At 46.8% G+C, this 57,671-nt stretch carries 53 protein-coding genes (2 of these 53 cut by a window edge); 41 read left to right on the top strand and 12 right to left on the bottom strand.

The genetic code is table 11. The features are described from left to right. The 9 genes from MHB84_RS00500 to MHB84_RS00460 form a co-directional block, all read left to right on the top strand. Positions 1-139, top strand: partial view of a DUF6886 family protein gene (locus MHB84_RS00500; RefSeq protein WP_076289647.1) — the end only. The gene continues 374 nt to the left of window position 1, outside the view; the window shows 139 of its 513 coding nt (coding positions 375-513); its start codon lies beyond the left edge, outside the window; the stop codon is at positions 137-139. A 62-nt stretch (positions 140-201) separates the two neighbouring features. Then, positions 202-678 carry a GyrI-like domain-containing protein gene (locus MHB84_RS00495; RefSeq protein ID WP_076289648.1) on the top strand — a complete coding sequence of 159 codons (477 nt, stop codon included), beginning with the start codon at positions 202-204 and terminating at the stop codon, positions 676-678. Positions 679-777: 99 nt separating this feature from the next. Beyond that, positions 778-1,326: a glutathione peroxidase gene (locus MHB84_RS00490; protein WP_076289649.1), complete on the top strand. Its 549-nt coding sequence runs from the start codon at positions 778-780 to the stop codon at positions 1,324-1,326. A gap of 158 nt (positions 1,327-1,484) precedes the next feature. Next, complete coding sequence (locus MHB84_RS00485) at positions 1,485-2,345, top strand: helix-turn-helix domain-containing protein (RefSeq protein WP_083678924.1); 861 nt, start codon at positions 1,485-1,487, stop codon at positions 2,343-2,345. A gap of 52 nt (positions 2,346-2,397) precedes the next feature. Next, positions 2,398-3,168, top strand: coding sequence for an acyl-[acyl-carrier-protein] thioesterase (locus MHB84_RS00480; RefSeq protein WP_076289650.1), 771 nt, complete (start codon positions 2,398-2,400; stop codon positions 3,166-3,168). A gap of 182 nt (positions 3,169-3,350) precedes the next feature. Then, entirely contained in the window at positions 3,351-3,596 is a 246-nt protein-coding gene (locus MHB84_RS00475; RefSeq protein ID WP_076289651.1) for a hypothetical protein, read from the top strand. 143 nt (positions 3,597-3,739) lie between these two features. Further along, a complete protein-coding gene (locus tag MHB84_RS00470; RefSeq protein WP_076289652.1) occupies positions 3,740-4,342 on the top strand; it encodes a nitroreductase family protein in 603 nt (200 codons plus the stop codon). Positions 4,343-4,493: 151 nt separating this feature from the next. Continuing rightward, positions 4,494-6,125: an S-layer homology domain-containing protein gene (locus MHB84_RS00465; protein WP_256716833.1), complete on the top strand. Its 1,632-nt coding sequence runs from the start codon at positions 4,494-4,496 to the stop codon at positions 6,123-6,125. Between the two features lie 198 nt (positions 6,126-6,323). After that, a complete protein-coding gene (locus tag MHB84_RS00460) occupies positions 6,324-7,253 on the top strand; it encodes an NAD(P)/FAD-dependent oxidoreductase (protein WP_076289653.1) in 930 nt (309 codons plus the stop codon). A 130-nt stretch (positions 7,254-7,383) separates the two neighbouring features. Here MHB84_RS00460 and MHB84_RS00455 read toward each other — a convergent pair whose 3' ends face one another. Then, positions 7,384-7,572 (bottom strand): hypothetical protein, encoded by a 189-nt coding sequence (locus MHB84_RS00455; RefSeq protein WP_076289654.1) that lies wholly within the window; start codon positions 7,570-7,572, stop codon positions 7,384-7,386. Positions 7,573-7,710: 138 nt separating this feature from the next. On the opposite strand from MHB84_RS00455, the gene MHB84_RS00450 reads away from it, so the two are divergent. The 7 genes from MHB84_RS00450 (at position 7,711) to MHB84_RS00420 (ending at position 12,909) form a co-directional block, all read left to right on the top strand. Further along, a complete protein-coding gene (locus MHB84_RS00450; protein ID WP_076289655.1) occupies positions 7,711-9,144 on the top strand; it encodes an FAD-binding oxidoreductase in 1,434 nt (477 codons plus the stop codon). Then, positions 9,141-9,695: an MFS transporter gene (locus tag MHB84_RS00445; RefSeq protein WP_076289656.1), complete on the top strand. Its 555-nt coding sequence runs from the start codon at positions 9,141-9,143 to the stop codon at positions 9,693-9,695. Before MHB84_RS00450 ends, MHB84_RS00445 begins: the two co-directional genes overlap by 4 nt. Before the next feature lie 116 nt (positions 9,696-9,811). Next, the gene (locus MHB84_RS00440; protein WP_072732493.1) at positions 9,812-10,165 is read left to right on the top strand and encodes a DUF3243 domain-containing protein; all 354 of its coding nucleotides are present in this window, start codon (positions 9,812-9,814) and stop codon (positions 10,163-10,165) included. A 236-nt stretch (positions 10,166-10,401) separates the two neighbouring features. Then, positions 10,402-10,965, top strand: coding sequence for a hypothetical protein (locus MHB84_RS00435; RefSeq protein WP_083678925.1), 564 nt, complete (start codon positions 10,402-10,404; stop codon positions 10,963-10,965). Positions 10,966-11,123: 158 nt separating this feature from the next. Further along, a complete protein-coding gene (cyoE, locus tag MHB84_RS00430; protein WP_076289657.1) occupies positions 11,124-11,981 on the top strand; it encodes a heme o synthase in 858 nt (285 codons plus the stop codon). A 194-nt stretch (positions 11,982-12,175) separates the two neighbouring features. Beyond that, positions 12,176-12,658, top strand: a complete 483-nt coding sequence (locus MHB84_RS00425; RefSeq protein ID WP_076289658.1) for a tetratricopeptide repeat protein — start codon at positions 12,176-12,178, stop codon at positions 12,656-12,658. Positions 12,659-12,705: 47 nt separating this feature from the next. Then, positions 12,706-12,909: a hypothetical protein gene (locus MHB84_RS00420; protein ID WP_076289659.1), complete on the top strand. Its 204-nt coding sequence runs from the start codon at positions 12,706-12,708 to the stop codon at positions 12,907-12,909. A 16-nt stretch (positions 12,910-12,925) separates the two neighbouring features. On the opposite strand, the gene MHB84_RS00415 is transcribed toward MHB84_RS00420, so the two are convergent. Further along, positions 12,926-13,801, bottom strand: a complete 876-nt coding sequence (locus MHB84_RS00415; protein WP_076289660.1) for a LysR family transcriptional regulator — start codon at positions 13,799-13,801, stop codon at positions 12,926-12,928. A 165-nt stretch (positions 13,802-13,966) separates the two neighbouring features. Between MHB84_RS00415 and MHB84_RS00410 the strand changes: the two genes are divergently transcribed. The 4 genes from MHB84_RS00410 to MHB84_RS00395 all read left to right on the top strand — a co-directional run bounded on the left by MHB84_RS00410 (position 13,967) and on the right by MHB84_RS00395 (position 21,062). Next, entirely contained in the window at positions 13,967-14,914 is a 948-nt protein-coding gene (locus MHB84_RS00410; protein ID WP_076289661.1) for a DMT family transporter, read from the top strand. Between the two features lie 202 nt (positions 14,915-15,116). Beyond that, positions 15,117-16,142 (top strand): LacI family DNA-binding transcriptional regulator, encoded by a 1,026-nt coding sequence (locus MHB84_RS00405; RefSeq protein WP_076289662.1) that lies wholly within the window; start codon positions 15,117-15,119, stop codon positions 16,140-16,142. A gap of 256 nt (positions 16,143-16,398) precedes the next feature. Beyond that, positions 16,399-18,948 (top strand): beta-mannosidase, encoded by a 2,550-nt coding sequence (locus MHB84_RS00400; RefSeq protein ID WP_076289663.1) that lies wholly within the window; start codon positions 16,399-16,401, stop codon positions 18,946-18,948. A 203-nt stretch (positions 18,949-19,151) separates the two neighbouring features. Then, positions 19,152-21,062, top strand: a complete 1,911-nt coding sequence (locus MHB84_RS00395; RefSeq protein WP_076289664.1) for an AraC family transcriptional regulator — start codon at positions 19,152-19,154, stop codon at positions 21,060-21,062. Positions 21,063-21,166: 104 nt separating this feature from the next. On the opposite strand, the gene MHB84_RS00390 is transcribed toward MHB84_RS00395, so the two are convergent. Next, complete coding sequence (locus MHB84_RS00390; RefSeq protein ID WP_076289665.1) at positions 21,167-23,161, bottom strand: beta-galactosidase; 1,995 nt, start codon at positions 23,159-23,161, stop codon at positions 21,167-21,169. Between the two features lie 192 nt (positions 23,162-23,353). Between MHB84_RS00390 and MHB84_RS00385 the strand changes: the two genes are divergently transcribed. The 6 genes from MHB84_RS00385 to MHB84_RS00360 all read left to right on the top strand — a co-directional run bounded on the left by MHB84_RS00385 (position 23,354) and on the right by MHB84_RS00360 (position 28,406). Beyond that, entirely contained in the window at positions 23,354-24,193 is an 840-nt protein-coding gene (locus MHB84_RS00385) for a helix-turn-helix transcriptional regulator (RefSeq protein ID WP_076289666.1), read from the top strand. Between the two features lie 110 nt (positions 24,194-24,303). After that, entirely contained in the window at positions 24,304-24,981 is a 678-nt protein-coding gene (locus tag MHB84_RS00380) for an SOS response-associated peptidase (protein WP_076289667.1), read from the top strand. A gap of 249 nt (positions 24,982-25,230) precedes the next feature. After that, positions 25,231-26,361, top strand: a complete 1,131-nt coding sequence (locus MHB84_RS00375; RefSeq protein ID WP_076289668.1) for an NADH-dependent flavin oxidoreductase — start codon at positions 25,231-25,233, stop codon at positions 26,359-26,361. 150 nt (positions 26,362-26,511) lie between these two features. Continuing rightward, complete coding sequence (locus MHB84_RS00370) at positions 26,512-27,279, top strand: DeoR/GlpR family DNA-binding transcription regulator (RefSeq protein ID WP_076289669.1); 768 nt, start codon at positions 26,512-26,514, stop codon at positions 27,277-27,279. A 19-nt stretch (positions 27,280-27,298) separates the two neighbouring features. Further along, on the top strand, positions 27,299-27,757 hold the full coding sequence (locus MHB84_RS00365; RefSeq protein WP_076289670.1) for an OsmC family protein: 459 nt from the start codon (positions 27,299-27,301) through the stop codon (positions 27,755-27,757). A gap of 58 nt (positions 27,758-27,815) precedes the next feature. Continuing rightward, positions 27,816-28,406 (top strand): DUF2062 domain-containing protein, encoded by a 591-nt coding sequence (locus MHB84_RS00360; RefSeq protein WP_076289671.1) that lies wholly within the window; start codon positions 27,816-27,818, stop codon positions 28,404-28,406. Here the strand turns inward: MHB84_RS00360 and MHB84_RS00355 are convergent. Continuing rightward, complete coding sequence (locus MHB84_RS00355) at positions 28,384-29,313, bottom strand: AEC family transporter (RefSeq protein ID WP_076289672.1); 930 nt, start codon at positions 29,311-29,313, stop codon at positions 28,384-28,386. The genes MHB84_RS00360 and MHB84_RS00355 overlap by 23 nt on opposite strands. 215 nt (positions 29,314-29,528) lie before the next feature. Between MHB84_RS00355 and MHB84_RS00350 the strand changes: the two genes are divergently transcribed. The 13 genes from MHB84_RS00350 to MHB84_RS00290 all read left to right on the top strand — a co-directional run bounded on the left by MHB84_RS00350 (position 29,529) and on the right by MHB84_RS00290 (position 45,806). After that, positions 29,529-30,611 carry a lactonase family protein gene (locus tag MHB84_RS00350; protein ID WP_076289673.1) on the top strand — a complete coding sequence of 361 codons (1,083 nt, stop codon included), beginning with the start codon at positions 29,529-29,531 and terminating at the stop codon, positions 30,609-30,611. A gap of 400 nt (positions 30,612-31,011) precedes the next feature. Then, positions 31,012-31,644: a 3-hexulose-6-phosphate synthase gene (gene hxlA / locus MHB84_RS00345; protein WP_076289674.1), complete on the top strand. Its 633-nt coding sequence runs from the start codon at positions 31,012-31,014 to the stop codon at positions 31,642-31,644. A 5-nt stretch (positions 31,645-31,649) separates the two neighbouring features. Continuing rightward, positions 31,650-32,213, top strand: a complete 564-nt coding sequence (gene hxlB, locus MHB84_RS00340; RefSeq protein ID WP_076289675.1) for a 6-phospho-3-hexuloisomerase — start codon at positions 31,650-31,652, stop codon at positions 32,211-32,213. A gap of 511 nt (positions 32,214-32,724) precedes the next feature. After that, positions 32,725-33,084, top strand: a complete 360-nt coding sequence (locus MHB84_RS00335; RefSeq protein WP_076289676.1) for a winged helix-turn-helix transcriptional regulator — start codon at positions 32,725-32,727, stop codon at positions 33,082-33,084. 404 nt (positions 33,085-33,488) lie between these two features. Further along, the gene (gene pepF, locus MHB84_RS00330; protein WP_076289677.1) at positions 33,489-35,291 is read left to right on the top strand and encodes an oligoendopeptidase F; all 1,803 of its coding nucleotides are present in this window, start codon (positions 33,489-33,491) and stop codon (positions 35,289-35,291) included. 109 nt (positions 35,292-35,400) lie between these two features. Beyond that, entirely contained in the window at positions 35,401-35,916 is a 516-nt protein-coding gene (locus MHB84_RS00325; RefSeq protein ID WP_246317977.1) for a DUF2500 domain-containing protein, read from the top strand. Between the two features lie 240 nt (positions 35,917-36,156). Continuing rightward, positions 36,157-37,650: a rhamnulokinase gene (locus tag MHB84_RS00320; protein ID WP_076289678.1), complete on the top strand. Its 1,494-nt coding sequence runs from the start codon at positions 36,157-36,159 to the stop codon at positions 37,648-37,650. A gap of 1 nt (position 37,651) precedes the next feature. Beyond that, positions 37,652-38,413: a DeoR/GlpR family DNA-binding transcription regulator gene (locus tag MHB84_RS00315; protein ID WP_076289679.1), complete on the top strand. Its 762-nt coding sequence runs from the start codon at positions 37,652-37,654 to the stop codon at positions 38,411-38,413. Positions 38,414-38,480: 67 nt separating this feature from the next. Next, positions 38,481-39,209 carry a (Fe-S)-binding protein gene (locus MHB84_RS00310; protein ID WP_063563333.1) on the top strand — a complete coding sequence of 243 codons (729 nt, stop codon included), beginning with the start codon at positions 38,481-38,483 and terminating at the stop codon, positions 39,207-39,209. Continuing rightward, positions 39,206-40,723 carry a LutB/LldF family L-lactate oxidation iron-sulfur protein gene (locus MHB84_RS00305; protein ID WP_076289680.1) on the top strand — a complete coding sequence of 506 codons (1,518 nt, stop codon included), beginning with the start codon at positions 39,206-39,208 and terminating at the stop codon, positions 40,721-40,723. Before MHB84_RS00310 ends, MHB84_RS00305 begins: the two co-directional genes overlap by 4 nt. Then, entirely contained in the window at positions 40,713-41,438 is a 726-nt protein-coding gene (locus MHB84_RS00300; RefSeq protein ID WP_076289681.1) for a LutC/YkgG family protein, read from the top strand. Before MHB84_RS00305 ends, MHB84_RS00300 begins: the two co-directional genes overlap by 11 nt. 260 nt (positions 41,439-41,698) lie before the next feature. Then, positions 41,699-42,253 carry a glutathione peroxidase gene (locus MHB84_RS00295; protein ID WP_076289682.1) on the top strand — a complete coding sequence of 185 codons (555 nt, stop codon included), beginning with the start codon at positions 41,699-41,701 and terminating at the stop codon, positions 42,251-42,253. 379 nt (positions 42,254-42,632) lie between these two features. Continuing rightward, complete coding sequence (locus MHB84_RS00290; RefSeq protein WP_076289683.1) at positions 42,633-45,806, top strand: bifunctional cytochrome P450/NADPH--P450 reductase; 3,174 nt, start codon at positions 42,633-42,635, stop codon at positions 45,804-45,806. A 235-nt stretch (positions 45,807-46,041) separates the two neighbouring features. On the opposite strand, the gene MHB84_RS00285 is transcribed toward MHB84_RS00290, so the two are convergent. After that, positions 46,042-46,440, bottom strand: a complete 399-nt coding sequence (locus tag MHB84_RS00285) for a hypothetical protein (RefSeq protein ID WP_076289684.1) — start codon at positions 46,438-46,440, stop codon at positions 46,042-46,044. Between the two features lie 120 nt (positions 46,441-46,560). Between MHB84_RS00285 and MHB84_RS00280 the strand changes: the two genes are divergently transcribed. Next, positions 46,561-46,905: a hypothetical protein gene (locus MHB84_RS00280; RefSeq protein ID WP_076289685.1), complete on the top strand. Its 345-nt coding sequence runs from the start codon at positions 46,561-46,563 to the stop codon at positions 46,903-46,905. A gap of 204 nt (positions 46,906-47,109) precedes the next feature. Here MHB84_RS00280 and MHB84_RS00275 read toward each other — a convergent pair whose 3' ends face one another. From MHB84_RS00275 to MHB84_RS00245, 7 genes are all read right to left on the bottom strand, one after another. Then, on the bottom strand, positions 47,110-48,756 hold the full coding sequence (locus tag MHB84_RS00275) for an MGH1-like glycoside hydrolase domain-containing protein (RefSeq protein ID WP_076289686.1): 1,647 nt from the start codon (positions 48,754-48,756) through the stop codon (positions 47,110-47,112). Between the two features lie 23 nt (positions 48,757-48,779). Beyond that, positions 48,780-50,096 (bottom strand): ABC transporter substrate-binding protein, encoded by a 1,317-nt coding sequence (locus tag MHB84_RS00270; RefSeq protein WP_076289687.1) that lies wholly within the window; start codon positions 50,094-50,096, stop codon positions 48,780-48,782. A gap of 75 nt (positions 50,097-50,171) precedes the next feature. Further along, positions 50,172-51,011, bottom strand: coding sequence for a carbohydrate ABC transporter permease (locus MHB84_RS00265; RefSeq protein ID WP_063563342.1), 840 nt, complete (start codon positions 51,009-51,011; stop codon positions 50,172-50,174). 5 nt (positions 51,012-51,016) lie between these two features. Next, on the bottom strand, positions 51,017-51,931 hold the full coding sequence (locus MHB84_RS00260; RefSeq protein WP_076289688.1) for a carbohydrate ABC transporter permease: 915 nt from the start codon (positions 51,929-51,931) through the stop codon (positions 51,017-51,019). Between the two features lie 123 nt (positions 51,932-52,054). Continuing rightward, positions 52,055-53,617 carry a response regulator gene (locus tag MHB84_RS00255; protein ID WP_083678927.1) on the bottom strand — a complete coding sequence of 521 codons (1,563 nt, stop codon included), beginning with the start codon at positions 53,615-53,617 and terminating at the stop codon, positions 52,055-52,057. Continuing rightward, on the bottom strand, positions 53,592-55,409 hold the full coding sequence (locus MHB84_RS00250; protein WP_076289690.1) for a sensor histidine kinase: 1,818 nt from the start codon (positions 55,407-55,409) through the stop codon (positions 53,592-53,594). The genes MHB84_RS00255 and MHB84_RS00250 overlap by 26 nt, the downstream gene beginning before the upstream one ends. A 108-nt stretch (positions 55,410-55,517) precedes the next feature. Continuing rightward, a complete protein-coding gene (locus MHB84_RS00245; protein WP_076289691.1) occupies positions 55,518-56,807 on the bottom strand; it encodes a Gfo/Idh/MocA family oxidoreductase in 1,290 nt (429 codons plus the stop codon). 125 nt (positions 56,808-56,932) lie between these two features. Here MHB84_RS00245 and MHB84_RS00240 point away from each other — a divergent pair, with 125 nt between their 5' ends. Beyond that, on the top strand, positions 56,933-57,671 hold the 5' portion of the coding sequence (locus MHB84_RS00240) for an AraC family transcriptional regulator (RefSeq protein WP_076289692.1). The gene runs 146 nt beyond the window's last position; 739 of the gene's 885 nt are visible here — the first part of the coding sequence; its start codon is at positions 56,933-56,935; the stop codon falls past the right edge of the window.

Genomic DNA, 57,671 nt, shown 5'->3' with positions numbered 1-57,671 from the left:
GGGTTTAATAGAGAGATTATTTAAGAAAGGAATCGAACTCAGATTTACTCCAAATCTGTACCCACTGAGAGAGGCGATACTTACATCGGATTTCAAAGAATTTGGAATACATAGATTCGATAACGCTACGAAAGTTTAGAGTGATTACATTTCGCTTTGATTCATTGAGTTATGACATGTTCTAAAAGGAGGGGATCATATATGGAAGCTAAAGTTGTGACTTTGCCCGCTTTTCAGGTGGTAGGGTATAAAATTGAAGCCACGGTTGAAGCATTTGAAGCGGGTCTTGGCAAGATACATCATGAACAACTGCACAAAAGAAAAGAGGAGATTCAGCTTCGGAAAAATGATAATGTCATATTGATGCAGATTTATCCTATGGACGCAGATTTCAATCCCAAGGAGGATGTATTTACACATCTGATTGGTTATGAGGTACTCGCAGACAGCACTGCCCCACCTGATATGATTCTTCATGCAGTCAAAGAAAGCCAATATGTGACTTGTACGCACAAAGGGTTTGAATCGGAGCTTGATGCTACATATGATTATTTATATGGCCAATGGATAAGTGAAACGGGATATGAACTGAAGGACTATGATTTTGAAATTTGGGATGAACGATATCAACCTGATCATCCCAATAATGAGATTGATTTGTTCGTAGCGTTGCAGTAGTTATAGGCTTTTTTACGATACAGAATCTTCTATTTCGTATATAATAGAAATTCATATGAGTCTATATAACTACATAACATCGCGAGGTGCACCAATTTTATGCCAACCATCTATGACTTTAGCGTAACCAAAACGAGTGGAGAACGTTTCCCACTCTATCAATACGAAGGAAAACCTGTACTGATCGTGAATACAGCGAGCAAGTGTAAGTACACACATCAGTTCGACGATATGCAGAAGCTTTATGATCGGTATAAAGAGCAAGGGCTTCAGATCATTGGTTTCCCGTGTAATCAGTTTGCGGAACAAGAGCCGGGAAGCAGCGAAGAGGCGGAGTCCTTTTGTCAGATCAACTATGGCGTGAAATTCCCCATGTTCTCCAAGATGGATGTCAATGGAGAAGCGGCGCATCCGTTGTATGACTTTTTGAAAAAGTCGGGACCTTTTGCAGGTTTTGATGAGTCAGATGTGCAAGCGAAACTGCTAAAGCTGATGGTGGCGGACAAAGCGCCGGAATGGTTGCATGGTGATGCGATCAAGTGGAACTTCACGAAGTTTCTGATTGATGGCGAAGGGCATGTGGTTAAACGTTTTGAACCTGTTGATTCGATTGACGAGATCCAGACGAGTATTGAACAACTACTGTAAGTTATCTTTCACAATCCTAAAGGGCCATGACACGTACCGTACAAACAAACGGATATGTGCATGGCCTTCTATATTTCAAAGTCTGTCCAGTACTATCCGACATGATGTGAAACGGGTAAAATGGTAAGAAACCTCTCCAGAACAGGAGGTACTTGAACGTGCCAAGTGTAATGCAATTTAGTGGTCCATTGGAATATAGCTATCGCTCCACCAGCACGTACGACCCAGGAGCATCGGATGGATTTCATTCGCATCCGCAATATGAGGTGTACTATTTTCATGATGGCGAATGCACCTATCTGATTGGAGATCGAGTCTACAACCTTGAACCGGGTGACCTGGTCCTGATGCACGGCATGACCCTTCATCGGCCACATCCAATGCCAGGCAGACCTTATGTGCGAACGACGCTGCACTTTGATCCCTCGGCCATCCGCAGCAGTCTGCACCCGGACCGGGTGAGCGAAGTGTTAAAGCCGTTCGAAGAACTGAGAAACTGCCGGATCAATCTCACAGGCAATATTCGCTCCGAATTCGAAGCCTTGCTGCTGAGTTTGCATCAGCTTATGGTGAATCCGGGTGATTTCAAAGAGGAACGCATGCACGTTCGCTTATGTGACCTGCTGTATGTTATAGCTGGAATCTGCCGAGGCAGGGTCGAGGACCACCTTCCCTCTTCCGATAAGGAGCGGCATGTACAACATATCATTGGTTATGTCGAAACTCATTATATGGAGGACATTGGGCTGGATGATCTGGCAAGTGAGCTTCATCTGTCCAAGCCTTATCTGGCCGGATTGTTTAAAGAAATGACAGGCAGTACCATATTTAAATATGTGTATGACCGCCGCATTAATCAGGCCAAGCTGTTATTCCAATACCAGCCGGATATCAGTGTGACAGAGGCTAGCCGGTTGGCCGGGTTCAAACGTTTATCCCATTTCAGTCGCATGTTCAAACAAAGCGTAGGGTGTGCACCTGATCTGTACCGCAGTCAATTACATCGATCGTTTGATTAATGTAGTGTTACCGATCAGAAATTATTTCTGCACAGCCTGAGGAGGTTACTAAGTGCAATCAGAAAAACCATTCAAGCTTGATTACCGAATTGGATCAGCCGATGCCGATTACAGATCACAATGTCGTGTATCTGCTTTACTGGAACATATGCAGTTGGCAGCAGACCGCGATTTAGCAGGCATGGGAGTTACCGTATCGGAGATGCTCGATCAGGGATTGGGCTGGATGCTATTAACGACAGATGTCACGATCATACGCCCAGCCCGCTTGGAAGAAGAAGTATCCTTGCAGACGTGGCATAAAGAAAATAAAGGTGTGACATGGTTAAGGGATTATATCCTCACAGATCGAGAGGGCACACATCTGGCTGAAGCTCGTACGGCTTGGGCATTGGTCGATCTAAAGAGACGCAGAGTCGTCAGAACTTCAGCTTTACCTTTTGAAGTGAAATCGCATCCTGATTTATCTTTAGGTGAAGCCCCTGCTAAAGTGACAGTTCCCTCTGAACTCAGCTTGCAGGAACAATATCGTTTAACTGTACAATACAGCAGCACAGACAGTAATGGTCATATGAACAACGCCCGATATGCAGACGTATGTTGTGATGCATTAACACTGGATGAACTGGCTTCAGGTATGAGCCGCCTGCAAATTTCATATCATCGTGAGATTCGTATGCAGGAGCAAATGATTGTTGAGCGTTCAGAGGTTACAGAGGGAACTGTGTGGGTCCGAGGAAGATTGGCTGAAGAGAATGAGAGCATTATTTTTGAAGCCAAATTAAGTCTCGCAGACTCAACCGCTTCGCCCAGTAATCAATAAAATGGAACTGAATACAAGTAGATGAAGTCAACCAGTCCGTTCTGGTTGGCTTTTTTTCTATTTTTACCTCCTGATGCAGATATAGATGCACCTGTTACGTTCATCGCATAGTTCGCGCCGTGTTTAGAAGGCAGACAGAAAAGGTAAAAGAAGGGTAAATGAAAACTGAGGAGGAATCACGAATGAAAGAGCGCACACCAGATCAAAATAACAAGGATGCACATAAGGATCGTTCCCATGATAATCCGGAGCAGTATCCAACAGAGAAGGAAAGTTTGCTTGATCGGCATGAAGAAGAGCAGACGGTGGACCCCATTCCGATGGAAGATCTGAACATGGAGAAGCAGGAAGAGAAGAATAAAGATCAGACCAAGAGCAATTCGTCAACGGAAGAGAAATATCGCGCAGATTACCGCGAAACCAAGTGATCAGATTTATGCAATAGCTGTTTGAAAAAAAATAAAATGTACATTTAGTGAAAATAAAATAGTTTGTTGACTAATGTATGTTACTATATTATAGTTACTGTGTTGGCAAATTAGGAAATACCATTTTGGGAGGCGAATGTTTAATGTCTACATCTTTCTTTGAAGCGTTGAAAAACAGAAGATCTTATTATGGAATCAGCAAGGAATCCACAATCTCGGATGCTAAAATCCAGGAAATCGTGGAAGAAGCGGTAAAATACACTCCGACTTCATTCAACTCACAAACATCTCGTGCCGTAGTATTGCTCGGTGAACAACACGACAAATTGTGGAATCACACCGAAGAAATTTTGCGTGAAGTGGTTGGCAATGAAGAAGCCTTCAAATCTACAGCTGAAAAAATGGCTGGATTCCGCAGCGGATACGGTACAGTACTCTTCTTCGAAGACAACAATGTGATTGCGCAGCTTCAACAAAATTTTGCGGCTTATGCGGATAACTTCCCGATCTGGGCGAACCAATCCAACGGTATGTTGCAACTGGTGATCTGGACTGCTTTGGAACAAGAAGGTCTGGGCGCTTCCCTGCAGCACTATAACCCGTTAATTGACGAGAAGGTCAAACAAGAGTGGAACATTCCGGAGAACTGGAGACTGATCGCTCAAATGCCATTCGGCAAACCAACAGCAACACCAGGCGAGAAAGAATTCCAACCGATTGAACAACGTGTAAAAGTACACAAGTAAGACTTTCGCCAGAAGCCGAATGTGACCTCGATTCACAAAAAAATGGAGGAGCACTCGCTCAGCGAATTTCCCAATATTTAACCACATACGGCCTCGCTTCAATTTGATACGATGATGTAGATCGTACTCCAATGAAGCGAGGCTTTTTGATGTGAATAATAGAATATTTAAACGTACCCGGCGAAAGCTATGGAATGCTATTTTGTGCGGTGTACTGGTGATAGGATCAATCTCCATCGGTGAATCCACAGCTCAGGCAGCAGCAACACAACAGGTTTTCAAGGATACAAGCTCCAGTTATGCCAAGGATGCCATTGCACATCTGGTTAAGGCGGGAATTGCTGCCGGCACCTCCGAGAATACGTTTGAACCCAAAAAGGCAGTCACTCGTGCTGAATTTTCAACATTTGCTGTGAGACTACTGGGTTTGAAACCTGTTAAAAACAATATTAATCCTTATAACGATGTTAGCATGAGCGCTTGGTACTACGGAAACGTTGCAGCCATGACCAATCTTTTCATACTTGAAGGCAAAAGTCAGGGCGTGTTCCAGCCCAACGCCTCCATTACTCGGGAAGAGGCGGCTGCATTGCTGGTGAGGATGCTGAAACAATCCTCCAAATCAACGAATCTTCTGTCATCCACGTATGTCGATGCAGCTGAGATATCCGACTGGGCGCGTCCTTATGTGCAGACCGTATATCAACTTGGCTTGATGCGCGGCAGTGATGGCAAGTTTCGACCTCATGACCAAGTGACCAGAGAAGAGGCAGCAGTGATGCTGGATGCCATTTTGCAAAAGAAAACCTGGTCAGATCAGCTGAAAAGCGAGGATCAGCTCGGTATTCAGCTAGGATGGCAATATAACGCCTCTACTGCTGAGTTCAAGAAACAGATCGAACAGTCTGAAGCAAACACACTGGTTCCCCGTTGGTTTTTCCTGAATAGCAGCATGAAAGTCACAGATCTCACGGACACGTCGTTAGTATCATGGGCATCTGCTACAGACCGACAGGTATGGCCGTTGCTTGGCAATCGTTCGAACCCCGACCTTACCCACCAGATGTTATCGAGCTCATCCAACCGGGCGTCGGTGATCTCACAGGTCACATCTTATGTGAAAACATATAAACTGGATGGCATTAACGTGGATTTCGAGAACGTACTGCCAGCTGATCGTGAAGGAATGACTGCATTTATTACTTCCCTGACAACGGCTCTGCATGCGCTGGGTGCTGTTGTGTCTGTAGATGTATCACCCGATCTGGGGACAGACTGGACCGATGCATTTGATTATGCGAAATTGGGCGCCGTATCGGATTATATGGTACTGATGGGATATGAGGAGCACTGGAACGGCGATCCACAAGCAGGGTCTGTGGCATCTCTTCCTTGGGTTGAAAGGGCTCTGGATACGATGCTCGCTGAGGTCGTTCGCGCCAAAACAATCCTGGCTTTACCTTTGTATACACGGGATTGGTCTTCCGTTAATGCGTCTGCCAGTTCATGGGACATCACCTTGTCAGAACAGGGCACTCGTGCACGAGCTTCAGGTTCCGTGAGACGATGGGATGCAGAGCTGGTTCAATATGTCATCGGCTACAACAGTAATGGGACACCGAGATATATATGGGCAGAGGATAGTCGTTCATTATCCGCGAAAGTAATGATGAGCGGAGAACGTAACATTGCCGGATTGGCCTACTGGTATATGGGCGGAGAGACGGCAGATGTATGGAATGCCATTTCGAATGCTTCACGATTTGAATCATACATTTTCTGAATTCCGGTATTATAATCCTTCCTAAATTTCGACCCAAACGCACCGTTATTTAGACGGATGGTTTGGGTTGTTTTATTTTGGTAAAAGCTAAGTTGTAATGGATCACGTTTGATTTTGGTTGAACGGTGTAAATGGATAGAAGGATAGTGAACTGTCAAATAACATATAAGAGATAGAAGCATAGGAGGGAGATGGAGCATGCGAGAGTATGATTGCATCATAGTAGGTGGAGGACTCGCAGGACTTCAGGCAGCCATTCAGATGGGACGTTACTCTTGCCATCGGGTGTTGGTAGTGGACGCAGGAGAAGGCAGATCAACGTTATGCCGAACCTATCATAATATTCTTGGTTTTCCTGATGGAGTATCCGGTGAAGAGCTGCGCTCCAAAGGAAGAATGCAGGCAGAGCGGACAGGAGTGTTTTTTGAGAAAGACCGTATCATAAAGGCAGGACGCCGGGGAGAACAAATTCAATTGTTCGGCTCTTCCGGCTCTGAATATATGGCAAAAACAGTCCTACTAGCAACTGGACTAACGGACAGGATACCGGCCATTCCGGGATTAAGGCCTACGTTGGGACGAACAGTATATGTGTGCCCGGATTGCGATGGATATGAGATTCAGGATCAGCGCACGATATTGCTGGGTGCAGGCGAAGCCGGTGCAAATATGGCTATGGTTTTGATTCAACGTACGACTGAATTGTTGTACATTAACCATGAGCAGTCGCCAATCTCTGCTGAGCTTCATCGAAGCATGAAAGAGGCAGGAGTTCGTTACCTTGAGGCCGCCGTCCAAGAAGTGCAACAGATGGAAGATGGTCATATTACGGGTGTGCTGACGGAAGATGGACAGATTTATGAGTCAGAGCGTGGATTCATCGCGTTTGGAGGCAATCGTGTAAATTATGAACTGGCAGAGCAGCTTGGAGCCGTCATCGCGGATAATAAACACGTGGAAACCAACCCACGCAGTATGCAGGCCGCGCCTAATGTATGGATTGCCGGGGATCTGGGCCTTCACGCGGAACAAGCTACGGTTGCCATGGGTGAAGGTTCGATTGCTGCGATCTGGATTCACAAGGCATTGCAACAGATGAAAAAGGAAAACAAGGTGAATCAGATTTAAAAGCAAATTAAAATGCAGATGGTGAACATCCATATTCATAGAAAAAACAAAAAAGTCCCCGACCGTTGTGACTAAGGTTGGAGGACTTTTTGCGTTGTACGCAAGCTGTTTGCAAAAGGAGGGTCTGAATTTATTTGCTGTTTGTATCGCGGGTCCCGGCCGTTTTGCCTTTGTGAGGATGGGTGATATTGTCTACGATTTCTCCTACGGCCTCTTCAATCATGTCGGTTGGGCCAGGATTGTCCGGATCTGGGTGCAGAATTGTATTAACACCAGGCTCAAGATCTTTGTTTTTTCGCTCTTTTTTATATTCATTCATGGAAAATCCCTCCTTATTCAGGTATGTTTAAGGTGTTCCTTAACATATCCAATCCTTGTAATCTATATGTAAACGATTAACCAATTGAATCAAATTGAAACGCTAAGTGTTAGGGGAGGAGTTCATCTGTTCAAAAAAATGACCATGCTCCTGTTACTTCTGATTTTATGTATGTGGACATACTGGAGAACGGATAGCAATGATCAGAATCCGTATCTGATTACCGACTACAGCCGCCTTCATCCGGTTAAGGTTGAACGTGTAGTTGAAGGTCATGAAGAGCAACAGCTCGTTGAACTGCTTCAGGACGCCCGAGAGCGGAACCTGACGATATCGATTGCTGGGCAGCGGCATAGTCAGGGAGGACACACCTATTATAAAGATGGCATTGTCATAGACATGACCTCGTATAACAAAGTGCTGGAAGTCAATATCGATGCCAAAAAGGTGTGTGTGCAGGCTGGGGCGACCTGGGCTGATGTACAGCGAGCCATTAACCCATATGGACTGGCGGTCAAAAATATGCAGTCCCAAAATATTTTCACCGTAGGCGGATCTATCAGTGTAAATGCACACGGTCGTGAACTTCAGCAGGGTTCCTTGATTGAAAGTGTCGATTCCTTTCATCTCTTGACAGCAGATGGTCAGATTCGGTTAGTCAGTCGCACCGAGAATGCCGAGCTTTTCCCGCTTGTTCTCGGCGGTTACGGACTGTTTGGCGTGATTCTGGACGTTACGTTGACGTTAACGGATGACGAAGTCTACCGTCTCACAACTGATCAGGTGCAGGTTGAGGAGTATCCGTCTTATTTTCAAAAGAATGTCCTGGGAGATCCGATGATGAGTATGCATCTGGCCCGAATTTCAGTTCAGCCTGGTGCAGGCTACTTTCGCGAGATGTATGCATTGAATTATGCCTCTGATCCAACGGTTTCACTGGATGATTATAATCATCTGGATGAACGTGAAAGGGGCGTGCTTCCCAGCAAACTTCTGTTCAACCTGAATCGTGAATTCGAATGGGGGCGCGCCTGGTTTTGGCCGCTGCAGCAGCGGTACTTCGAGTCACAAGATGGCAAGAGGCTCAGCCGCAATAATGCTATGTCTTCTGCGTCTGCCTTCATGGAGTATCATCAGCCGGGAGAAAATGATCTGCTGCAGGAATATTTTATTCCGGTTGAAGCCTTTCCCGCATTTGTTCAGGAGATGGGCGAGATTGTATCACAGGAGCAATTGGATCTGCTTAACATTACAGTCAGGTATGTGAAACACGATGAAGAAGCTGTGCTTTCCTATGCGACGCAGGATATGTTTGGTCTTGTCTGTTTATTTCACGCTTCATTGTCCGAGGAAGAACAAGGGAAGTTCAAGGACAGTATGCAGCAGCTGATAGATGTCGTCCTTCGTTATAACGGAACATATTATCTGCCCTATGCAGGTTATGCAACTTCAGAGCAATTCGAACAGGCCTATCCACGAAAGAATGAGTTTTTTGCAGCTAAAGAAAAGGTTGACCCCAATCATCTTTTTATGAACTATTTTATGGAGCAGTATGGAGGAAATCATCCATGAATATCAAGTGGCTTGTTCGATCTCAAAGTATTGTTACGCTCGCTTCGGGCATGATCTATCCGTATTATCTTTTGTTTCTCAAAAATCTGGGTAACAGCTTCTCCAAATATGGGCTTGCCTTTGCCGTATTTACAATCAGCTCGGCTGCTGCTTCACAATGGCTCGCTCCCCGGATGGATCGAGACGCCAAGCAGTGGCTCATTGTAAGTTCGATGGGGATGGCTGCAGCCATGATTGCCTTTCCATGGGTCATATCCTATATCTGGGTGCTGCTGCTGCAAATGATGATGGGGATATGCAATGCGATGCAGCGAATGAGTGAACGGGTGCTGCTCGCCGATTATACGGTGGCTGGGCAACGAGGCCCAGCTGTAGGTAACTATCATTTCTGGACATCCGCCGCGTCTGGATTTGCGGTTATTGTTGGCGGTGTGCTGATTGATTGGCTGACGATCGATGTATTATTTTATCTGAGTGCCATACTGTATATGTGGGGAGCTCTGGCAGTATGGCGATTACGGAGCATTTCTGAGGAAGCAATAGATGGATAAAGGATAGAAATGGTCTGATTAATCTCCAGCGAGAAGTTTATATTATAGATAACCTGGTATGATTAAGCATTTTGCTTACATTCCACAAAGCGATTATACTCAAGGAGGTTTTTCAGATGAATGAACAAAATCATGTTATCCATAAAGATGGCCAAGTTTCAACGGACAAAGTAGACAATGCGATTGATAAGATTGCGCCGGAGGAACGGGAACAGATTTTACAGAATTTTGATGCCTTTAAAGGATATCTGGGCAAACGAATTGCAATGGGAGAATCGATTGGACTGGGTGAGGAGCAGATGGCCAAAATCGCCGAGAAAGTAGCCGACTATTTGGCAGCTCGGGAAGAGCCGCGTAACCGTGAAGAGAAGTTGCTGCAAGAACTGTGGAATGTCGGGAAAGAGGAAGAGCGCCATATGCTGGCTCATATGCTTGTACGTCTAGCACAAGGTTCAACCCCGAATCATTAAGATTGAGCTGAAACTAAAGCTAAGCCAATAGAGACTCTGGATGCCGTGGCATTTGGGGTCTCTTTTTTTGATGACATCTATTGTAACTATTTTTCATCTGGCTGATACTTTTACAGTGTGTACACCCAGTATGATAGGGAGAGTAGAAAGAAAGATTAAATATTCATATGAGCGTTTGAAGAGAAAGCCTTCCGGTTAAGGAATAGTAACGTTCATAATAAGGAGAGATGCTGCCTATGAAGAACGCGGCGAAACAATGGAAATTACGAATGCTGGGTGCGGCTGTTGCTTTGCTTGGCATGATTGTGCTTGCTACATATTTGCTTACACCAGCGAACGCTGAGGAGAGCTCAGACTCTGTACAGGCTTCTGCCAAAGCGCAGGCTGCAAACTCTGAGATGTTTACAGCGTATGTGGAAGACATACAGCATGAGGATGGTAAGTTATATTTGATTGTAGACAAGATTGGCTGGTACCAAGGTGCAGAGGCTGATAAAGTTTTTGAACAACGCAATCCGGACTCCGGTATAGATGGTGCTCCTGATGGTTATTATATTGTCAATGACAGCAAAGAGCAGGAAAAGGTAGAAGTAAGTGCTAATGCTGAAGTGTTGATGCAGTTGTATGATCGTGATGGAACAGTGTCGGGTACCAACATTCAATGGAATGAGTCAGTGGCGCTCAGCAAATTCGAATCCTTGTATGAGAATACCAATATTCTCGATTTGTCCGTATTCCCGTATCACCTTACTGTGCAGGATGGCAAAGTGACCAAAATTGTACAGCAGTACATTCCATAACTTTAGATTAAAATGCAACGGTTAAGCATTCCTCCGGTTCCGTTGAACCGGCAGGGATGCTTTTTGGTTATGACAAATTCATGAAGGAGATTGTAATTCATGGTATGTACATGTATCATTATAGGAATGGTGTTTTTACATAGTTCAGGAGGCTTCTCATGCTTAAAGACATGATTGCGTTAACGAAACCCGGACTTTTGCGGCTGAATGTGTTTGCGGTAGCGGTAGGGTTCTGGGTCGCTTCAAAATGGGATATCTCTTGGGTATCTCTGCTCATGGTGTTGATTGGATCAACCTTGGTCATCGCTTCGGCTTGTGTCATTAACAACTATTGGGATCGTGAATTGGATCAGAAGATGGAGCGTACCAAAAAACGGATTGATTACATCAATCATCTCAAACCCAAGTTTGTATTGGGGTATGGAATTGTTCTTGGAGTGGTCGGTTTTGTACTGCTCTACTTCCTGGTCAATCCGTTATCCGGTTGGATGGCACTGCTCGGATGGTTTGCTTATATCGTGATCTACACGATGTGGCTCAAACGCAGTTCGACCTGGAGTACTTCATTGGGTGGAATTGCGGGGGCTATGCCGCCTGTAATCGGTTATTGTGCGGTAACCAATCAGATTGATGCAGGTGCCTGGTTGCTGTTTGCGCTGTTATTCCTGTGGCAGCCACCTCACTTCTGGTCACTCGGGATTCGCAGGGTGGAAGAATATCGTGCAGCCGGTTTCCCACTGTTGCCGGTAGTCAAAGGTGTGAAGCGTACAAAGGTGCAGATGATTCCTTACGTGTTTCTGTTGCTTCCTGCTGTATTTCTGTTGTATTACTACAACTACGTTGGACTTGTGTTTCTGCTTGTATCCGTCATTGGTGGTCTGATCTGGTTTGTCCATACATTAAGCGGATTGAAAACTCAGGATAATGAGAAATGGGCCAAGGTTAACTTTCTGATCTCCGTCAATTATCTCATGGTTGTATTCATTGTCATGGTGGCAAATACAACCTGGTCCTGAGCAATTCATCACTTTTGTATGTTTGTGAAATATTCGAATATGAAGACGCCGAGTTAGCTGTGGCATCTTACGAAAAAGCACGCTGTAGAATAGGCTTGGACAACCTCTGGTTGTCCCGGGCGTACTTCTCGGGGTGTTTTTTTGCTATAATTATACTATGGAAAATGATTTTGGAAGAATGGGAAGTGGAGTAGATGAATGATTTACAGCAGGCTATCCTCTTGAGAACGGAGGGGAAAATGCAGGAGGCGATAGAGCTGCTGCAGGAACTGGCGTTACAGGAACCGGACAATGCACAGGTTTGGTACCAGCTGGCTTGGGCTCATGATTCACTTGGACTGGAGCGGGAAGCGGTACCGCATTATGAGAAGGCTCTAAGTCTTCGGCTTCCGGTTGAGGACAGGACAGGTTCCATACTTGGACTTGGCAGCACGTATCGGACTCTGGGGCAGTACGAGCAGGCGAAGGCCTGGTTTGAAAAGGGGTTAAGTGAATTCCCGGAGAACCGGGAATTTGAAGTTTTTCTTGCCATGGTGCTCTACAATCTGGGCGAGCATGCGGAGGCTATGAGACGGCTGCTTGTACAACTGGCCGATACATCAAAGGATAAGGGAATAAACGACTACAGCAGAGCCATCCGTTTCTATGCAGATCAACTGGATCGAGTATGGGATTAGAACTGTTGTATTCGAGCGATAACACCTAATCTAAAGGAGAGGCTTGGATGAATTCGAATCACGAACAAGAACAAGTGCACGAAAGACTTGACCGGCTTGAGCAGAAGTTGGATTACCTGGCAGAAGCTCAACAGGCGAACAGACGCTCACCCGGTGTACGCTTTCTGATTGGTTTTGCAATTGTGATTGCCGTTGTATTTATTCTCATGCTGGTCATTGGCATTATACAGTTTATTAGTAGTGGCAGTTGAGTCAACGGAGGACCGATTATAACGATGGAGCTAGCCATTCCTGTACCGCTTCAATGAAACGACGTGAAGCGGGGGACAGATTGGTGAGAGACGGGCAAGCGATGCCAATGGTACGATAAGGATTTCCAGTGAGTGGAACAAGAGCGAGTTCATTCGTATGGTGTTGAAGAACCATTTCAGGCAAAAGACTGATGCCAAGACCGTTTCGAACCATCGCCATGATGGCCTGATCTTCGGCGACCTCATAGACCACATTCAGCTTGGCCGCATGCTGTCGGATCAACCGTTCGATCTCGTTATCACCGCCCCATTTAGGCAAAATAAAGGGCTGTTCCAGCAGTACATCAAATGAGACAGCCTTCTCCGTAGCGAGTGGATGTTCCAGAGGCAGGATGCACATCATCCTGTCTTTTTGTAATGGAATCGTCTCAAAAGGCGAAGAATCGCCAAGGGACAGAAAGCCAAGATCGATGGCACCTCCAGCCAGCCAGCCTTCAATTTCTGCGTAGTCCCCTTCCCACAGCTTAATTTCGATTCCAGGATGACGGAGGCGAAATTGCTTCAGGATGCCAGGCAGCCACTGCGTGGATACACTGGCGAATGTGCCAATACGAACGGTTCCAATCTCGGCGCCGCGAATTAGTGAAATTTCCTGGTTCATCAGTTCCGTCCAACGCAGAATTTCACGAGTATAGCCCAGAATGCGTTCCCCTTCAGCAGTAAGTCGTACACCGGAGCGGCCTCGATTCAGCAGCGAAAAACCACACTCGGTCTCCAAACTGGCGATCGCATGACTGACCGCTGATTGGGTAATATTCAATGCTTCTGCTGCTTTGGTGAGGCTGCCGTATTCCACTACGGCATTCAAAATTTCGTATTTGACCAATGACATGAAAAATTCCGTTCCTCTCTTCATTTAATACATGAGTTCGTTTCATATATATCATTATAAATATTCATTTTTATAATGCAAAGAGATCGTTTATACTTGCCAAGGCGAGTTAGTTCGACAGAGCCTCGGTTAGATTACAATACATAGAATGAAGGTAGAAGCAAGATGAACGGAGTACGTGCACCACAAGGTCAGGCATCAAGAAGAGCGGATTTGCAGATGCTGCTCGCAACGGTAATATGGGGATCATCCTATCTATTTATGAAATCAGGACTGGAGTCCATGCAGGAATTGAATCTGGTCGCTTTCCGGTTTGGAATTGCCTTTATTGCGGCAGCTGTCCTTTTCCATCGGCGACTGTTCAGAATGGATCGAGGAACGCTTGCAGCAGGGGCTATTATGGGAACAGCGTTATTCGCGGCCTTTGTATTTATCACTTATGGAGTACAGCGCACAACGGCTTCCCAGGCAGGATTTTTGATCAGTTTGGCAGTGATCTTTGTGCCCATCCTGACGACAATTCTGCATCGACGAATGCCAGACTTGCGGTTAACGATAAGTATTCTCGTGGCGGTAATTGGGCTCGCATTGTTGACACTTCAACATGAGCTTAGCCTGCATATGGGGGATATCCTTTGCATTCTCGCAGCATTAATGTACGCGATCTACATTATGATTGCTGGCAAGTATACGCCGAAGCATGATCCACTAACGCTGGGGACGGTGCAACTGGGCGTTGCAGCCCTGTGGGGGCTGGCTGCTACATTTGTGTTGGAGACACCACGTTTACCTGACACACCTCAATCTTGGGCAGCCATTCTGGGTCTGGGAGTACTGTGCAGCGGTATTGGTTACATTTTGCAGACTCTTGCCCAGCGGCATGCTTCACCAACGAGAACGAGTCTGATCTTTTCGCTCGAACCGTTGTTTGCCGCAGCATTTGCTTTTAGCTTTCAAGGGGAGTCCCTTACGCTGCAAGGGTATGCGGGTGCAGCACTGATGCTCATTGGTGTTCTGATTACAGAGATCAGAGTCCCCTATCCGGTATTCTGGCGCAGAAAGCGGACAGCATTACAGACCGAACTGGGAGATCAGGGAGCACCGGGCGTATAATTTAGAAATAAAGCAAGAGTTCTTCCATCAACTTCATTGTGAAGGTGGTGGAGGAACTTTTTTTTGTTATTTATTTGAGGAATTTTAAGAATCTATAGCAAATCCTCAACCTAACAAAATGAAACTTTTCATAACTTGTTTTGTTGAATCTCTTTTTTTATGCTACACTAAATGAAAAATAAAGGAAAAACGGGTGAGAAAGATGGCCAAAAGAGTAACCATGCAGCAAATTGCCGACGCTGCGGGGGTATCCAAATTCGCAGTCTCTCGTGCGTTGACCGGTAAACCTGGTGTCAGTGAACATACCCGGGAGATGATTGTCAGGACGGCAGGGCAGCTCGGATATTTCAAAGCGGAACCGAAACGTTATCTAGTGGAAACCCCTGCTGAACAGGAGATGAAGATAGATAGACAGGGGACTATTCTGATCTTGTTTCCTAACATTCGATCGCAGAATCGTTCCTCCCTGTACTGGGGTCCTATCTTTGACGGGATATCTGCACGCCTGAATGAGAAGGGCATGGATATCCTGACCTTGACGGAACCTTCCTCGGATCGTATGTTTTCGGTGCTGAATCCCGAAGCTATTAGCGGAATTATTACCGTAGGTTCCATCTCCACATCCGTATTGCTTGAGATTTATCGACTGCACATTCCACTTGTGATGGTTGATCATGAAGATCCGGCAATTCATGGAGATACGATATTTACAGATAACATGAAATGCATGCAGGAACTGGTTTTGATGCTCGTTGGAAAGGGCTACAGACGGCTACAGTTTGCTGGCGAATTGCCTGATGCAGCCAGTTTCAGAGAGCGATGGCTCGGCTATCGTTCAGTACTAGAAGAGATGCAGCTGCAGGTCTCGCAGCAAGCAGATTTGCTGGGACCTGATCTGGATCACATTCGGGAATCGATTGTCGCCATGAAGATGGAGAATATCCCCGAAGTGATGGTATGTGCCAACGACCACATGGCCGCTGTTGTGATTGGTGCACTCCAAAGTAGGGGCATCGAGGTGCCGGAGCGCTGTGCAGTAACCGGATTCGATAATACCCGTACAGAAGAGCCGATTCTTGCTACGGTGCATATCGATAAGGAGAATCTGGGCAGACGTGCAGTGGACCAGTTATTGTGGCGGTTGGAACATCCGGACGGGCCTTTTGAAAGAAAGCTGATCTATTCGGAACTAATCATTCGTGATGAGTACAATGCTATTTTGCCGTGAAGCTAACGAACGTGAATTTAGAAATGATAAAAATAACACACGCCATCACGCTATAAACATGGGGTGAAAAGACATGGAGAGTTTGCTTCATGTCTTTTTTTGTTATCGGATAGGTTTATTTAAATAATCCACAAAACAGATTGACTAAATTGAGTATATCGTGTTAATTTTGTTTTGTAAGTTATTTGTTTTTATGATAACAAAACCTAACAAATTGTTTTTTCAAACTACTTCAATAATGATAACGGAGGCTGTCATGAGCAAATTACAATCGCAGACTTTTCAGAATTGGACGTTCAAGGCTTGTGAGGATCAGGAATGGATGCCGGCTCACGTACCCGGCTGTGTGCATACGGATTTGCTGAAATTAGATAAAATACCGGACCCTTTCTATGGAACTAACGAAAAAGAAATTCAATGGGTCGATAAGAAAGACTGGGAATATCGCACGGAATTTGATGTGAATGAAGCACTGCTGTCGCAGCAGCATCTGGAGCTGGTCTTTGATGGTCTGGATACATATGCAGATGTTTACGTGAATGAACAACATGTGTTGTCGGCAGACAATATGTTTCGGGTGTGGACAGTCGATGTGAAATCTGTTGTAAAGGCAAGTGGCAACGTTCTCCGAATACGTTTTCGTTCCCCGATCAATGAAGATCTGCCGAAGCTGGAGAAGCTCGGATATGCCCTGCCTGCATCGAATGATCAATCTGACGTGGGGGGACTAGGCGACAAAAGAGTGAGTATTTTTGCACGAAAAGCCCCGTATCACTATGGTTGGGACTGGGGTCCACGTTTTGTAACCAGTGGAATCTGGCGTGAAGCACGCCTTGAAGGATGGACAGACGTACGAATTAATGATGTATTCATTCAACAAAATGAAGTAACCGCTGCTTCCGCTTCGCTCACTGCAGTCGTGGAAGTGGAGTCTACGCAATCGATAGAAACGGTTATTCGAGTAGGAACGGATGAACAGAGCTGGGAGCAGGTTGTAACCCTGAAACCGGGCGTGCAGACTGTGGAAGTTTCAATCTCCATTGATGAACCGAAGCTGTGGTGGAGCCGCGGATTGGGTGACCCGCATATGTATTCTTTCCATACGGAAGTGATCCAGGGCGAACATGCTGTGGCTGAGTCCACAGTAAAAACGGGTATTCGGTCCATTCGTCTGGTTCGTGACAAAGATGAAGCGGGAGCATCCTTTTATTTTGAGTTAAACGGAGTTGCTGTGTTTGCCAAAGGTGCGAACCACATTCCCAATGATAGCTTCATAACAGAAGTGACACGTGAGCGCTATCTTCATGAGATTGTATCTGCTGCCGAGTCGAACATGAATATGCTCCGTGTATGGGGTGGTGGCTTCTATGAAGAAGACGTATTCTACGAATTGTGTGACGAATATGGTTTGCTCGTGTGGCAGGACTTTATGTTTGCATGCAGCATGTATCCTGGAGACGAGGCTTTCCTGAACAGTGTGAAGCATGAGGCGATTGATAATGTGAAACGTCTGCGTAATCATCCAAGCATTGTGCTGTGGTGTGGCAATAACGAGATTGATTCAGCGTGGGCACATTACATTGAGGATGGCGGCTGGGGTTGGAAAAAAGATTACAACGCGGAGCAAAGAGAACGCATTTGGGCGGATTACGAAGCTATTTTCCATGATCTTTTGCCTGAAGTGGTTGAAGCCTATGCTCCTGGTGTGGATTATTGGCCTTCTTCACCACTGGTATCACTGTCGGGAGACGAGAAACAGCATGCTCACCCATCCACATCAGAAGGGGATATCCATTATTGGGGTGTGTGGCATAATGTGGAGCCCTTTGAGAACTACAACGTTCATGTGGGTCGCTTCATGAGTGAGTATGGCTTCCAGTCCTTCCCTGAATACGCTTCGGTTCGCAAGTATGCGGAGGAAGAGGATCTAGCATTGGAGTCTGAAGTCATGCTGGCCCATCAGAAGAACGGGGCAGGTAATCGTCTGATCAAACAATACATGGATATGTACATGCATGAACCGAAAGATTTCCCATCCTTCCTCTATATGAGCCAAGTGCTTCAGGCTGAGGCAATGAAAACAGCCATTGAGGCCCACCGTCGTCGCAAACCGTTCTGTATGGGAACGCTCTACTGGCAGATGAACGATTGCTGGCCGGTGGCTTCCTGGGCGGGTATGGATTACTTTGGACGCTGGAAAGCATTGCAATATTACGCGAAACGCAGCTTCAGCGATATCTTGGTATCGGTAGATGGTACGAAGGAAGATGTGACAGATATTTACCTCATCTCGGATCAGCTTGAACCTGTGAAAGGCAAACTCCAGGTACGCCTGATTGGCTTTGATGGCACAGTATATCGTGAGGAAGAGCATGAAGTCGCTCTGGCATCCAACTCTGGTCAACAGGTGCTGTCATTGAGCCAGGCGGAATGGCTGGAAGGCCGCGATGCTGCAACAACATTGCTGCGTATTGATCTGAAGCAGGATGGGGTAGCCGACATCGTACAGGAGCATTATTTTGCACCATCAAAGGACATTGCACTGCAACCAGCGCAAATTAAAGTAACCGAAGTTACCGAGAATGATGGCGTGCATCTGGTTTTGGAAAGTGATGTGCTTGCAAAACAAGTATGGATTTCTACTGAGGCAGAAGGGGTGTTCTCGGACAATTTCTTCGACCTCATTCCTGGCATTCCGGTAAAGGTCAAGTTTACATCCAGAGAGGAATTGCAAGGATCTAATGGTGCTGTCTCCAAGGCGGGGGCCATCCAGGTTCGTTCCATGGCTGACTTTATCAAATTGTAATTATAGACGAAGCAGCAAAATCGTTGAGATCTCCCATAGGGGGATTTCGACGGTTTTTTATTTTCCAGTGCTAAAAGGGAAATGGACTTCAAAGTTATGAACAAGATTGTTATAATTGATAATCATTATCAATTATAAGTGAGTATCTCTGTCACAATGGTTGGGCATTGGGCGTGTTATATCGCTTAAGAAAGGAAGTCTATATGGGAATTCAGGATGATATCAAGCTGTGGGATCAGGTTCAGGTACGGGTGCTTGATGTCCGTCTTATATCATTAACAACGAACGAAAGTTATCGAAATTATGTATTACCAACCAGTGCATTTGTGTATGTAAATGGCAAGGGTCAAATTTGGTTGGATGAAGAGGTGTGGTCTACAGGCAAATTTCTATTGGTGCATGGAGGCAAAGGAAGGCGTCTTACGCTTGAAGCAACCGGAGTTATAGAGGTATATCTGATTTTCTACAAATCAACGCTGCCCTCCAACGTTCTTCTGGACTACCGGATGATGCTGTTACAGAGCAATCCCTTTGAACGTTCCTGGGGACTAGAGCCGGACACTGCGCTTCAGTTGCATGAACTTGTTCGGAATATACATATTTGCTGGACCCGACAGGACCAACTGGGTCTAATCCAGGTGAAAGGGTACTTCTTTCAACTGATACAGCTTGTATTGAACCAGCAGATACGAGTGGCATATGAAGGTCAACAACTTTCTTTGACGGATCAGGTTTTACGTTACATAACAACTCATTTTCGTGAATCGATCTCGCTTGATTCCCTTGCTCAGTCTTTGAATTACAGCCCGCAATATTTGTCACGAAAATTCAAAGAACAGACCGGCGTTACACCGACCGAATATTTGATCCGGTTGAGAATTGGAGAGGCTAGGTCTCTGCTGTCCGCTACGGAGGCTTCACTACAAGAGATTGCAACCTATGTGGGTTATCCGGACCCTTTTTATTTCAATCGGATTTTTAAGAAAGAGATGGGAATCACTCCAGGACAATATCGAGTGAAGCAGCGGGAGAACACGAGTGGAGTTTCAAAAAGTACAGTAAATGCAACAAATGAATCCATTGTAACAGGAGGAACAGAACGTTATCCTTTAATTGATGATGATTATCATTATCAATATAATGGAGATGAGGAAATCAACATGTTTAACCAGTTAAGATCAGCCATCATGTCACTAGTGCTTGTGTTTACATTAAGTGCTTGTGGGACAACCGGGCAAGAGGCAGAAACACCAGAGACTGCGGCTGAACCCGAACAACCGACAACGATGGAAACGAAAACCGTAAATACAACATTTGGAGAGGTGGAGGTTCCTGTACATCCAGAGCGAGTCGCTGCCATTGACTATTTGGGAACGGTTCTTGCTCTTGGTGTCAAACCCATTGCTGGAGGACAATTTCTCATGAATAGCCCTTATCTGGAAGGGCATTTGGATGGATTAGAAACGATCGGTGACTCCATTGAACAGCTCATGGAACTGGAGCCAGATCTTATTATTACCTTGAATCCAGACAAAGCGGCTTTTGAAAAATACAGCAAGATTGCACCAACAGTCTCTATTGCATCGATTACTTTCCCAACACTGAAGGAAGAGGTCACTTATTTTGGCGATGTACTTGGCAAACAGGCTGAGGCAAAGCAATGGCTCGAGGAATTCGATCAAGAGATTGCTAAAATAAAGCAGGAAGTGCATGACGTCGTTCCAGCTGATACTACATTCTCTGTGATGCAGGAATATGATCGCCAAGTATTTATTTTTGGCAATCAATCGGGCCGAGGAGGGCGTAACATCTACGAGTTGCTTGGTTTGCAGGCACCCGCAGTTGTACCTGCCGATTTAATGCAAGGCGCCTATCATGAATTTTCAATTGAGCTGCTCTCCAAATACGCAGGCGATTACATCATTCTGACGAGTGAATCAAATCTTGAAGCTTTACAGGCAGACCCTGTATGGGGGTCATTGCCTGCTGTCAAAAATGGAAGAGTGTACATATGGACTGAAAAGCAGTCCTGGTTCCGTGACCCAATTGCTCTCCTGAAACAGACACAGGATTTGGCTGAATGGATTATTAAAATGAATAAAGAAACACAATGAGGACAGGCTGTTTCTGCAAATTCTTTAAGGCCCGGATGCACTTGATGTGCATACCCGGGCCTTTTCGTGGTTCATTTTCTTTTAAGCTGCAGAGAGGTTACATATTATTGAATCTCCAAGATTTCGATATCATACGGTCCCAGTTCCAATCGAGGTCCTTTCATAGTTCCATCCAATGCACTGGTGTATGATGCTTGCAACGGAATGGAGACAGTTTCAGGACTTAAATTCAGGATGAAACGAAACGTTCCATTCGGTCCTGAGCGGGTTGTCACCTGGACACCGTCTGGTAGGGATTGCATCTCGGACAGCCCACATTGTTCAGCGATGGTTCGCAATAACTGGCTCAGATAAGCTTCATCCGGCTGGGTCGCCACATAATAGACAGCACCTTCACCCCAGTTGTTCTGGGTAACAGCTGCACTTTCGGCATAAAATTGATCCACATAAACTGCAATTGCCTGTGCCGTGTCCAGTTCCAACACATCAGCCCATTGTGAGGCAGCATATGTATTGCCCTTCTCATCCCGAATCTGAATTTGGTCAGCACCGATGGGATCATATTCGGCAACCCGCACGCCCGAGCAAGCAGATAACATACCTGGAAGTGGCGCCATGACACAGACGTTGTTATCGTTTTTGACACCGGTGCGATGCGTTAAGACCAATATGCCACCATCCGCTGCAAAAGCTTGCAGACGTTCTGCGGTGTTCTCGTCCAGCAGATACAAGTGCGGTGCGATGATGATTTTGTAGCCATCCAGCGCTTCCGAGGAATGAATAACATCTGTACTGATTCCCCATTTGGTCAGGGCACGATGCCATACTTTTATATTTTCGTAGTACTCCAGTCCTTCCGCCTGTGGCTGAATTCGTAGAGCGTTTAACTGATTATGCGAATGCAGGATGGCAACTTCGTTCTGCAATGTAGAGCCTTGAAGGCGTTCACCCAGACTGTTCACTTCGGTACACAATTGCTGAAACTCCTTGAACCGTCGCCCTGGAACATTGCTGTGATCAATTAGTCCATGCCAGAACTGTTCTGCTCCTATAGTGGCACTGCGCCAGCGGAAATGCACAACCGCATCCGCTCCACGGGCAATAGTCTGCCATGAGTAAGCACGCAAGAAGCCGAGCTGGGGTGTGCGCCACATCGGAAACCAGCATCCCGGAGGTCCGCTAAGTTGCTCCATAATCCAGAAATTGCGGCGTTTGATGCCACGTGTCAGATCTAACGACAAAGCACCACTGTAAGGTGCGGTGTCCGTTTTGTTCGGTGAAGGGTTGGGATAGTAATCAAAAGAGGCGAAATCCAGATCCTGACCGATTTTATATTGATCTGCCTTTTGCGGATAGCTATGAAAATTATGAGTGACAAAATGATCGGGACAGTTATGCCGAATGATCTCGATTTGGATGCTTTGAAAAGCCACAATAGAATCCGACTGAAAACGGGAGTAGTCCAGCAGGAACGAAGGATTCTGAAACGGAGAGCCGCCATATGGTGGCGTCACCTGTTTCCAATCGCTGTATTCTCCACTCCAGACAACCGTACCCCAAGCCTGGTTGAGCTGCCCTAATGAAATGTAACGGGCACGAACCCACTCGCGAAAAGCCTCTGAACAAGCAGTACACTGACAATCCGTGAAACTGAACTCATTATCAGTCTGCCAGCCAATCACAGCCGGATGTCCTGAATATCGCTCGCTCAGTTTCTGGACAATTCGTGCACTGTACGTCCGCATGCTCGGACTGTTATAACAGCGGTGACCGCGGACTCCTTCGTGGTACAACTGTCCACTTGCTAAGACCGGCAGAATATCAGGACATTTTTCAGTGAGCCAGCGTGGTGGTGTCATCGTTGGTGTACCGATCACCACCTGGAGCCCATTGCGATGAAGGGTATCGAGCGCCTGATCAAGCCATGTCCAATCGAATTGTCCATCGGCAGGCTCCATTCGACTCCAGGCAAATTCACCCACACGTACAATGCGTACACCACTATCGGCCATTAATCGGGCATCCTGCTCCCACAGATTAGGGTCCCAATGTTCAGGATAATAATCAACACCCATTTGAACAGGTCGGTTTTGGTTCATATATGTTACTCTCCTTTGGTCTAGAAAATAATGATTTTCTTGCACGGTCAAACCCGTGCTTAATGACTCCACTATCATCATCTTGTGGAAGAGTGTCGAGTCTATTTCATTTTATAATGGATAATGAGAGGGGAATATAATAACATGTTGCGATAGGGTATCATGATCTTGCTATTTCTGGGGGAAGAACATATGCGAAACCATTGGTTTATGCCGGAGCCCGGGCATGCAGGGTATGCATGTTATCCAGTAGCCTACGGAAGATATCTCGATCCAGAGCACAAGGAACATCGTCCGCACGGAATACGAGAGTATAATTTGCATCTGGTTTTCAACGGACAGGGTGAAGTGAGAACCGAGCAGGGCAGTGTTCGATTAACGGCTGGACAAGGTTTTCTATATGCGCCGGGACAGGCGCAACATTATAATGCCGATCCATCTGATCCCTGGGATATCAGATGGATTCATCTGCAAGCCCACGATCTGGAGCGGCTGCTAGGCTTGCGGAATTCGGATAAAGTGTGGCTCTTTTCATTCTCTGGAGAGGACCGTTTCGAGGAGCTGCATGAACAATTATGCCAGCTCGGTGAAGGTTATGAGAGTGTGCATGAACCGAAGTTGTCGGCGGTACTGTATGAGTTGCTAGTTGAATTGGCACGAAATTCGGAGTCCATCGAAGGGACGTCTTTACTGAACCATCAGGATACAATCCGCTCAACAGCCGATTATATTCGTCGTCACTGCACACAACCGCTAAGTCTTGCTGAAATGGCGGATATAGCTGGATACAGCGTGTATTATTTTAATCGCATGTTCAAGAGTATCATGGGTGTTCCGCCCGGCAGGTATCTGCTGGACTGCCGCATTCTGGCCGCAAAGAAAATGCTCGTAGACTCGGAACTATCCGTGAAACAAATTGCTTCTCAGTGTGGATTTACACACAGCAGTTATTTTATTCGTATGTTTCGGATGGATATCGGGATGACCCCGCAGCAGTTCAGGCTTCTCTATAGCTCAGGCAGTGGGAAATAGGAAGATTTCACACGATTACTAATGCTTTCTATACAAGCATGCATAATTTCCCTGCAATAACAAACAATACAATCAAATTCAATTCAAGCAGGGAAAGGAAGTGCCTGAGCATGTGTAACCGTTTTTCATTGGCAGCCGATTTGGATGAGGTCAGGGATCATTTTAAGATTCAACGGGTGATGTATTATTACAAAAACCGTTACAATATCAGCCCAACCCAGCATACACCGATTATTTTGCATCAGGATGGTGAGCGGGTATTGGACGAGTTCCGATGGGGATTCATTCCGTTCTGGGGACGCGATGCAGTTAACGCGAACCTTATGACGGTGCATGAGAATCCAGCCTATTACAAGCTGGTAGAGACGAAGCGTTGTGTTATCCCATGCAATGGTTTGTATTACTGGCGTCAGGAAGGCAAGAAAAGCTATGCGGTGCGTGTCGTTATGCCGGATCGCGGATTGTTTGGCATTGCGGGATTATACGAGGTATGGAAAGATACACGCAAACAGCCACTGCGCACCTGCACGATGCTGATGGCCGGAGCGAACATGGTTACACGGGAGTTTGGCAGCAAAATGCCGGCGATTCTGTCTGAAGAAGAGATCAATACCTGGCTGGATCCGGCGAACACACGTGTGACACAGCTGCTGCCGTTGTTGAAATCCTACAACAGTACAGAGATGAATCTGTATCCGGTTACTCCGATGGTAGCCAATGATGAGCATGACTGCTATGAATGTGTGGAAGAGATGGATCAGAAGCTGGCATACGTACGCAGTTACTAAGCTGAGCAAGCAGTTTTATGAGGCGGAGAGTCTAAGACACTCCGTCTTTTTGGGTTGAGAAAGAAGAAAAAAGTGTAATGGACAAAAGGCGGATAGTGAATGGATCAGTGAGCTTTAAGCATGGAATGGATATGGGGTGAAAATGAAAAGTTGCAATGTGTGTGAAACGTAACTATAATCATTACAGTAAGCGAACGCATATATTCATATATCTATTAAAAGAGATATTTAATCGGGAGGGAACCACGAATGAATCCAAAGTATAGCCAAATGTTTGAACAAGTTTCACTGCCAAGCGGCATTACGCTGAAAAACCGGATCGTGCTCGCTCCCATGACCCATATGTCCTCGAATCCAGATGGTACTGTCTCAGACGATGAACTTGCTTATTATGCACGTCGTACCGGCGGTGCGGGTATGTCTGTTACAGCGGTAACTCATGTAACTGCGAATGGAATTGGTTTTCCGGCTCAATTTGGTAGTTATGACGATAGTTTTATTCCTGGTCTGAAACGTCTGGCCGATACGATTAAGCAGCAAGGTTCCAAAGCCGTACTCCAAATTTTCCATGCAGGTCGTCTCACGCCGGAACAAGCGGTGCCAGCGGGTCAAGTTGCTGCTCCAAGTGCTGTTGCTAGTGAGCGTCCGGGATCTCCTGTACCAAGAGAGTTGTCTGACGACGAAATTACGTCCATCATCAAGGACTTTGGGGAAGCAACCCGCCGCGCCATTGAAGCTGGTTTCGATGGTGTTGAGATTCATGGTGCGAACGGTTATTTGATCCAGCAGTTCTTCTCTCCGCATTCCAACCGACGTGAAGATCGTTGGGGTGGAAGCATCGAGAAACGTCTCACATTCCCGCTGACTGTAGTGGATGAAGTCCAGAAGGCTGTAGCTACACATACGAAACTGCCGTTTATCGTTGGATACCGTTTCTCACCAGAAGAGCCGGAAACACCGGGATTGACCATGGAAGAGACGTATGCATTGGTGGATGCGCTGAAAGATAAAAATCTGGATTACCTGCATGTATCCGTCAACGAGTTCTGGTCCAAGCCAAGACGAGGAGAGGCAGATACTCGCTCCAGAATTGAATTTATCCTTGACCGTGTTGGTGGTAAAGTGCCTGTGATTGGCGTAGGAGCCATCCATACCGCTGATGAGGCAGCCGAAGCTCTTCAAAGTGGTGTGGCATTGCTTGCAATCGGTCGTGAGCTGATTATCGAACCTGACTGGGTTGAGAAAATCGAAAGCGGACGTGAGGAAGATATCGAGACGATTCTCACCAAATCGGATCAGGAACGTCTGGTTATCCCTGACGGTTTGTGGAATGCAATTATTCACACCCCGGGCTGGTTCCCTATGGCTGACGATAAATAAGACACAATTTCATTCGAAATAGAGGGAGCGTAAGCTCCCTCTTTTTTGCACCCTCTGCGCCCTTGATGAAATTCTCCTTCCGGGGTCACTGTGGTATGATGGGATGAACAGGATTCATCTTGGATAATCAACGGTTTGGAGTGAATGAAGATGCTCGTGGCTGAACGTTATGAGAAAATTGTGGAATGGGTAGATGCGCAGGGAAGCATGCGCGTAACCGAGCTTAGTGAGCGCTGCGGTGTGACGGAAGAGACGATCCGTCGTGATCTGGACAAGCTGGAGCAGGCAGGAAGGCTCAGACGTTCCCATGGCGGGGCTGTCAGCGTAAAATATAAAGAAGAGGGGCAGTCGGAAATCCCTTATCCGGAGCGGGCTGTAACTCATGCAGAAGAGAAACGCAGAATTGCGGACGAAGCGGTGAAAATGGTAGAGCCTGGTGACCGGATAGCACTGGATGCCAGTACAACGGCGTGGTATATGGCTGCTGGACTGCCAAACATCCCACTCACAGTGTTGACCAACTCCATTAAGGTCGCAGCGGAGCTGAGTAACAAGGAACAGATCCGTGTAATCGCGACAGGCGGGCAGCTTGCTTCGAAGTCCCTATCGTTTGTAGGGCCGCTAGCTGAACGGTCGCTTGATGCTTATCATGTGGATAAAGTTTTCTTATCCTGCAAAGGTGTACATCTGACCAAGGGCATCAGTGAGTCGAATGAATTGCAGGCGCTGGTGAAGCAGAAGATGATCAGCATAGCTGATGAAGTTATATTGCTGGCGGATTCGAGCAAGTTTGGCGTGCAGGCTTTTACAAGAGTGGCGGAACTCAGCAGTGTGGAAAAAGTAATAACTGATCTAGGCTTAGCTGAAGAACAGGTTAGTGCATTGAATGAACAATCCATAGCATGTGTCCGTGTCTAATTAGAAAGGAATGAATATAATGAAACATCCTTTTCATCTGAAAGCTACTTGGAATGGTGGACGTAACAGTGAAGGGCATATTGATGCAGGTGGGTTAAAAACAGTTATTTCGATTCCACAGGAGATGGGTGGCCCGGGCACCGGAACCAATCCAGATGAAATGCTGCTGGGTGCAGCGTCTACCTGTTATTTGATTACGCTGGCAGCAATGCTGGAGCGATCGGATATTACACCGAATGAGCTGACACTGGAGTCCGAAGCGACGGTGGATGTTACAAATAATATATTTACGTACGAACGGATCATACACAGACCTCGCATTGTGCTCAAAGCCGATGCATCTGATGCTGATGTGACGAAGGCAGAGCGCCTGGCACATAAAGCAGAAGAGTCCTGCATGATCTCCAGAGCGGTGGCAGGTAACGTTGCCATCCAGACACAGCCAGTGATAATAACAGCAGGCGTTAACGCGGTGTGATATACTGAAGAATAGGCGGCTTGAGCCGTCATTTGTGTAAGATAAGGGGAAGTTCGGTATGAACCTACAGAAAAGCAAAAACTCACGTTTTGCGCGTTTAACACGTGCTTTGAAGCTTAATTTTCTCAAATTGTTACGTGCTCCCGGCGGGGCACATAAAGTATCTACCGGATTTGCTTTGGGTTTTGGTTTGGAACTGATTGTTATTTCCACTGCATCACTGGTTTATCTCGTGTTCTATCCAATTGTACGTTTGTCCGGTGGCTCGCTGCCAGCGGCTATTGTCGGCAACGTGGTCGGCAAGCTAACATTCCTGCCCATCATATTGATGCCGCTTGCCAAGCAAATTGGTTCCTGGATATTGCCGGCGCACAGTATGGGGCAGGGGCTTGTTCATGAGAGTGCCTTTATGGAGCTGTTTCGCGGCAACTGGTCCGCATTAAGCGAACTATTGCTGGGTGGTTTGGATATTCTCGCAGGCATGTCCGTCTTTGGAGTCATCCTGGGTGTGATTTCTTATTTTGTCGTCAAATTCTTCTATGTCAGAGCACTCAACCGTCGCTTTGAACGCCGGTTGGAGAAACGCAAGCAGGCAGCGATGTCTCCAACTTCTGCTTCCGTGCTGATCAGGAAGACATCACAATCATAATCGGCAGAATGACCATGGAGGCAGCGGTTGTCCATAGAATACAGCGGGACACAAACTGCGGAGATGCATTGAATTGCTCGGCCAAAATGACTGCGTTCACTGCGGTTGGCATGGAAGCCAAGATCAGCAACACACTGAATAACGTTCCTTCTATCTGAAGTGCGGTTAGGATTAGATACGAAAGTACTGGTGCTGCGGCAAGCCTTACTACAAGTCCAGTCCAGAACGCTTTGCGAACATTAGGTTTCCAAGGTTCCACCGCACCACGTGGTCTGAGCATCTGTGCACCGAGAATGGCCAGTACGATAGGAGAGTAACCGGCTGCGAGCATGGAGACGCCTCCATCCAGTGCCATTGGTAAGCTCAGATTGGATGCACGCAGGATGATGGCTATCGCAGCAGCATAGATGGAAGGCATACGGAAGACGGACAGAATCGCATTTTTGACCGTGAATTCGGATCTGGCAGCAAAAAAGATACCTACCGTGTTTACAATGATCATCTGTCCGATGACATATACCGAAGCCTTATCCAATCCAAGCTGTCCAAAGGCAAGCAACACAAGCGGGAGCCCATAATTCACGCAGTTCGTAAACGTGGAGACAAGGGTGAGTCCCGCTTTTTCGCTTGCCCCAAGATGGAATACTCGGCTCAGCAGTTCAGCCAGTGCCCACAGGGCGATCAGATTGATGATGGAGAACCAGAATGTGCCGGTTACGTCTGTCCATGTAATATCAGCATGCAGCAGTGTATCAAAGATAAGCGCAGGGCTCAAAATATAGAGGGAAAAGGTCGACAGCGGCCGAGTATCCCAATTTTTGAAGCGTTTTAACAATATGCCTCCGATCACGGGAAGTGATATCGGCAGAAATACATGATATAACGTAAGCAGAAACGAATTAAACAACCGAATTCAGTCCTTTCTGGATGAAAAACCTATTTTATCATAGCAGAAGTTGACCTTTGTCGGAATGGATATTGGTGTTGGCTTATTTCATGAGCATATGTTTGAGGGCACTTCTTTGATGGCTGCACAGGGGCGGTGGATTGCTATTTTGATATGGCAGATTTATTATAGAAGAGGTGCAACCAGATTACATACACATAGAGGAGGAAACTGTAATGAGTGAATCAAAACGCTTGCTCGTATTGGTCGGCTCTTATGCCGAAGCGGAAAATGAGGGCATTTACGCATATGAATTGAATGAGGATACAGGTAACCTCTCCAAGCTTGATGGCATCTCCGGCGTGAAAAATCCAACGTTTGTAAACGTGGATGCTGAAGGTAACAAACTGTATGCGATCGGTGAGACGGCGTCTGCCGAAGGTAATAAAATGTCTGAAGCTGTAGCTCTGAGCATTGATCCTTCTACAGGAAAATTATCATTGCTGAATCGTCATGACTCCATTTCGGCTCCACCATGTCATATCCAACGTGATCCTTCCGGACGTTACTTGATCCTTTCCAGCTACCATGGTGGTCTGGTGGGTCTTCAAGCCTTGACGGATAACGGTGAAGTTGGAGCGCTTCTGGATGAGAAGAAACATGAAGGCAAAGGTGCGCATCCTGAACGTCAGGACAAGCCGCATGTGCATTCCGCGTTCTTTAGCCCGGATGGCAAATACATGATGGTACAGGATCTGGGTGCGGACAAAATCGCAATCTATTCCATTGATGCAGACAAGAATGAACTCGTACTGCACAGTGAAACCAAAACACATCCGGGTGCAGGACCTCGTCACTTGGCATTCCATCCCAATGGTCAATTCGCCTATGTTATTAACGAAGTAGATTCTTCCATTACAACTTTCCGTTATGATGCAGCAGCAGGCACATTGACAGAGGTTTCTACCGTGTCCACATTGCCTGACGGCTATGACGGCAGTGAAAACACAACAGCTGAAATCGCCGTATCAAACGATGGTCGTTTCGTATACGGTTCAAACCGCGGGCATGACAGCATCGTGGTATTTGCAGTAGACGCTGAAACAGGACATTTGAAATTGGTTGAGCATGTATCTGCTGAGGGTGAACACCCACGTCACTTTGCATTGACTCCGAATGGCAAATTGCTGATTGCAGCTAACCGCGATACCAACAATATCGTTTCCTTTACAGTAGATCAGGAGAGCGGGCGTCTGAAATACACAGGTCACAGCACAGGTGTATCCAAGCCGGTATGCGTGAAACCTGTTTATCTGTAAACCAAGGATTTGAATTAACCGAAAAGTTTAAATAAGTTTTCAGGATCAATATATGTGATCTTGTTGACCTGAAGCTTTGGAAAGACCCTGTCCTTGTGGCGGGGTCTTTTTTGATGAGAAGAGCACAGGAATTCGCGGGTGATCTCATATGTGGATTGTGGACGATAACTTATTTTCAAGATTTCGATTCATATAACAATGTAATTTAATCAATAGTATCGTGCAAGTAACTACCTGACTTCAAAGTGCGTACTTCCTGATCGGATAGTCAGGCTCTACAATGAATGAGTAGCCATGACAAACATTGCATGCATCTGAACTGGCTGTACGGTGCAGGCTAAATATTTTAACATCCTATACAGGATATACTCATACTCGAACATCAAAGGAGAAATGAATCGTGAAATTGCAATTGGCATTGGACTTGGTAAACATCCCTGAAGGTATTGCACTTGTTAAAGAAGTTGAACAATATATTGATATCGTTGAGATTGGTACGCCAATCGTTATTAATGAAGGTTTGCACGCGGTAAAAGCGATGAAAGAAGCATTCCCTAATCTGCAAGTTCTTGCAGACCTTAAAATTATGGACGCTGGTGGTTATGAAATCATGAAAGCAGCTGAAGCTGGTGCGGATCTGATCACTGTGCTTGGGGCAACCAATGATAGTACGATCAAAGGTGCAGTAGCAGAAGCGAAGAAACAAAACAAACAAGTTCTTGTGGACATGATCAACGTGCCTAATCTTGAACAGCGTGCTCGTGAAGTTGATTCGCTTGGCGTAGATTACATCTGTGTACACACAGGTTATGACCTGCAAGCTGAAGGACAAAGCCCGTTCGAAGATCTGCAAACGATCAAAGCTGCTGTGAAAAACGCTAAAACGGCTGTCGCTGGTGGCATCAAGCTGGAAACATTGCCTGAAGTGATCAAAGCACAACCGGATCTGGTGATTGTGGGTGGCGGCATTACGGGCCAAGCAGACAAAGCCAAAGTAGCAGCTGAGATGCAACGTCTGATTCAACAAGGGTAAGACAGATGAGCACAGGGCAATACGCAGTGGACATCTTGAAGGAGCTGGAACGTACGCTAAGCCAGATCGACGACTCGGAGATGCAGGCCATGGCGGAACATATTCTGGCTGCCGAACAGGTTTTTGTGGCAGGCGCAGGCCGATCCGGTCTGATGGGCAAGGCTTTTGCCATGAGATTGATGCAGATGGGGCTTCGGGTATATGTAGTTGGGGAGACCGTTACACCAGGAATCTCTCCGAAAGACTTCCTCTTGTTATGCTCAGGCTCTGGGGAGACAGGCAGTCTGGCAGCAATGGCTCAGAAGGCCAATAAAGCAGGTGCTCCTGTCGGTCTGATCACAATTAAACCAGAGTCCACCATTGGACAGCTGTCAGATACCTTGGTTCGTCTTCCAGCTTCTGCCAAAGAGGATACAGCGAGCGCCGGAGCCGAAGTGACCATTCAGCCGATGGGCTCCCTGTTTGAACAGGGGCTACTGCTGAGCATGGATGCACTGGTGCTCACCATGATGGAAATGAAGAGTATGACTGGAGCAGACATGTTTGGGCGTCATGCCAACCTGGAATAGACCATATGCCATAGACTTCATGAATTAGCATATATAAGTTGAACTAAACATCTACACAACAACGTAGAGGACAGAAATAAGCTGGAGAAGCGGAGCTAAAAGCTTTCTGAAAGAAAGCTACATCGGAAGCATACGCTTCGCCTTTATGACCAGATATTCACTTTTGATAAAGAGGATGAAAAAATCTGGGCATAACAGCGATCGGAAGATTGTTCTGTCATCGGAGTGGCTAGTGTAAATATTCATTAGTTCAACTTATAGATGGAAGACCGGAATTCCCTTAAACAAGTGGGAGTTCCGGTCTTTTCTGCTATTGTTGTCTGTGGTCTGATTCGGTCTGCTTAACATCAGGGTTGTACTGTAGTAGAATGTATACAAGCTGTATCGAGCCAATGAACCCGTTATATGATACAAGAGAGCGGCAAGTTCTCCTATTGCGGAGTGTTCTTGTGATATGCGAAATGCATTTTAGTGATAAAAGATTAAGTGGAAGAAAAGGGGGCTCGGAGCCATGGCAGCCGAAGTCAAGGAACGCATCAACTTGAAAGAGATCAACTGTGAGAAAGAATTGACCCTTGCTGTGATTGGCGGCAAATGGAAACTGATTATTTTATGGCATCTGGGTCTTGAAGGCACCAAACGTTTCAGTGAATTGAAGCGATTGATTCCTCATATTACCCAAAAGATGCTGACCAACCAGTTGCGTGAGCTGGAGGAAGACAAGCTAATTGAGCGCAAGGTGTATGCAGAAGTACCTCCTCGTGTGGAATATACGTTGACGGATCACGGACAGAGCCTGATGCCCGTGCTGCATGCGATGTATAACTGGGGTAAAAACTATGGTGAAAATGTAATTTGGAAATCAGAATAAGTTATAGTCAGAACGAACCGCCGGGTAAATGGATACTTCCATTACCCGGCGGTTTTTCTTTCCCCCTAATTCACTAACAGTTTAACAAAAGTTTTCTTGAAACGTAGAGGGCAGAAGTATCCTGAAGAAGCGAAGCGTTCGCCTAAAAGCTTTCTGAAAGAAAGCTACATCGGAAGCATATGCTTATCCCCGGATTTCTCCTTTAAAAAAGGGATCAAAAAATCTGGGGATAACAGCGATCGGAAGGTTATTCTGCCGGCGGAGTGACGCGAGCAAACTAAATTTTCCAACATGGTTGTGAATCCCTTGTACCAAAAGGCTCATTTTAGGATATGTAAGGCATAAATGCTCCGAATATGATACGATGAGAGATATTGGAAATGCAAGGAGGAGGACATTTAACGATGGAAAAAATACGTACACGCGATGAAGTAAGCCAAGAGACTACCTGGGACTTGCGAGACTTGTTTGGGACTGACGAAGAGTGGGAGCAGGAGCTTAGATCATTGACTGAAGCTGCTGCTCATATCGAAACATTCAAAGGACATCTGGGCGAAGGCGCTGAGCAGCTGCTGGCCTGTCTGGATGCCCGTGAAGCACTTCATGAACGGATTGGAAAAACAGCTTCATATGCCCGACTTAAACAGTCGGAGGACAGTACCAATCCCGTGAATATTGAGAATTCAGCCAAGGCAGGAGATATTTTATCGAATTTGTCGTCGTCCTTGTCTTTTGTGAATTCCGAGATCGTGAATCTTCCCGATGGAACGATTAAACGTTATATTGAAGAACTTCCGGGTTTGCAGCCGTATGCTCGAAGTCTGGATCGTCTAATTCAGGAAAAAGCACATCGTCTCTCGCCCGAAACGGAGAAGGTACTCGCTTCCCTTGGGGAAGTGCTGGACTCACCATACCGGATCTATCTGCGCGGCAAACTGGCAGACATGACGTTTGACGATGCACTTGACAGTGATGACAATAATCGTCCGCTTTCCTGGTCATTTTATGAGAACAATTATGAAATGTCTTCGGATACGAAGCTGCGCCGCTCTGCGTATGCCGCGTTCAGCTCCAAACTGAGCGATTACAAAAATACGTTCGCTGAAGGTTACGCCACCGAAGTGAAGAAACAGGTCGTTATGTCCAGGCTGCGTGGATATGATGATGTTACGGATATGTTGCTCAGCCCGCAGCAGGTGAGCAAAGACATGTACAACAATGTACTGGATATCATCCAGAAGGAACTTGCACCTCATATGCGCAGACTGGCAGCTCTCAAGAAACGTGAGCTAGGCCTGGACAAGCTGATGTTCTGTGATCTGAAAGCACCACTGGACCCTGAATTCAGCCCTGCCATTACATATGAGGAAGCCTGCACACTCATTCGTGAAGCTCTTGCGGTGATGGGACCGGAATATGGCGACATTGTGGAACGTGCATTTAGTGAGCGGTGGGTAGATTACGCTGATAATGCGGGCAAATCGACAGGAGCTTTTTGTTCGTCCATATATGGTTCTCATTCCTATATCCTCATCTCATGGGCAAACAATATGCGCGGAGCGTTTACACTTGCCCATGAAGTTGGACATGCCGGACATTTCATGCTTGCCGGGCATTACCAACGTCTTACGAATACACGACCGTCTCTCTACTTCATAGAGGCGCCTTCAACGATGAATGAAATGCTGCTGGCAGATCATTTGTTGAAACGTTCTGATAATCCGAGAATGCGTCGTTGGGTCATTTTGCAATTGCTCAATACGTACTACCATAACTTTGTTACGCATCTGCTTGAGGGTGAATTGCAGCGTCAGGTGTACGCACTTGCAACCAAAGATGAACCTATTACTGCGAAGACGTTAAGTCAGTTGAAAGGCAATATCCTCTCCGAGTTCTGGGGGCCTGATCTAGTTATTGACGAAGGGGCGAAACTGACCTGGATGAGACAGCCTCATTATTATATGGGATTGTATCCATATACCTATGCAGCAGGTCTGACGGCATCTACCGCTGCTGCACAGCTGATTCGGGAAGAGGGACAGCCTGCCGTAGATCGCTGGCTTGATGCATTGAAAGTGGGAGGAAGCCTTGATCCGCAAGAGCTGATGAAGCTTGCGGGTGTAGACATGTCTGGACCTGAGCCGATTCGTGCTGCTGTTGCCTATGTTGGCAGTCTGGTCGATGAACTTGAACGTCTGTATTTGTAATCAGGTTCATATAGTATACGGACAAGGCTTGTAGGGTTGTCTACGTGCACCGTCTCCTTGGCAGGGGGGCGGTGCATCTTAATTTGCAGGGAGAAGGGAACGATGATGAATGACGTCATTGAGCATATCTTCATCACTGGGCTGGTTAAGCATGGATGGTTTCGGTATTTTTGATGACATGAATGATGTTCCGGGATTTGAGGGCAATCAGAGTGGTTTTTTTGCTGGATTCAATGAGATTGGTGCAATGAGTGCGTTTGGATCCATTTTTATCGGTGGCATTTTTCTCATCATTGCTGGTGTCATTGTTTATGCCATTATTTCAGGGGTACGCACATGGTCATCGAATAATGCTTCAGCGCTGTTAACCTTGCATTCAACGATTGTGGCAAAGCGAACGAGAGTTAGTGGAGGATCAGGGGACAGCAGTGCTTCAACTTACTATTACATTACATTTGAGCTGGACAACGGTGAACGGGTAGAACTGAACGTAGGTGGGAGTGACTACGGTATGCTTGTGGAACATGACCGAGGCATGCTGACATATCAGGGGACAAGGTTTAAGCATTTTGAAAGAGATGTTCAGCCTCAGTCCGGTGTTAACAAAAACAGCTTTTATACGTGAAATAACAGGAAGGCGGCTCCTCCCGAGTGGAGAGAGTCGTTTTTGGTATGAGTAAAAGAAACCAATCACAGGGTATTCAAACGCTTACATTGATGATATACTCGTAAAATAAAGCTAAACAGTATAAAACAAAAATAAACAAACAAAAAAATAAAGAATAAAGTACAGAGCAGTCATCATTGAAATCAAGAAATGTTCAAGGGCGAAATATAGTATGGGATGAAGGGCTGGTGAAGAGCGGTGAGTGTGCTGGCGTATGATTTGGGTGCTGGAAGCGGGAGAGCACTGCTGGGTCATCTGAATGATCGGGGAATGGAAACGTTGGAGATCCATCGGTTCAAGAATGAGCCGGTAAAAGTGGGGGAGTGGCTGCACTGGGATATATTGAGGCTGCACCATGAATTGCTGGAAGGGCTGAACCTTGTTAAACAAAAGGGAGAGCAGCCTGAAAGTCTGGGGATTGATTCCTGGGCGGTTGATTTTGGACTGCTTGGAAGTCATGGTGAATTGTTGGGCAATCCATATCATTACCGTGATGCACAGTTTAACGGCATGATGGATCAGGTGCGTAAGGAATTGACCTCTCAGCGAATTTTCGAACGCACAGGCATCCAGTTTCTTAGCTTTAACACACTATATCAGTTGGCAACGCTTAAGCGAAGTGGCTCCCCAATGCTTAACGAAGCGGAGCGTTTCCTCATGATCCCTGATCTACTTCGTTACTTTCTAACCGGTGAAGCGGTGAATGAGTTTACCAACGCCACCACAACACAGCTGTACAATCCAACCATAGGGCATTGGGACGGTGAACTGCTTGCACATATTGGTATTTCAGAGACGCTGTTTGGAGAAGCAGTCATGCCAGGTACTCAAGTGGGGCAGCTGCGCAGCAGCATTTGCAGTGATCTTGGCTTATCTGCCATTCCGGTTATTGCGGTTGCAGAGCATGACACAGGTTCGGCGGTTGTGGCTGTTCCGGCAACAGAGCGTTCATTTGCCTACCTAAGCTGCGGAACCTGGTCACTAATGGGCACGGAGATTGATCACCCCGCCATCAGTTCCGAGAGTTTGGCGCTCAATTTTACGAATGAGGGCGGGGCAGGAGGCACGTTCCGTTTGCTTAAGAACATCATGGGCCTGTGGATTTTGCAGGAATGCATGCGTGAATGGGAACGGAAGGGACAGGGAATCAGCTATGCGGAGTTACTAAGCAGGGCGGAACTTGCTCCTCCATTTGCGAGCTTGTTTGATCCCGATGATGACCGGTTTATGCCAGCAGGGGATATGACCTCTCGCATACAAAAATATTGTCGTGATACAGGGCAGGCTGAGCCGCAAGACCAGGGGGCCATTGCCCGTTCTATTCTGGAGAGCCTTGCACTGAAGTATCGGCGAGTGCTGGAATGGACAGAACAACTGTCCAGACAGTCTTTTAATGGATTGCATATGGTCGGTGGTGGCATTCAGAATCGCCTGTTATGTCAGTGGACAGCCAATTCCATTGGCAAACCGGTATGGGCGGGGCCAGCAGAAGGTAGTGCGATTGGGAACATGGCTGTACAGTGGATGGCAAGCGGAGCCTTTAAGGATATATGGGAAGCCCGCAAGGTCATACGTGATTCATTCCCAGTTACCGATTATGAGCCAAAGGACAGACCCATCTGGGAAGAGGCCTACGGTAGATTCCTAAGGTTGACGGCTTCGCCCAACTCACAAGCTGGGAGCGAGGTGTAACATGCTGGCAGCAGAGCGCTATGACCGGATTGTGGAGATGGTTAATGTTAAGGGCAGTATGCGTGTATCCGAGCTTAGTGAGCACTGCCGGGTAACAGAAGAGACCATTCGGCGTGATCTCGACCGGCTGGAGCAAGCAGGGCGACTGCGCCGTTCCCATGGTGGCGCTGTTAGCGTGAAGGAAGAGCAGCCGGAGATCCCTTACCGGGTAAGGGAAACAACACATGCTGAGGAAAAGAAAAGAATTGCCCTGTCTGCTCTATCCATGATTCGTCCGGGTGATCGAATTCTACTGGATGCCAGCACGACAGCAGGTTATATGGCGGCCAATATGCCAGATATGCCATTGACCGTATTGACCAACTCCATACAGGTAGCCACCGAACTGAGCAGCAGGGACAAGATTGAAGTCATTTCAACTGGTGGCCAGTTGGCCCAACGATCTCTGTCTTTTGTTGGACCGCTCGCCGAACGTTCTCTGGAGACATATCATGTCGATAAATTGTTCCTGTCTTGTAAAGGTGTGCATCTGGAAGGCGGCGGAATAAGTGAATCCAATGAGCTTCAGGCACGGTTGAAGCAGAAAATGGTCGGTATATCCGACCAGGTCATTTTGCTTGCAGATACGAGCAAGTTTGGGGTACGTGCATTTGCCCGGGTAACCGGGTTAAATGCGGTTCATGCGGTGATCACGGATCAGTCGCTTGGTGATGATTTGATAGAACGACTGAACAGCTATGATATCTCAATCACAAGGGTGTAAAACAATACGGTACTCGATACTTATAAGCGTTATAACAACAATTCATCAGTTATAGGAGCGTGTAATCATGAAAGTCTCCTTATTCATTACCTGCCTCAGCGATGCCATATATCCCCGCGTGGGGGAGGCCATGGTGAGATTGCTCGCCGCTCATGGCGTTCGGTTGGATTTCCCGCCCGTGCAGACCTGCTGCGGTCAGCCTTCCTACAACAGCGGGTATTGGGATGAGACACGGGTAGCCGCCAAAACGATTCTGGAAGCCTTTGATGACAGCGATTTTGTCGTCTGTCCCTCGGGCTCCTGTACGTACATGATTCATCATTATCCCGAGCTGTTTGTCGATGAACCTGTATGGCTGGAGAAGGCTAAACGTTTGGAAGCCAAAGCCTACGAATTCACGCAGTTTCTCGTTCAGGTGCTTGGCATCACGGATTTGGGTGCACATTTTCCGCATAAGGTTACATACCACCCCTCCTGTCATGGTAGCCGTTTGTTAGGCGTAAAGGATGAGCCTATGGCATTACTTTCGGCAGTAAAAGGTTTGGAATTTGTTCCCCTTCCTTACGGAGAGGACTGCTGCGGCTTTGGCGGTACCTTTGCGATCAAAATGCCGGATATATCTGGTGCCATGGTCACAGAAAAAGTAGATCACATTAAAGAGACGGAAGCTGAAGTATTGGTAGGACTGGATATGGCCTGTCTAATGAATATCGCAGGTAACCTGCGGTATCGGAATGAACCAGTGCGTGTGATGCATTTGGCTGAACTGCTATATGAGGGGGTGCAAACAGGATGAGTCAACCCGGTGTAATGGATGTTACCGTCAAAGAACGTGCAGAATTGGCTTTGAATGATGACTTCCTGCGGAAAGCCGTCAAGTTTACGACAGAGCGATTGCGTAATGGCAAGAAGTCCGCATCCGAAGAACATGGCAACTGGGAAGAATGGCGTGAACGTGGACGTCAGATTCGTCTACATACGATCGCACATCTGGATTATTACCTGAATGAATTCGTCAATAATGCACGTGCCAATGGAGTTCATATTCATTTTGCCGATACTTCGGTAGAGGCAGCATCGATTGCACTTGATATTGCGGCTCACAAGCAGGCTTCTACCGTGGTAAAATCCAAGTCCATGGTGTCCGAGGAAGTGCATCTCAACCATGTATTGGAATCCGCAGGTATTGAAGCAATAGAGACCGATCTGGGCGAATATATCATTCAATTGGCGGGTGAAGCCCCATCTCATATCGTCATTCCGGCTATTCACAAGAACCGATACCAGATTGCGGACCTGTTATCCAAGGAAGCGGGAGAAATTCTGGAACCGGACACCACCGTACTTGCCGGATTTGTACGCAAAAAGCTGCGTGAGAAGTTTCTTGAAGCAGATATTGGCATGACCGGCTGCAATTTTGCGATTGCGGAGACGGGTTCCATGGTTCTATTTGAAAATGAAGGCAATGCCCGCATGGTATCCACCGTGCCAAAAACACAGATTACCTTAATGGGCATGGAGCGTATCATTCCATCCTGGACGGATCTGGAGGTGATGGCAACCTTACTGCCACGCTCTGCGACAGGTCAAAAATTGACGATGTATATGTCAGGCATAACCGGCCCTCGCCGAACAGAAGACGGGGACGGGCCAGATGAAATGCACATTATTATCGTGGATAATGGACGTTCACTTCAGTTGGGTGATCCCGAGTTTCAGGAGCTGTTGAACTGTATTCGCTGTGGTGCATGTTTGAACGCTTGTCCGGTATATCGTCATATCGGCGGGCATGCCTATGGTGGAACCTACAGTGGACCGATTGGAGCGGTACTTACACCTGCACTGAATGGCAACATCGATGAATGGAACGACATCGCGGGTGCTTCCAGTCTGTGCGGAGCCTGTTATGAAGCCTGTCCGGTCAAAATTCCGCTGCATGATATGCTCGTATATTTACGCAGACGCAAGGTGGAAGAGGGCCATGGCAATAAGCTTGAGAGCGCTGGAATGAAAGGTTTTGCAGCGGTTGTATCCAATTCTAAACGATTCGGAGCGGCTATTCGTCTCGGACAGATTGGTCAGAAAGCCGTTGTACGGAATAACGGAATTTCACTTAAACTTGGGCCCCTCAAAGGCTGGAACAGCTATCGGGTTGCGCCAAGCCTCGCGAAGCGTTCCTTCCGGCAGCAATGGAACAAGCTGGATCAGGAGCTGAATCAAGACAAGAAAGAGATGGATTCTTCCGTTCGGGATCGAATGGAACAGATTCTGCGTGAGCGCGAGGGGGGCGGTGGTCAACATGAACACTGAACATCAGGAATGGCTGGAGCAATTGGAGAAAAAGTCTCGTGCGAAGCAGGAACACTTTATGAATGACATTGCGTCCAAATTGAGAAGACCACGGCAGACACATGCTCCGACTCAACCTTTTCGCGGTGCACCCGCATTCTGGACGGATTTGGAGTGGGACATAGATAAGCGCATACAGGCATTCACCGATAATTTTGTGAGTGTAGGTGCTCATATTGCGCGGGTAAGAGACATTGGCGAAGCTTCAGACTTTATCGCTAATAAATCTCATGAATTGAGTGCGAAATATATCATACGTCAGAATGAACAGGCACTGACGGATCTTGGATTGGAAGAGCAACTTCCCGATGTGCAGATTTCTGTATGGAACAGCCAAGCAGAGGAGAACTGGAAGGCACGGGCAGCCGAGGCAGATATCGGTGTAGTAATGGCGGATTATGCCACAGCATATACGGGTTCCGTCACTGTGCTTTCTTCGCCAGAAAAGGGACGCTCAGTGAGTCTATTGCCTACCGTACTCATCATTATTATTCCAGTTGAACGGCTCTACACCAGACTTGGTGAAACGCTTGATCGATTCGATGAAGCGGGAAGAGAGAATCTTCCTGCAGGCATACATTTTATTTCCGGTCCTAGTCGTTCTTCTGATATTGAAAATGATTTGACGATTGGTGTCCATGGGCCGGGGATTGTATATGGTCTTATTATGGGTTAGCTACATTTCGAAATGCACAACTTTAACGAATGACTGTCCAAAAGCAGCTTTTTATCTGCGAAGGGCAGTTTTTTCTATTTCTAGTATGTCCATTATAAAAGGGATAATGAGCCATATAATCATATGGCAGCAGACAAGATGGTTTATAGATAAAAACTATTAATATTATAATTATTATATATTTAACCTATCAATAGAAGCGGCGTATAATCCATTTCAAGAGAGGGTTCATGTGAGAACCGACCAAGGAGGCGTTATGAATGAGTATATTTAACTATCCGGTTCCATTCATGGATGGAGGTACGGGTGATTTATCTGTTTTGAGAGGGAAAGTACTGCTTATTGTGAATACAGCCAGCAAGTGCAGTTACTCTCGACAATTTACGGAACTTCAGCACTTGTATGAGCAGTATCGTGATCAAGGGCTGGAGATCCTGGCGTTTCCCTGTGATCAGTTTAATCACAAGGAACCGGGCAGTAATGATGAGATAGCTCAGTATTGCAGGAATCATTTTCATATTTCCTTTCCGATTTCTGAGAAGATCGAGGTTACCGGACCATTCATACATCCTTTGTTTCGCGATCTGGTCGAAACAGTCCCATTTGAGGGTTATGATATGGAATCGGAAGAAGGTCGGTGGATGAATCAGTTCCTCAAGGAGAAACATCCCGAATTATACCGGGGAGACGGGATCAAATGGAATTTCACCAAGTTTCTGATTGATCGAACAGGGGAAGTGAGTGGTCGCTATGAGACTACGGTTACACCGAAAGAGATGGAGTCCGCGATTCGGGATTTGCTGAGACAGGCCTAGTTTGAGTTTGAGCGAACTGTGTATCTTCAAAATTCTAGTGTTCGTTCAGAGCAAAATATTCTCTATTTTAGTGGACCAAAGGGGAAATTTACTCATGCCAATTTGGATGGATACCCATTGGTCCTAAGACTTTGAGACTGTTGAAGATTAGGACTGGAAATGTTAGGGTAAAAGAAAGATAACGAAGGAGCCCATTTTTTTTAATCTAAACTGACCAATATACCATTTTGGTCAGTTGGTTCCGGTATGATTTTCAGGTTATCTGGATGAAATATGAAAATTTGCAGAAAATGTAGTCATGTCTGTTGATCTGAAGTCGTAGTTGAACGAAGGTATTATTTTTTAGTCGAACGTAACACTTGGAAGAGGAGTGAGTATTATGGCGCAAATTTCAGTTCCCCAACCCAAAACTTTTGGACCTTTAGGAAACTTACCACAGTTAAACACCGATGAACCTGTACAATCCCTAGTGAAACTCGCTGAAGAGTATGGCCCCATTTTTCGAATGGATTATCCTGGCCGAAGTGAATTGTATATTTCAGGTCATAAACTGGTAGCTGAGGTTACCGACGAATCCAAATTCGATAAACGTGTATGGGCACCGCTGGAGAAGGTACGTGCATTTGCCGGAGATGGCCTGTTTACGAGTTGGACTCAAGAACCGAATTGGAAAAAAGCTCACAATGTGTTGCTGCCCAGCTTTAGCCAGCGTGCGATGCAGGGATATCACAACAAAATGATTGATCTCGCTGTACAGCTCGTGCAGAAGTGGTCCAGATTAAACCCGGATGAGACGGTTAACGTACCTGATGATATGACTCGTCTCACCCTGGATACGATTGGATTGTGCGGATTCAACTACCGATTTAACAGCTTTTACCGGGAAGAACCGCATCCCTTCATTACCAGTATGGTTCGAGCGTTGGACGAATCGATGAGTTCGTTGCAGCGTTTGCGTCTGCAAGACAAGCTGATGATCACCAAAAAGAAACAGTTTGAGCAGGATATCCGTTCGATGTACTCACTGGTGGATCATATTATTGCGGAGCGTAAGGAGCAGCCCCAGGAAGGGGCGGACGATCTGTTGTCCCACATGCTTAGTGGCAAGGACCCGGAAACCGGGGAAACGCTGGACGATGAAAATATCCGTTACCAGATCATCACCTTCCTGATTGCTGGACATGAGACGACGAGTGGCTTGTTGTCCTTTGCCATCTATTATTTAATGAAAAATCCGGATACACTCGCCAAGGCTCAAGCTGAAGCAGATCAGATTCTGAAAGATCCGGTTCCAACATACAATCAGGTCCGCAATCTGAAATATGTTCGCATGGTTTTGAACGAAGCATTGCGGTTGTGGCCAACGGCTCCAGCATTCTCCTTATACGCGAAGAAAGACCTTGTTCTGGACGGAAAATATCCTTTGCAAAAAGGGGATAGTGTCAGTGTGCTCATTCCCAAGCTGCATCGGGACCGCGAAGCATGGGGTGACGATGTCGAGGCATTCCGTCCGGAACGGTTCGAAGATCCGAGCAAGGTGCCACATGATGCCTATAAACCGTTTGGTAATGGTCAGCGGGCCTGCATTGGCCAGCAGTTCGCCCTTCAGGAAGCAACGCTTGTGCTAGGTATGGTCCTGAAGCATTTTGAATTCATCGATCATGCGGACTATCAGTTGAAAGTGAAAGAAACGTTGACGCTCAAACCCGATAACTTCACGATTCGTGTTCGAGCACGCGGGGGTCAACCGGTCATGGCTGTGCCGGGTGTTGCCGTGGAGGAACCGACTCCGGTTGCCAAACGACAAGAGCCGGATACAGCAAATGCCCATCACACCCCGATGCTCGTCCTGTATGGATCCAATCTCGGGACTGCGGAAGGTATTGCGCGTGAAATCGCAGATACCGCAAGATATCAGGGCTTCCGCAGCGAGGTGGCTACCCTGGATGATCGTGTAGGTAAACTTCCGAAGGAAGGCGTCGTCATCATTGTGAGTGCATCCTACAATGGTCAGCCACCAAGCAATGCCAAGGATTTTGTTGAATGGATTGAACATGCGGATGCAGGGGAATTCCAAGGCGTTCGATTCTCTGTTCTCGGATGTGGGGATCACAACTGGGCCAGCACGTACCAGCGTATCCCACGTTTGATTGATGAGCAGCTATCTTCCAAAGGAGCAGAACGGTTATCACCCATCGGGGAAAGTGATGCTAGCGGGGACTTTGAGAAACAGGTTGGAGACTGGACTGAGCAACTATGGCCGGATCTGGCACGAACTCTGGGCCTCAAGTTGAACACAAGCTCAGGTAGTGAGCGCAGTTCCTTGTCAGTACAGTTTGTCAGCGGACTGGCAGTAACGCCGCTCGCGGATACGTATGATGCACATGTTGCTGAAGTGCTTGAGAATCGGGAACTTCATGATGCGGGCAGTGAACGAAGCACACGTCATCTGGAGATTAAACTGCCTGAAGGCGCAACGTATAAGGAAGGCGATCACCTGGGCATTTTACCGCAGAACCCGTCTGAGCTCGTAGAACGAGTATTGAAACGATATGGATTCACAGGTACGGAACATCTGGTTCTGGATGCATCAGGTCGCAGCGCAGCTCATCTGCCATTGCACCAACCGGTTAATCTGGTCGATCTGCTCAGTCACAGTGTCGAGCTTCAGGAAGCGGCAACTCGGGCCCAACTGAGGGAACTCGCGGCGTACACGGTATGTCCACCGCATAAGAAGGAGCTCGAAGCGCTTCTTGATGAGTCTGTATACATGGAAGAAGTACGTAAGAAACGTATATCCATGCTGGATTATTTGGTGAAATACGAAGCATGTGAGCTGCCTTTCGAACGGTTCTTGGAACTGCTGCCTTCCCTGAAAGCCCGATATTATTCAATATCCAGTTCACCACGAGTGCAGCCTGAACAGGCCAGCATAACCGTCAGTGTAGTGCGTGCTCCGGCGTGGAGTGGTCAGGGAGAATATAAAGGCATAGCGTCTAACTATCTATCAAACTTGAAGCCTGGTGAAGAGGTAGTCATGTTCATACGTACGCCTGAGTCCGGGTTCGAACTACCAGAAAATGCAGAGGCTCCAATTATTATGGTTGGTCCGGGGACGGGCGTAGCTCCATTCCGTGGTTTCCTGCAGGCAAGACGTGTATTGAAGGAAAAAGGTCAGCAGGTTGGCGAGGCCCATCTGTATTTTGGATGTCGCAACCCTGAACATGACTATTTGTATAAAAATGAACTCGAAACAGCCGAACAAGAGGGGCTTGTCCAGCTTCATACCGCTTTCTCCCGTGTGGACGGGGAAGAGAAATGTTACGTGCAGCATCTAATGAGAGATGATACCCACAAATTGATTCCTCTGCTTGAGCAGGGTGGACATCTGTATGTTTGCGGCGATGGCAGCAAGATGGCACCTGATGTTGAAGCAACACTCAAGAAAGCGTACGCTGATGTCAGCGGCAACTCCACGGAGCAAGCCGATGCGTGGTTAGAACGTTTGCAGCAGGAAGGTCGTTATGCCAAAGATGTTTGGACAGGTATCTGAGTGATACGTTCCTGATTTCAATCATTGATAGGCATCTACGCGGTGAGACACAGAAGGATCCTGTGCTCACCGCTTTTTGCTATGGCACAATATCCGAGCAGACTAATGCACCTATGAGTTATACTAGGGAAGAGAAATATGCATATCATGACATGGGATAGATCCAGGGTATGGATCGTTCTTTAATCAAGATTGCAAGTACAGACAGATATGAATTCAGCGATGTCTGGTCTCGTTATTTCTTCTTTTTATTCGTTGGACGATAGATCGATTCGACCTGAGTTAGCGGAAAGAGAATACGTGAGGAGAATTTACCTTTTCCCTGCAGCTCAATGTAATCCAGTCCAACACCAACAAGTCGGATATTGTTAAATGCATTTCGAGATGGGATTACCGTGCGGATGCCTACCCGTATGCCTCGCCGTGCTCGTGGTACATCAAATACACGAATGGAAAACAAGCTGAGTGGAATAAATAACTGCCGATTAACTTTGATGAAATTGCGCGGATATACTTTTCTAATTATTCCAGGTTCCAGACCAGACAATGGAGCATTCAGTTCTGCCAGATGTCCCTGGAACTCGGCCAGACGCTGCTGAAGTGTTTTTCCTGTATGAAGTTGGTGCCAATTCATAAGCAATCCTCCGTTCGCCATTTATACCTACTATATGAATGGACGAGGGCAAGAGGTGAGCAAAATGGCGCCCATGTTACTCATGATAAGGTACAACTTAAGATATAGGGAGTGATTCAGATGGACGTGGAAATGTATAAAGACCTCATTCGCGATGAACGTGGCAACTATTATATCGCGGTACAGATGGAGGGTAATGAGCTTACGCTTGTTAACGCATTTGTAGAAGCATCGTTTACACCGGAACTGATCTATAATGAAGAATTTCGGAATAAACATAAAGAGATGGAAGGCGGCTTTGTAGGCAAAATCGCAATGGACCTTCTCCGACATGATGTGGTCATGGGTTTGAAACAAATGGACAGAAAGCTGCTGGAGCTGTCGGATGTTGAACAGAAGTACACGGTGAACTATATAGATACGATTGAGTTCTATCGCCACCCTGCGTGGGAGCGGAAAGCATAAGAAAATGTTGGCTTTCTCGTATAAATAAAGGGAGTCTTCAAAGTTAACTTCTCTTCAACCGTCGTGGACAGTCCATACGATATTAAATTGTAAAAGCGCAAGTACAGGGGATTTCCTCCTGCTACTTGCGCTTTTGCTGTTGAACTCTATATCGGCCAATGGGCCTGATTAATGCTCCTGAAGAAAGGATACTTTTTTAACCCACTAGCAATAAGAAGGATAGATGATGCCAATATCCCGTTCTGTTTTCAAGTTTCCCTCAATATATCGCTGGAGTTCATTTCCTTTGATTCGAAACGGAATGCATTTTCCTCGATAGATCAGTTCACCTTCAATCGTGCGCACGCTCATTCCGATGATGCCTTCCAAATGTCCACTACGATCCGTAATGAATCGAATTCCCGCTGGTCCTTCCATAAAAACCTTACCATCCTGATATACCGTTACCCGTTCTGGCGTGTTCACCAATTCAAAATGCAGTCCATTCATCGTGCGGCTGTACGCCGTATGACCAGCTACTTCTTCGCCATGATCCATGTCGATGGGGAGAAGACCGGTAAACCACAGTTGATCCGATCCAACCGGCATGATGCCGCATAACCGTTCCACATAATCAAGCAGGCAAAGAATGGAGGGGGAATAGGTTTCGGTAAAACCTTCCTCCCCGGTCCATGGACTTAAAGCCTGCGGAAAGCGCGTTGCTTTGGAAAGGGACGACAAGATGGGTTGCAGCACCCAGGTCAATTCCACATAGCGATGGTGATATTCAAATGCATGTGGTGCACGGATCAGACTCAGGAAATTGGATGCTCCACCCCAACTGTTATAAGAGGAGAACGGATCGAATCGTGGATCATCCATCGACATGGAGGTAAACGGGTATTTGGCGAAAAACTTGCTTGTGTTCAGCAAATACCTGCGCAGCATGTTATCAAACAATTTACGGTCGCCCACCTCGCAGGCCATCACGCGCAGCAGCACATCGGACTGTACCCTGACGAATTCGTCGTTGCGATCCCGGTCGTAGAAGAACATATCCTCTTCGTCATAACAGTAGCGGAAGAGACTTTCGAGACTGGTTTCAGCTTTTGCTTTCCAACCACCACTAGACTCCCCAAGTTCCTCAGCCATTTGGGATAAATACATGCGCTGGCAATATATATTGGCGGTTAAGTCTGGTGCCAAAAAAGGCAGGACCGGAGAGTCCGGATGGTAGGACGCAGCATCATGCATATAAGGTGTATCCGGGACATGCCAGAACCGGGGGGACAGATCATGCCCGGTATCAAAGGTGCTAAATGCCTCCACACAGCCTTTCCCTCGGGTATTACGATACGTTGCAATCCATTCGTCGTATTGTACCATTGCCTTGTACATGGTCTTCAGGAAGGAGCGGTTCTTTCCATGAAGTTGGTAGTGGTTCCATACGCTTCGTGCCAATGGTGTAACGAGTTGAATCTGACGAAAGGAAGGACCGTTCTCCGTTAGCTTATAAGGCAGCAATCCATCTTCTCTTTGGTGTCGGGCAAAAGCTAGATAGGTCGTTTCCGATACGGAAGGAATCAGACGTGACAGCAGCTCCGCATTAATAGTGCCCGTACTCTCCAGCCAGCAGCCCAGATAGATGCCACCTTCCTGAAGAATGGGCTCACTGCCGTTCAGGGGCACAATGCAAGTCAGTAACTTCTCCATTGCGGAATAATAAGTCGCTTCCAAACGTCCGCCGGATGCCGCGAATCGAACACCCGACGCCTGCCATTCCTGTATTAACTTTTGATCTTCCGGTTTACCTGGCTGCACATGATCGTGGATCGAGATCTGCCGCAGCTTGTTCAGCAGGGCTTCTGTCATGTTGACCTCCTTGAAGCGGTTAATTATTGATTGGATTCAAAAATTCGTACGGTGCCATTATAGAAGTCAGTCACGGCTTGCTCCACACTTTTTCGGCCAAAGCCGATTTCCTGGTTGGTTGTCTGGGCCAACTTGGAGAATTCAGCGAATCCCGGAGGATTATAGCTCACGTCAAAAGGCTCCGTTTTTGTAGCTTCAGATACAAAGCTGGTGTAATTATATACAATCTCTTCAACAGGTCCCGCTTCTTGTTGAAGCAGATTGCGGTTGGCTTCCGTAACGGGCACACCGCGATCGTTGCCGAGAATTTTGGCTGCATCCGGATCATTTATCCAGAAATCCATCAGGATCGCGACTTCTTTTGCATGTTTGGTATTTGCATAACCGGACAACCCCTGACTGGATTCAAATACAACCCCAGTTCCTTTTGGCCCCCGTGGTACAGGCAAAAGAATTAACTTATCTTCCGTGAGACTCTGGAAAGCAGCCAGTTGATTTGAAGGAAGCAAGCTCATAGCCGCCTTGCCCGTAATAAGCAAGGATTTACTCGTATCATCCGGTGGATTGGAAACCTGCAATTCAGGCGTGACCACACCTCCAGATTTGGAAGCCTGCTCCCAGTAAATGAACCATTCCAAAATGTCTTCTTTTGCAAATCCGAGCGTGCCGTTCTTCATATCATATAGCTGTTTGCCGCGTTGTTTCAAAAAGATGTCCATACCGTCAACCGTGAAATTATAGGTTCCATAAAATCCCTTGCCGAGCTTGTCGGACAGCTCCTTGCTGATTGCAGCATAATCTTCCCAAGTCCAATCCGAAGCTGGCAAAGGGATTCCCGCTTGATCGAACAGCGCCTGATTGACGACAATGCCCCGTGCATTCGCACCCGCGGAAATATGCTGCAACTTTCCATCAAGACGCCCATACTCAACCATGGTGGCATCCATGCCATCCAGATTCAGTTCACTACCGACATAAGGGTTCAGGTTCAAAAGCACATCCTTCTTGGCGTAGTCAACCACGTTACCTCCAAGGAAGAAAATATCCGGTGCTGTGCCTGACGCGAGCTGTGTATTCAACTTGTCAAAATATCCGGAGGAAGGCGCAAATTCACCTACAATTTTAATATTCGGATGTTTCTCCTGAAAAACCTTCAGGGCTTCATTCGTAATATCTGCCCGTTTTTGATCGCCCCACCACATCATGCGCAATTCGACTTGCCCGTCTTCCGCGGTTTCCGTTCCTTTTTGCTCATCAGCGCCGGTATGATCCGTTCCAGAGCAGGCAGTTACCAATAACAGGAGCGAAGCTATAACAGTGATCATTAATCGTTTGAACATGAGAAATCCCCCTGACGATGGATAATGAAAAACATAATATCTGTTGTACACGTATTGCGTCTGGACATTTCGTAATCACTTCAGCCCAGTCGTTGCAATTCCCTCTAGAAAATAACGCTGAAATACCAGAAAGATAATGGTCACAGGCAGCAGAGACAGCGTGGACATGGCGAGCAGTGCGCCCCAATCCGATTGTCCCGATGGATCGAATAACGACCGAATCCCAAGCTGTACGGTAAACAGATCAATTTTGCTCAGGTAGATCATCTGACTAAAGAAGTCATCCCAGCTCCAGATGAAGGTGAAGATCGCTGTTGTGATCAGGGCAGGAACGAGAAGAGGCACCACGATTCTGAAAAAAATCTGCGATTGCCCGCAACCGTCAATAGTTGCACTCTCGTCCAGCTCCCGTGGGATACCACGGATGAATTGAACCATGAGCAGAATGAAGAAGGAATCCTGTGCCAGCCACTTGGGCAGAATGAGCGGGAAATACGTATTAATCCAATGCAGCTCGTTATACAGAATGTACTGAGGTACCAGGGTTACATGGTAAGGAAGCATGATTGTGACCAGCATAATGCTGAACCACAGGCCTTTGAACTTGAACTTCAATCTGGAAAAGGCGTAGGCTGCCAGGGAACAAGAAATCACATTTCCCAACACACTCATGACCGAGATCAACGCCGAGTTACCGAAGAAGCGGCCAAACGAAACCCCTTGCAATCCTTTCCAGCCATTCACAAAATGATCAAGAGTAAAGCTGGTTGGAATCAGGCTACTATTCGTGAAGATGAGATGATTTGGTTTAAACGAACTGAGAATTAACCATAACACCGGATACAACATCAGCAGACCGAAGAGGATAATGGCGGCATGCCTCCCGGCTTGAACCAAACGTCGCTTTAGTGGCATGTGTACTATCTCCCTTCCTGATTGTCGCCGTAGAACACCCAGAATTTCGAGGTGAGAAAGACGATTGCGGTGAATACCCCGATAATGACCAGCATGATCCACGCCAGGGCAGAAGCATAACCCATATCAAAGAACGAGAAGCCTTTCAGATACAGGTACAAGGTATAGAACATTGTGGCGTCGAGCGGGCCTCCGCGTCCATCCCCGATCACATAAGCGGGTGTAAAGGCTTGAAACGAATTGATCATGCTCATGATCAGGTTGAAAAAAATAACAGGCGAGAGCATCGGAAGTGTGATGCCGAAGAATTGGCGTACCTTTCCGGCCCCGTCGACGTCCGAAGCTTCATATAAATCGGCTGGAATTTGCTTTAGGCCAGCCAGGAAGATAACCATGGCCGAACCGAACTGCCATACAGAGAGCGTAATGATCGTATAGACCACATAATCGGGATGGGCAATCCAGGCGGGTCCGGTGATTCCGAACCAACTCAGAAACTGATTGACCAAGCCACTTCCTTCGAAAATCTGACGCCAGACGATCGCAATAGCGACGCTGCCTCCCAATAGGGAAGGGATGTAATACACGGTTCGGTATAAGCCGAGTCCCCGAATCCCTTTGTTCAGCGCCATTGCTACAAGCAGGGCGAAGGCAAGCCTGAGCGGAACAGATAGAAATACATAATAAAATGTTAGCCTCAAAGATCTGCGAAAGGTATCGTCTTCGGCAAAAATCTGCACATAGTTGCTGAGCCCCGTCCACGTTGGTGATGATAACAAATTAAATTTAGTCAAGGACAGGTAGAGCGACGCAACCATCGGTCCGAGTGTCAGACAGAAAAGTCCGATGAGCCAGGGCAGCAGAAACAAATAGGCAGTCATATTCTGCTGGCCGTATAACGGCTTGGACAGCTTTCTCATCATAGGCCTCCCTTCAGGATTGGATGTTAATTCGTGATCACCGCGAAATTGAATCCGCTTACAATATTTGCGGTGATTCTCTTGGTAAATTCATCATACCGGGGAGGGGGAGAAGCCGGAATCTCATTTCTTCGGATCATGATTATCAATTTTTTCGGAATGCAGCAAACGATAATCTGAAGGACTTATGTTGAACATTTTTTTGAATTTTGAACTGAAATAGCTTGGGGAACGGAAGCCTGTCAGCTCTGTAACATCCCAGACGGTTAGTTGGGTTTCCCTCAGTAAACGTACGGCATGTTTCATTCGCACCTCGGTTACATATTGAATAAAAGAGATGCCGGCAGCTTCTTTGAATATCTCTGAAAAATAGGTAGAGTTGTAGTTATAATGGTCAGCTAACGAAGTTAATGTCAGTTCCAGCATGTAATTTTCCTCAATATATCGTTTGGCCGATTCAATAACCGTATCTTCTCCAACCTCGGATGGCTGCTGTTGATTCACAAAATCTTCCGCCCAATGCATCAGCAGCAGTTCTGCCTGGTCTGGGGTCTTTAGCCAAAGCACCCATTCCGGGGAAATCCACGAGGATTCCTGTTCGAACAATAATGAAATTTGAAAAAGGCTTCGGATCATATGGGAAGTGGATATCCGAAATGAGTCAGCAAGCTCCTTTCGAATCACGGTGCGGAAGGAATCCAGCTCTCCACGAATGAGGCAACGATGCAGCATGCGACTGGTTTCCTCAGGCAGTAATGGACTATGATCTACTACGGGCACACGGTCCTGTGCACCTTTGCGCCCAGCAGAGTTCCAAGCCAAGAGGGAATGAATATAGCCTTCTTTCCAGCGCTCAAACCCAGACACGGACAATCCCAATCCAACTTGTACATCCATCGTTAAGACAGAGCGGGTCTGTGCTGTGATCTGCTGAGCAAATTCGTGCTGAATACCTTCCAATGTAATGAAATGCATGATTCCAGGGTGGGCTCCGTCATGGAACACTTGCACGTTATCTGGATAAGATTGAGCCATTTCGTGACAAAGCAGTTCAAAGGGTAGGTGGAGCTTTTCGGGAATACGTTCCACTGAGGCAGTCTGTATACCGGAGTTTCGCATGCCAGCGGTGATGAAACAGACGCTGTGATCCTGCCAGGATTCCAGATGGAACAGCCGCATTCGCTCTGGCAGTGAAGAAGGTGGCACGCGATGTCCCCTAACAAGATCAAGCAGGAAACGTTGCTTCATTTCAATGTAATACTGGGAGAGACGCCATTGCATCATTTCGGAATCGCCGTGCAGCTGTTTCTTTTTATCCAACTCATCTTTGATTTTATTTAAAGTGGTTTTCAGTTCATCCCGGGTTACAGGCTTCAGCAAATAGTCCATGGCCTGGCTGCGCACACCTGCTCTGGCATAGTGGAAATCTTCATATCCAGTGATGATCATAATTTGAATGTAAGGATTAAGGCTTCGGCAAACGTCCAGTAATTGGACGCCATCCATGACCGGCATGTTCATGTCTGTAATTAACAAGTCAAAATGTTCAGCTTTCAGAAGCTCTTCCGCTTCGATGCCGTTTGCTGCTTCACCTGAAATGATAAAGCCCATGTCTTGCCAGTTCACTTTCAATTTTAGTCCTTCGCGAACCTCGATCTCGTCATCTGCGATCAATACGTTGTACATCATATTCCTCCTGTGCGGGTAGAATCAGTTCAATAGACGTGCCGTTATGCTCTCCGTTCTCGATCTGAATGTTAAACAGACTTCCGTAATGCAAGCGGCAGCGTGCAACTACATTACCGAGCCCAATGTGCCAGCTTTGGCTTCGCAATAGGGGTTCCAGCTGAGATGCTTCAACAGGATCATGAATTTTCTGGATGATTTCGGCTGGAATCCCGGGCCCATTGTCTGAAATGTTGAAATGAAGGTGGTTATTCCGTCTGGAGATCAGGATGTGTACCTCTGCCGTCGTTTGATGCCGGAAGCTGTATTTGACGGCATTCTCAATAAGCGGCTGAAGAATAAATTTAATGATGACCAGAGAATTCAGCCTGCCTTCCTGTGTCAGAGTAATGTCCAGCTTATGACCGAAACGGGTTTGCAGAATGGAGATATAGTGGCGGATATAAGCCAGTTCCTCTGCAAGCTGTACCCTGTCGTCACTTGTATTCATGGAGAATCGCATCATTTTGCCCAGATCCTCAATGACCTGAACTGTATCATCTGTTCGGCGCTGCATGGCGAGACTGCTCACCAGTTCCAGCGTGTTAAACATAAAATGGGGATTAATCTGCATGAGCAGCGCTTTATACTCAGCTTGCTGGCGGAGTAGCTTCAGCTCGAATTCGTTCTGGATGTGCTGTCGCAATCGGCTGATCATGTAGCGGAAAGTGGAGATGACATAACTGACTTCGCTTTTTACATTTTTGTCCGGAGGCAGAAGGGACTCTGCTTGATCGAATGCGCCGCGCTGTACCTGTCTCATGGCCAATACCAGTCGTGTTAAAGGTTTGGTGACGCCATAAGAGAGCCAGGCAGCGGCAAACAAAGAGACGAGAATGAGAACAATGGTGACCACCAGAATGGTACTCTGAAGTTTGTGAAGAGAAGAATATAGCTCTTTTTCCGGTGCCAGACCAGCCAGCATCCAGCCCGTACGCCCCAGCTTTTTGTATACCAGAATGTCACGCTGTCCTTCATCATTGTTTAAGTACACGACACCCGATTTGAGCGAGTAGTTCCGGATCTGATCGATTTCTGCTAAAGCTTCGGCACCAAGCTGATTGACCTGTTGGGAAAGAATAGGACTTCCTTGTTCGCCCAGTAGAAAAATAGTGCTGCTCTCAGCCAGATGGATTCGGTTAAGCGGTTCCAGAAAGTAAGATTCGCTGACGTTAATTTTCATCACATTTTGGGCTGTAGCATGGTGAAAGGTCCCAATGGGCATTAGCAGACTAACTACCGGGTTGCCATGATCCCTTATATTTTCATGTTGATCGGTATGTGCAGGCAGCCAGTGATTCCCTGAGATAAAGAAATTTTTGTACCATGATTCTTGCAAGAAGAGAGGGTCGGTCGTTACTTGATTTTCACTGCCAATCCTCAGACCATTTCGTCGATAGATGGAAACATCGGAGATACTCGTGTAGCTGTTCGTAGCCTGGGTCAGAAAACGGCTCATCCCCAGATTGACAAGCATCTTTTCCCCTTCAGGAAGGTTGGGGTCACTTATCGCGTTATCCCAGTTCTTGGCGGTATCGCTGTTGAAAACAAGAGAGGCTGCATCATAGATCTGCATTTGAACCATATCGACATAGGAGCCGTATTCCTCCATCTTCTCAAGAGCAGAGGATTCAATGTAAGAGCGAATCACAGTACGTGATTCCTTAAAGAGTAGGAAGGAGAGTGTACCAAAACAGAGAACGAAGAGCACAACGATAAAGGCGATCAGGCGGCTTTTTAATGAGAAAAACATGGGTTCCTCCTTAAGCGAATAGACGTCAAGACCGTCGTCAAAATGGGAAAAAGACTGCGTATTACACGCAGTCTTTGAATTAAATGTGGTTGGAGCGGCCTTGCGTTCCTAGAAACGAACCAGATTGTTGATGCGAACAGGTAAGCCGGTTGCGATGGCGCGGTTGGCTGCAATTCCGGTGAGGATGGATCTTGCTCCGTCGAATTGGTTGGCAGCGCGGTGGTATGGATCTTCCGCTGGCTCTCCAAACAGATCATTCAGAAGTACAGGATCACCTCCGCCATGACCGCCTTCTTTTTCCTCGACCTGAACCTCGTATGGGGCATCGAACATGGGAAGGACACGCAGTGTTTTGCCAATCAATGCACCTTCAAGATTTTTGTCACCCAGCGAGTTAACATAGGATTGTTCAACAATATTCATTTCGATCCGGCCTTTGGTGCCATTAATGGCGATGCGATAGCCTTCCCACGGCTGGTATGCAACCAGTGAATAGGTCAAAATGGCTTTGTTCTGATACTGGACAAGAACACCCATCGTATCCTCGATGTTGATGCCATCTCCGAATACGCTTTGATCCCGCTGGTAGCCGTCTTCCGGTTCAGCATCCAGATACATGGCTTTGAGATGTGCATCCGAATCCAGATGCAGGGCAAAAGGATCTTCTTGCGCAATCGGGTTGCCCGTTGCACGAGTGTAAAACTGGGTCACGCCTCGTTCCTCTGCGTTCTCTCTACCATAATACATGAGATCGCCGAATGCGAAGACGGTCTCAGGCTGCGAACCGATCCAGAAATTGACCAAGTCGAAGTGATGCGTGGATTTGTGTACGAGCAGTCCGCCACTATTACGCTTGTCCCGGTGCCAGCGGCGGAAGTAATCTGCGCCATGGCGCGTATTCAGCAGCCATTCGAAGTGGACCGAAGTCACTTTTCCGATTGTGTCGTTCTGAATCAGTTCGCGTATCTTGGTGTGGTGCGGCGCATAACGGTAGTTAAAGGTGACGCGTATATTTTGTCCAGTCCGCTTGACGGCATCAAGAATATCCTGACATTTGTGTTCATCGATGGTCATGGGCTTCTCAGTCACAACATCACAGCCAAGCTCCATTGCCCGAATGATATATTTGTGGTGGGTGCGGTCGATGCTGGTTACAATGACGAAGTCCGGCTTCTCGTTCTCAATCATCTGATCAAACTGATCTGCAGGATAGGTTGGTACCTCATTGTATTTATATTTTTCCCTCAGCAGCTGATTGGCGTAATTCATGCGTGTCTGGTTAATGTCACAAAAAGCTGCAAGTTCGGATGTTTCCCTGAAATTTTGGGCTAATGCTCCATAGAAAAATTCAGCACGGCCGCCTGTTCCGACCAATACGTAGCGTTTTTTGTTACTCATGTCTATCGCCTCCTTGAATATAGCTTTAGACTATAACAAGGAAGCACTTCATTCGCCGCTTTTTGTGCGTAATCGCTTTCAAATGCCGCTTATTTTGCTATAATTCAACTAAAGGGGGCAGCTGCATGATACAGACATTTCAAGCGGATTACCATGATCCCACCGGATATTTGAATATCGAATATGATCGCCGCCTTGGATATTTTTCCATGACCGATGACCATCTGCATGACCATTATGAGCTGTACTACCTGCTATCGGGTGAGCGCATTTACTTCATTAAGGATCGAACTTATCGAGTCAAAGCCGGAGACTTCGTATTCATTAACCGGAATACCGTTCATAAAACAATGGAGAGTGGAAGACCAGACCATGATCGAATTGTTCTGTATATCAAGCCAGAGCTGTTCACCGAATTGGCCATTTTACCCGAGCTGGCTGAGGGACTGAAGGAGCCATTCGGCTGGAATATTCCCATTCTGAGGCTTCCTTCACAGGCAAGTGAAACAGCGGAGCGAATGGTCAGTGAAATGATTGATGAGATGGTCCATACCAGAGATGGAAGCAGTCTGCTGCTGCGTCACCGATCCGTTGAACTGCTGTTGTTTGCTTACCGTAACAAACATTTGAGCACCGTGCACTCGGCCGACAGTGAGCCGGTTCTGCATCCCAAGGCACAGGCAGTGGTGCGTTATCTCAACGATAACTATCAGCAGGATCTAGCGCTGCCTGAGGTTGCTGCATTATTTCGAATTAGTCCCCATTATCTAAGCCGTTTGTTCAAACAGACTACAGGTTTCACGTTCAGCGATTATCTCAATCTGCTTCGTGTGAAGGAGGCGCAGCGTTTGCTGCGTGAAAGCG

It is taken from the genome of Paenibacillus sp. FSL F4-0087 (genome assembly GCF_038020215.1).
GTDB classification, from domain to species: domain Bacteria; phylum Bacillota; class Bacilli; order Paenibacillales; family Paenibacillaceae; genus Paenibacillus; species Paenibacillus taichungensis.
This window is presented reverse-complemented; position numbering and strand designations above follow the sequence as displayed.

Coding starts and splice junctions, on each gene's coding strand:
- pepF (WP_076289677.1), top strand. CDS start 33,489: ATGGAAAAAATACGTACACGCGATGAAGTAAGCCAAGAGACTACCTGG.
- MHB84_RS00420 (WP_076289659.1), top strand. CDS start 12,706: ATGAATTCGAATCACGAACAAGAACAAGTGCACGAAAGACTTGACCGG.
- MHB84_RS00365 (WP_076289670.1), top strand. CDS start 27,299: ATGAAACATCCTTTTCATCTGAAAGCTACTTGGAATGGTGGACGTAAC.
- MHB84_RS00445 (WP_076289656.1), top strand. CDS start 9,141: ATGAATATCAAGTGGCTTGTTCGATCTCAAAGTATTGTTACGCTCGCT.
- MHB84_RS00370 (WP_076289669.1), top strand. CDS start 26,512: ATGCTCGTGGCTGAACGTTATGAGAAAATTGTGGAATGGGTAGATGCG.
- MHB84_RS00305 (WP_076289680.1), top strand. CDS start 39,206: ATGAGTCAACCCGGTGTAATGGATGTTACCGTCAAAGAACGTGCAGAA.
- MHB84_RS00260 (WP_076289688.1), bottom strand. CDS start 51,931: ATGAGAAAGCTGTCCAAGCCGTTATACGGCCAGCAGAATATGACTGCC.
- MHB84_RS00280 (WP_076289685.1), top strand. CDS start 46,561: ATGGACGTGGAAATGTATAAAGACCTCATTCGCGATGAACGTGGCAAC.
- MHB84_RS00410 (WP_076289661.1), top strand. CDS start 13,967: ATGAACGGAGTACGTGCACCACAAGGTCAGGCATCAAGAAGAGCGGAT.
- MHB84_RS00455 (WP_076289654.1), bottom strand. CDS start 7,572: ATGAATGAATATAAAAAAGAGCGAAAAAACAAAGATCTTGAGCCTGGT.
- MHB84_RS00360 (WP_076289671.1), top strand. CDS start 27,816: ATGAACCTACAGAAAAGCAAAAACTCACGTTTTGCGCGTTTAACACGT.
- MHB84_RS00290 (WP_076289683.1), top strand. CDS start 42,633: ATGGCGCAAATTTCAGTTCCCCAACCCAAAACTTTTGGACCTTTAGGA.
- MHB84_RS00450 (WP_076289655.1), top strand. CDS start 7,711: ATGACCATGCTCCTGTTACTTCTGATTTTATGTATGTGGACATACTGG.
- MHB84_RS00405 (WP_076289662.1), top strand. CDS start 15,117: ATGGCCAAAAGAGTAACCATGCAGCAAATTGCCGACGCTGCGGGGGTA.
- MHB84_RS00385 (WP_076289666.1), top strand. CDS start 23,354: ATGCGAAACCATTGGTTTATGCCGGAGCCCGGGCATGCAGGGTATGCA.
- MHB84_RS00415 (WP_076289660.1), bottom strand. CDS start 13,801: ATGTCATTGGTCAAATACGAAATTTTGAATGCCGTAGTGGAATACGGC.
- MHB84_RS00270 (WP_076289687.1), bottom strand. CDS start 50,096: ATGTTCAAACGATTAATGATCACTGTTATAGCTTCGCTCCTGTTATTG.
- MHB84_RS00300 (WP_076289681.1), top strand. CDS start 40,713: ATGAACACTGAACATCAGGAATGGCTGGAGCAATTGGAGAAAAAGTCT.
- MHB84_RS00310 (WP_063563333.1), top strand. CDS start 38,481: ATGAAAGTCTCCTTATTCATTACCTGCCTCAGCGATGCCATATATCCC.
- MHB84_RS00475 (WP_076289651.1), top strand. CDS start 3,351: ATGAAAGAGCGCACACCAGATCAAAATAACAAGGATGCACATAAGGAT.
- MHB84_RS00395 (WP_076289664.1), top strand. CDS start 19,152: ATGGGAATTCAGGATGATATCAAGCTGTGGGATCAGGTTCAGGTACGG.
- MHB84_RS00335 (WP_076289676.1), top strand. CDS start 32,725: ATGGCAGCCGAAGTCAAGGAACGCATCAACTTGAAAGAGATCAACTGT.
- MHB84_RS00295 (WP_076289682.1), top strand. CDS start 41,699: ATGAGTATATTTAACTATCCGGTTCCATTCATGGATGGAGGTACGGGT.
- MHB84_RS00285 (WP_076289684.1), bottom strand. CDS start 46,440: ATGAATTGGCACCAACTTCATACAGGAAAAACACTTCAGCAGCGTCTG.
- MHB84_RS00275 (WP_076289686.1), bottom strand. CDS start 48,756: ATGACAGAAGCCCTGCTGAACAAGCTGCGGCAGATCTCGATCCACGAT.
- MHB84_RS00375 (WP_076289668.1), top strand. CDS start 25,231: ATGAATCCAAAGTATAGCCAAATGTTTGAACAAGTTTCACTGCCAAGC.
- MHB84_RS00460 (WP_076289653.1), top strand. CDS start 6,324: ATGCGAGAGTATGATTGCATCATAGTAGGTGGAGGACTCGCAGGACTT.
- MHB84_RS00245 (WP_076289691.1), bottom strand. CDS start 56,807: ATGAGTAACAAAAAACGCTACGTATTGGTCGGAACAGGCGGCCGTGCT.
- hxlB (WP_076289675.1), top strand. CDS start 31,650: ATGAGCACAGGGCAATACGCAGTGGACATCTTGAAGGAGCTGGAACGT.
- MHB84_RS00490 (WP_076289649.1), top strand. CDS start 778: ATGCCAACCATCTATGACTTTAGCGTAACCAAAACGAGTGGAGAACGT.
- MHB84_RS00325 (WP_246317977.1), top strand. CDS start 35,401: ATGACGTCATTGAGCATATCTTCATCACTGGGCTGGTTAAGCATGGAT.
- cyoE (WP_076289657.1), top strand. CDS start 11,124: ATGCTTAAAGACATGATTGCGTTAACGAAACCCGGACTTTTGCGGCTG.
- MHB84_RS00495 (WP_076289648.1), top strand. CDS start 202: ATGGAAGCTAAAGTTGTGACTTTGCCCGCTTTTCAGGTGGTAGGGTAT.
- MHB84_RS00425 (WP_076289658.1), top strand. CDS start 12,176: ATGAATGATTTACAGCAGGCTATCCTCTTGAGAACGGAGGGGAAAATG.
- MHB84_RS00255 (WP_083678927.1), bottom strand. CDS start 53,617: ATGTACAACGTATTGATCGCAGATGACGAGATCGAGGTTCGCGAAGGA.
- MHB84_RS00470 (WP_076289652.1), top strand. CDS start 3,740: ATGTCTACATCTTTCTTTGAAGCGTTGAAAAACAGAAGATCTTATTAT.
- MHB84_RS00440 (WP_072732493.1), top strand. CDS start 9,812: ATGAATGAACAAAATCATGTTATCCATAAAGATGGCCAAGTTTCAACG.
- MHB84_RS00390 (WP_076289665.1), bottom strand. CDS start 23,161: ATGAACCAAAACCGACCTGTTCAAATGGGTGTTGATTATTATCCTGAA.
- MHB84_RS00315 (WP_076289679.1), top strand. CDS start 37,652: ATGCTGGCAGCAGAGCGCTATGACCGGATTGTGGAGATGGTTAATGTT.
- MHB84_RS00435 (WP_083678925.1), top strand. CDS start 10,402: ATGAAGAACGCGGCGAAACAATGGAAATTACGAATGCTGGGTGCGGCT.
- MHB84_RS00265 (WP_063563342.1), bottom strand. CDS start 51,011: ATGCCACTAAAGCGACGTTTGGTTCAAGCCGGGAGGCATGCCGCCATT.
- MHB84_RS00380 (WP_076289667.1), top strand. CDS start 24,304: ATGTGTAACCGTTTTTCATTGGCAGCCGATTTGGATGAGGTCAGGGAT.
- MHB84_RS00250 (WP_076289690.1), bottom strand. CDS start 55,409: ATGTTTTTCTCATTAAAAAGCCGCCTGATCGCCTTTATCGTTGTGCTC.
- MHB84_RS00350 (WP_076289673.1), top strand. CDS start 29,529: ATGAGTGAATCAAAACGCTTGCTCGTATTGGTCGGCTCTTATGCCGAA.
- MHB84_RS00400 (WP_076289663.1), top strand. CDS start 16,399: ATGAGCAAATTACAATCGCAGACTTTTCAGAATTGGACGTTCAAGGCT.